At 49.6% G+C, this 42,839-nt stretch carries 38 protein-coding genes; 8 read left to right on the top strand and 30 right to left on the bottom strand.

What is annotated here, in order from left to right; genetic code table 11:
- Positions 1-145 precede the first annotated feature (145 nt).
- On the top strand, positions 146-1,132 hold the full coding sequence (locus tag A3842_RS22915; RefSeq protein ID WP_074086212.1) for a YpdA family putative bacillithiol disulfide reductase: 987 nt from the start codon (positions 146-148) through the stop codon (positions 1,130-1,132).
- A gap of 88 nt (positions 1,133-1,220) precedes the next feature.
- The gene (locus A3842_RS22910; RefSeq protein ID WP_074086211.1) at positions 1,221-1,664 is read left to right on the top strand and encodes a DUF441 domain-containing protein; all 444 of its coding nucleotides are present in this window, start codon (positions 1,221-1,223) and stop codon (positions 1,662-1,664) included.
- A 70-nt stretch (positions 1,665-1,734) separates the two neighbouring features.
- Here A3842_RS22910 and A3842_RS22905 read toward each other — a convergent pair whose 3' ends face one another.
- The 3 genes from A3842_RS22905 to A3842_RS22895 all read right to left on the bottom strand — a co-directional run bounded on the left by A3842_RS22905 (position 1,735) and on the right by A3842_RS22895 (position 4,617).
- A complete protein-coding gene (locus A3842_RS22905; RefSeq protein ID WP_074102847.1) occupies positions 1,735-2,286 on the bottom strand; it encodes a hypothetical protein in 552 nt (183 codons plus the stop codon).
- Positions 2,283-2,702: a MerR family transcriptional regulator gene (locus tag A3842_RS22900; protein ID WP_074102846.1), complete on the bottom strand. Its 420-nt coding sequence runs from the start codon at positions 2,700-2,702 to the stop codon at positions 2,283-2,285. The genes A3842_RS22905 and A3842_RS22900 overlap by 4 nt, the downstream gene beginning before the upstream one ends.
- 166 nt (positions 2,703-2,868) lie before the next feature.
- A complete protein-coding gene (locus tag A3842_RS22895) occupies positions 2,869-4,617 on the bottom strand; it encodes an ABC transporter ATP-binding protein (protein ID WP_074102845.1) in 1,749 nt (582 codons plus the stop codon).
- 137 nt (positions 4,618-4,754) lie between these two features.
- Between A3842_RS22895 and A3842_RS22890 the strand changes: the two genes are divergently transcribed.
- A complete protein-coding gene (locus A3842_RS22890; protein WP_074102844.1) occupies positions 4,755-5,270 on the top strand; it encodes an ADP-heptose synthase in 516 nt (171 codons plus the stop codon).
- 102 nt (positions 5,271-5,372) lie between these two features.
- On the opposite strand, the gene A3842_RS22885 is transcribed toward A3842_RS22890, so the two are convergent.
- Positions 5,373-5,690 carry a HesB/YadR/YfhF family protein gene (locus tag A3842_RS22885; RefSeq protein WP_074102843.1) on the bottom strand — a complete coding sequence of 106 codons (318 nt, stop codon included), beginning with the start codon at positions 5,688-5,690 and terminating at the stop codon, positions 5,373-5,375.
- Between the two features lie 531 nt (positions 5,691-6,221).
- Between A3842_RS22885 and A3842_RS22880 the strand changes: the two genes are divergently transcribed.
- The 3 genes from A3842_RS22880 (at position 6,222) to A3842_RS22870 (ending at position 11,571) form a co-directional block, all read left to right on the top strand.
- Positions 6,222-7,970, top strand: a complete 1,749-nt coding sequence (locus A3842_RS22880; RefSeq protein ID WP_074102842.1) for an ABC transporter ATP-binding protein — start codon at positions 6,222-6,224, stop codon at positions 7,968-7,970.
- Positions 7,971-8,091: 121 nt separating this feature from the next.
- A complete protein-coding gene (locus tag A3842_RS22875; protein ID WP_074102841.1) occupies positions 8,092-10,176 on the top strand; it encodes an ABC transporter ATP-binding protein in 2,085 nt (694 codons plus the stop codon).
- Between the two features lie 111 nt (positions 10,177-10,287).
- Positions 10,288-11,571 carry a winged helix-turn-helix domain-containing protein gene (locus A3842_RS22870; protein ID WP_256701818.1) on the top strand — a complete coding sequence of 428 codons (1,284 nt, stop codon included), beginning with the start codon at positions 10,288-10,290 and terminating at the stop codon, positions 11,569-11,571.
- Between the two features lie 9 nt (positions 11,572-11,580).
- Here the strand turns inward: A3842_RS22870 and A3842_RS22865 are convergent, their stop codons facing one another.
- The 5 genes from A3842_RS22865 to A3842_RS22845 all read right to left on the bottom strand — a co-directional run bounded on the left by A3842_RS22865 (position 11,581) and on the right by A3842_RS22845 (position 15,416).
- The gene (locus tag A3842_RS22865) at positions 11,581-12,045 is read right to left on the bottom strand and encodes a hypothetical protein (RefSeq protein WP_074086203.1); all 465 of its coding nucleotides are present in this window, start codon (positions 12,043-12,045) and stop codon (positions 11,581-11,583) included.
- Between the two features lie 40 nt (positions 12,046-12,085).
- Positions 12,086-12,796, bottom strand: coding sequence for a hypothetical protein (locus tag A3842_RS22860; protein WP_074102840.1), 711 nt, complete (start codon positions 12,794-12,796; stop codon positions 12,086-12,088).
- Positions 12,793-13,755 carry an ATP-binding cassette domain-containing protein gene (locus tag A3842_RS22855; RefSeq protein WP_074086201.1) on the bottom strand — a complete coding sequence of 321 codons (963 nt, stop codon included), beginning with the start codon at positions 13,753-13,755 and terminating at the stop codon, positions 12,793-12,795. The genes A3842_RS22860 and A3842_RS22855 overlap by 4 nt, the downstream gene beginning before the upstream one ends.
- Before the next feature lie 186 nt (positions 13,756-13,941).
- A complete protein-coding gene (locus A3842_RS22850; protein WP_074102839.1) occupies positions 13,942-14,289 on the bottom strand; it encodes a four-helix bundle copper-binding protein in 348 nt (115 codons plus the stop codon).
- A 92-nt stretch (positions 14,290-14,381) separates the two neighbouring features.
- The gene (locus tag A3842_RS22845) at positions 14,382-15,416 is read right to left on the bottom strand and encodes a CobW family GTP-binding protein (protein WP_074102838.1); all 1,035 of its coding nucleotides are present in this window, start codon (positions 15,414-15,416) and stop codon (positions 14,382-14,384) included.
- Between the two features lie 164 nt (positions 15,417-15,580).
- Between A3842_RS22845 and A3842_RS22840 the strand changes: the two genes are divergently transcribed.
- Positions 15,581-16,117: a MogA/MoaB family molybdenum cofactor biosynthesis protein gene (locus A3842_RS22840; protein ID WP_074102837.1), complete on the top strand. Its 537-nt coding sequence runs from the start codon at positions 15,581-15,583 to the stop codon at positions 16,115-16,117.
- Between the two features lie 112 nt (positions 16,118-16,229).
- Here A3842_RS22840 and A3842_RS22835 read toward each other — a convergent pair whose 3' ends face one another.
- From A3842_RS22835 to A3842_RS22740, 20 genes are all read right to left on the bottom strand, one after another.
- Positions 16,230-16,832, bottom strand: a complete 603-nt coding sequence (locus A3842_RS22835) for a DUF1349 domain-containing protein (protein WP_074102836.1) — start codon at positions 16,830-16,832, stop codon at positions 16,230-16,232.
- Positions 16,829-18,034 (bottom strand): MFS transporter, encoded by a 1,206-nt coding sequence (locus tag A3842_RS22830; protein ID WP_074102835.1) that lies wholly within the window; start codon positions 18,032-18,034, stop codon positions 16,829-16,831. The genes A3842_RS22835 and A3842_RS22830 overlap by 4 nt, the downstream gene beginning before the upstream one ends.
- Positions 18,035-18,047: 13 nt before the next feature.
- Positions 18,048-19,076 (bottom strand): ROK family protein, encoded by a 1,029-nt coding sequence (locus A3842_RS22825; protein ID WP_074086195.1) that lies wholly within the window; start codon positions 19,074-19,076, stop codon positions 18,048-18,050.
- 142 nt (positions 19,077-19,218) lie between these two features.
- Positions 19,219-21,525: a thiamine pyrophosphate-dependent enzyme gene (locus tag A3842_RS22820; protein ID WP_074102834.1), complete on the bottom strand. Its 2,307-nt coding sequence runs from the start codon at positions 21,523-21,525 to the stop codon at positions 19,219-19,221.
- Between the two features lie 26 nt (positions 21,526-21,551).
- Positions 21,552-22,562 carry a 2-oxoacid:acceptor oxidoreductase family protein gene (locus A3842_RS22815; protein ID WP_074102833.1) on the bottom strand — a complete coding sequence of 337 codons (1,011 nt, stop codon included), beginning with the start codon at positions 22,560-22,562 and terminating at the stop codon, positions 21,552-21,554.
- 568 nt (positions 22,563-23,130) lie between these two features.
- A complete protein-coding gene (locus A3842_RS22810) occupies positions 23,131-24,582 on the bottom strand; it encodes an oligosaccharide flippase family protein (protein ID WP_256701817.1) in 1,452 nt (483 codons plus the stop codon).
- Between the two features lie 112 nt (positions 24,583-24,694).
- A complete protein-coding gene (locus A3842_RS22805) occupies positions 24,695-25,819 on the bottom strand; it encodes an amidase domain-containing protein (RefSeq protein WP_074102832.1) in 1,125 nt (374 codons plus the stop codon).
- The gene (locus A3842_RS22800; RefSeq protein ID WP_143186344.1) at positions 25,816-26,505 is read right to left on the bottom strand and encodes a class F sortase; all 690 of its coding nucleotides are present in this window, start codon (positions 26,503-26,505) and stop codon (positions 25,816-25,818) included. Before A3842_RS22800 ends, A3842_RS22805 begins: the two co-directional genes overlap by 4 nt.
- Positions 26,489-26,803, bottom strand: coding sequence for a hypothetical protein (locus A3842_RS22795; protein WP_074102830.1), 315 nt, complete (start codon positions 26,801-26,803; stop codon positions 26,489-26,491). Before A3842_RS22795 ends, A3842_RS22800 begins: the two co-directional genes overlap by 17 nt.
- 167 nt (positions 26,804-26,970) lie before the next feature.
- On the bottom strand, positions 26,971-28,200 hold the full coding sequence (locus tag A3842_RS22790) for a family 8 glycosyl hydrolase (RefSeq protein ID WP_074086188.1): 1,230 nt from the start codon (positions 28,198-28,200) through the stop codon (positions 26,971-26,973).
- 425 nt (positions 28,201-28,625) lie between these two features.
- A complete protein-coding gene (locus A3842_RS22785; RefSeq protein ID WP_074102829.1) occupies positions 28,626-30,098 on the bottom strand; it encodes a nicotinate phosphoribosyltransferase in 1,473 nt (490 codons plus the stop codon).
- Between the two features lie 45 nt (positions 30,099-30,143).
- Positions 30,144-30,686: a cysteine hydrolase family protein gene (locus A3842_RS22780; RefSeq protein WP_074086186.1), complete on the bottom strand. Its 543-nt coding sequence runs from the start codon at positions 30,684-30,686 to the stop codon at positions 30,144-30,146.
- A 13-nt stretch (positions 30,687-30,699) separates the two neighbouring features.
- The gene (locus tag A3842_RS22775) at positions 30,700-31,470 is read right to left on the bottom strand and encodes an NUDIX domain-containing protein (protein WP_371916018.1); all 771 of its coding nucleotides are present in this window, start codon (positions 31,468-31,470) and stop codon (positions 30,700-30,702) included.
- A 50-nt stretch (positions 31,471-31,520) separates the two neighbouring features.
- Positions 31,521-31,973: a YlbF/YmcA family competence regulator gene (locus tag A3842_RS22770; protein ID WP_074086184.1), complete on the bottom strand. Its 453-nt coding sequence runs from the start codon at positions 31,971-31,973 to the stop codon at positions 31,521-31,523.
- Between the two features lie 24 nt (positions 31,974-31,997).
- Complete coding sequence (miaB, locus tag A3842_RS22765; protein ID WP_074102848.1) at positions 31,998-33,605, bottom strand: tRNA (N6-isopentenyl adenosine(37)-C2)-methylthiotransferase MiaB; 1,608 nt, start codon at positions 33,603-33,605, stop codon at positions 31,998-32,000.
- A gap of 264 nt (positions 33,606-33,869) precedes the next feature.
- Positions 33,870-34,964, bottom strand: a complete 1,095-nt coding sequence (locus A3842_RS22760) for an NADH:flavin oxidoreductase (protein ID WP_074102828.1) — start codon at positions 34,962-34,964, stop codon at positions 33,870-33,872.
- A gap of 184 nt (positions 34,965-35,148) precedes the next feature.
- Complete coding sequence (gene rhaD, locus A3842_RS22755; RefSeq protein WP_074086182.1) at positions 35,149-35,994, bottom strand: rhamnulose-1-phosphate aldolase; 846 nt, start codon at positions 35,992-35,994, stop codon at positions 35,149-35,151.
- A 57-nt stretch (positions 35,995-36,051) separates the two neighbouring features.
- Positions 36,052-37,308: an L-rhamnose isomerase gene (gene rhaA / locus A3842_RS22750; protein WP_074102827.1), complete on the bottom strand. Its 1,257-nt coding sequence runs from the start codon at positions 37,306-37,308 to the stop codon at positions 36,052-36,054.
- Between the two features lie 103 nt (positions 37,309-37,411).
- A complete protein-coding gene (rhaB, locus tag A3842_RS22745) occupies positions 37,412-38,875 on the bottom strand; it encodes a rhamnulokinase (RefSeq protein ID WP_074102826.1) in 1,464 nt (487 codons plus the stop codon).
- 26 nt (positions 38,876-38,901) lie between these two features.
- Positions 38,902-40,053: an iron-containing alcohol dehydrogenase gene (locus tag A3842_RS22740; protein ID WP_074102825.1), complete on the bottom strand. Its 1,152-nt coding sequence runs from the start codon at positions 40,051-40,053 to the stop codon at positions 38,902-38,904.
- Between the two features lie 362 nt (positions 40,054-40,415).
- Between A3842_RS22740 and A3842_RS22735 the strand changes: the two genes are divergently transcribed.
- Positions 40,416-41,171, top strand: coding sequence for a DeoR/GlpR family DNA-binding transcription regulator (locus A3842_RS22735; RefSeq protein WP_074086178.1), 756 nt, complete (start codon positions 40,416-40,418; stop codon positions 41,169-41,171).
- Positions 41,172-41,281: 110 nt separating this feature from the next.
- Here the strand turns inward: A3842_RS22735 and A3842_RS22730 are convergent, their stop codons facing one another.
- Positions 41,282-42,571, bottom strand: coding sequence for an L-cysteine desulfidase family protein (locus A3842_RS22730; protein WP_074102824.1), 1,290 nt, complete (start codon positions 42,569-42,571; stop codon positions 41,282-41,284).
- Positions 42,572-42,839 lie beyond the last annotated feature (268 nt).

Below are 42,839 nucleotides of genomic sequence, written 5' to 3'. Positions count from 1 at the left end.
GTTTAGATATATATCTAATTATATCGCATTCCATGGACTGGAGCAAGTGCTATCACCCGGATTTACGGGAAGAATGGCGAAAATTTTAAATTTAGGGTACGCTTTATAGAAAAAGCAAGTTATTATTCGGGAGGCTTGAAGCTTAATGAAAGATGTCATCATAATCGGAGCAGGTCCATGCGGATTATCCGCTGCTATTGAATGCCAGCACCAAGGATTGTCCAGCCTGATCATCGAAAAGAATTTCATTGTCCACTCCATCTATCTCTATCCGACCAACATGCAATTCTTCAGCACCACTGCGCTGCTGGAAATCGGAAATGTTCCTTTCACCTCACCCAATGACAAACCTTTCCGCCATGAAGCACTGGTCTACTACCGGCGTGCTGCGGAACAGCATGGTCTGGAAATTGCCGCTTACGAGGAAGCCTTGTCCGTTCAGCCATTGGAAGATGGGACCTTTGCCGTACATACCCGCAACAAACGGGGAGAAGCTCATACCCGCACGGCTGCCAACATAGTGATCTCTACAGGATATTTTGACCAGCCGAACCTGATTGGAATTCCGGGAGAGGAGCTTCCCAAGGTCACCCATTATTTCGGCGAAGCCCATCCCTATACGGGGATGAAGGTAACCGTAATCGGCGGCAGCAATTCTGCTGTAGATGCTGCACTGGAGCTCGTACGCGTTGGAGCCGAGGTGGATATGGTCTACCGGGGAGCTAGCATTTCTGAGAATATTAAGCCCTGGGTTCGTCCGATCTTCGAGAGCATGGTTCTGAAGGAGAAGATTATTCTGCATGTCGAGTCACGGGTGACTGAAATTACACCAGGATCGGTAATCATCACCAGCCACAGCGGCGATGTAACTGAACTGGATAATGACTTTGTGCTGGCCTTAACAGGATTTAGACCCAGCAGGACGTTACTCTCCTCCGCTGGAGTAAGCATGGACGATAGCCAAGATAAACCGGCCTTTAATCCCTCTACCATGGAGAGTAATGTACCCGGACTTTACATCGCAGGGGTCATTGCCTCCGGACGCAATGCCAATGAGGTATTCATCGAAACCGGGCGCGGGCACGGTCAGTTGATCGCGGATCATATCGTCTCCAAACGTCTGGCCAAGTAAGTTCCACCTCATAAAAATACGCATAGCTCGATCTAAATGGTTGTTAAAGCATTGGGCATATTAGAAAAAAAGGAGTGTGCCGCCTGCTATGGATATAACCTCTTTACTACTTCTCGGTTTTGCAGCACTGGGCATTATCAGTAAAAATTCACCTATTACTATCGCAATGGTTGTTCTGCTGCTGCTGAGGGTGCTTGGACTTCAACAGACTTTTCCCTGGCTGGAAAAGTACGGTCTGACGGTTGGGATTATCGTCTTGACGATCGGTGTGATGACTCCACTGGCCAGCGGGAAAATCTCGCTGGACACCATTTGGCACTCCTTTCTGCATTGGAAGTCGCTTGCGGCAATCGCTGTCGGCATCCTGGTGGCCTATCTTGGAGGCCGGGGCGCTCTGCTGATGGGCAGTCAGCCTACAATTGTTGCCGGTCTTTTGATCGGGACCGTCCTCGGAGTAGCTTTATTCAAAGGAGTTCCCGTAGGACCGCTGATCGCTGCCGGGATTTTGTCGCTGCTGATCGGAAGAGGCTAATCATTTACAACGCAAATACCAAAAAGCTGCAGGTTCGCTCAATGCGCCCGCAGCCTTTTTTAGATTAATGCTATCCTTCAATCCTGTACTTCTTCTCCAATTCCGACTGGTAATGAGAATCGTAACGGATTTGCCTTCCGGGTGTGCAATCGAGCAGCTCTTTGTTCCCATAATGATCAGGATGCTTAGGGTTATGCGGATAATGCTCTTTTACTTTTTGGACGATCTCATCATCCATAAGGGGCAGACCCGCCTCTTCTTCATTTGAGATCATGAGAGGAACAGGGAGTGAATATTCCCGTTCCTCGCCACTTTCCTCCACACAGGACACCGTTATTATTAGCTCTGTCCATCCGCAGCCAATCGGCTGTAATGTATAAATCTCCAGCAATAACTCGCTTGGTGATTGCAGGGACTCAAGGATAATTTGACGGTCTGCACCCACAGGGTATTCTCCGGCAGCTCCAGTCCAGTAGATCCCCTTGGGAAGCTGCAGCCGGACTTCTGCATGTTTCACACCGGTTAAGGGTGCCAGCCGGATCCACAGATGATTCATTCCTTCTTCATGCTCAAGAAAAGACTTGGCGAAGCGTATCTCCAGCGGAAGTGAATTTTCAATCATTGTTTGTTCTCTCCTTTCAGCAGCCGGGTCACAGCCTCAATCATCTCTGATTTCAGTTGCGGTGTGATCTGCGGACTTACCGTGAGCATTACATCTTCGTTAATCACCAGCGTCTCGTGCTGCAGAATGTGCTCCGGCTGGTAGAACCTTAGCCGGGCACCGATGCTGGCAACTTCCTCGGCAGTGAGCGCAGACAGCTTCATTTGAATATCCGCCAGGGACTCCCCGCTCTTGGATAAGGTCAGAATCGCCCGCAAAGATTCCAAGTGTCTTTCGGTATATACTCTTTTATTCCCCACTAGTTCCAGGGGCGGCAGCATCCCTATCTGAGTATAATACCGGACCGTTCTTAAATTTATATCCGCATCCTCCTGCTGGAGAATATCAGCCAATTGCTTACCTGTGTACACATTCATCAGGTTCATCTCCCGTTATAAATCGCCTTATCGCAACAAGTTACACTCGAGTGTGTTGGTTACAGTATACTGTAACTTAAATCGATATGCAACGGTTTTGCTGGAAGGTTCAAGTTCACAAAAAAACGGCCCCTTTAGGGACCGCTTGATCTTGACTCACACCATCTTAAGCATCCAACCTCTGTACATTGAACAGCCGGGCATAACTTCCGTCCAGCGCCATAAGTTCCTCATGAGTTCCCCGTTCGGTAATTTCCCCATTCTCCAAAACGACGATCTGATCCGCATGGGTGATCGTAGATAGTCTATGAGCCACAATTAATGTGGTACGCTCCGAAGCCAGTGATTGCAGCGCCTGCTGGATCAGATGCTCGGATTCCAAATCAAGTGCTGAAGTGGCCTCGTCAAGAATCAACACTTTGGGATCTTTCAGGAAAACACGTGCGATAGAGACGCGCTGCTTCTGTCCACCGGATAGCTTCACTCCGCGTTCTCCCACCTCTGTGTCATACCCATCCGGCAGCTGCATAATGAAATCATGAGCATTCGCAGCCCGTGCAGCCGCGACAATCTCCTGCTCTCCCGCTACGGGATTGCCAAAAAGGATGTTATCCCGCACCGAGCCGCTGAAAAGGAAGTTATCCTGGAGCACCATCCCGACGGTCCGCCGCAAGCTCTCCTGTGTCAGACTCCTGACATCCTGACCGTCCATGCACAGACTGCCTTCCGTAATATCATAGAATCGCGGGATTAGACTGATCAGTGAGGATTTCCCTCCTCCGCTCATCCCGACAAAAGCCACTGTCTGTCCCGGATCGATGCGAAGTTCAATATTTTTCAGTACCCAGTCATTCTCATCGTTGTATTTGAACCACACCTTCCGGAACTCTATGGCTCCCGACGGCGCCACCAGCGGCTTGGCACCTGGTTCGTCGATAATATCATACGGCTCATCCAGAAGCTCCATTACCCGCTCCAGTGATGCGGACGCTTGGGTCAGCACGGTTGAGGAATTGATCAGACGACGCAGAGGCGCGTACATCCGGTCCAGATAGCCGAAGAACGCCACAAAGGTCCCGAGCGACAAATTCCCGTGAATAACCTGATACCCCCCGTATCCGATCACCAGCAGCGGTGCGATATCCGTAAGGGTGTTGATGATGGCGAAGGTTACAGCATTCCAGCGCGTCTGGGCCATGGCCTTTTCCAGAAACTTGCCGTTGATGTCTTCGAACTGCTTCTTGTCCACCTTCTCCATAGTGAAGCTGCGGATAATCGCAATCCCTTGAATCCGTTCATGCAAATACCCTTGTATCGCGGCAAGCGCCTGGGAACGGTCCTTGGTCAACAGCTTGAGACGCTTGTAAAGCGTGTTCACTGCAATGCCATACAGCGGCAGTATAGCAATCGATACGAGGGCCAGCACCGGATTCAAATAGAACATAAAGGCCAGGGCGAACACCAGTGTGAACATATCCAGCCAGACATTCATCATGCCGACCTCAACAAGATTTTTACTTTGCTCAACGTCATTGATAAATCTGGAGATCGCTTCGCCGACTTTAGTATTCTGATAATAACGAAGCGAGAGCCGCTGCAGATGTCCGTACAGTCTGTTGCGCATGTCGAACAACACTCTGCTGGTAATCAGCTGGGCAAAATACTGGCGGTAATACTCCACTGGACCCCGGATAATTACGAACAGCACAAGTGAGCCCCCAAGTATAGTCATCAGCTTCGATACCCTCGCCGCAACAGAGAGTGCCGGATTGTTCAGCAGGTCATCGACCACATATTTGAGGATGAGCGGCAGGGTAAGCGGAATACTGAATTTGATCATGCCGATGAACAGGGTAAGGACAATCCATTTCATGTAGGGCCGTACAAAAGTATAATAAGATTTCCATTGCTTCACAAAAAGTAGCGTCCTTTCTCTTTACCGTGTTGATTGGGTACTGTTGACATTTTCGTTCCACAGTGTTTTTATATTTTTAAGTCCATAGGTACGCGTTCAACTCTAAATAGCAGTACCCGAACTTCAGGAGGATAACGATGTCCAGACAATTTGTGACCGAAGCCGTCATGATGGCGATTTACGGCCAGCTTCTCATTCCGCGGAGCCCCGTAGAATATATAGTGCCTTACACTACCGTAATGGAATTATACGAACTGCGGGACAGCGACGAACCTCTGATGAGCCATGCAGAGGATGACCAGCATGTGAAGCTCAAAATCCGCGAACTTATTGCTTATTTCGAGGAGCCGCTGAATTCCAAAAAAATCAACCGCTGCCTGAACATTCCCTGGGCCAAAAGCTCCGGCATCCTGCTGGGCAGCCACGCACAGATCACTATTATCAACAGTGTCGATAACGCCACGTATGGAGAAGCGTTCGATCCGATTGAAACGGAGCTGCTGCTGACCTCTCAGAGGGAGAAAGTGCCGATTCTAACCGATCAATTCGAGCTGATTCAGCGCATTATTGAAGGTGGTGTCCCTGTTCAGGTGTTTGATATTGATGATTTTGATTTTGCCATGGAGGAAGAAACCTTCCGCAGCTCGCACTAGGCTCTTCCCGCTCATGCAGCGTGCGCAATCCCGCTCTAGCCACCGCACAAAAAGCCCTGCCTTTTGGCAAGGGCTTTTTGTCCATATCAGCATCCCGCTGCATCATTCGTTCTGAACCCCGGCTACCGCCTCAGGTTTATACACATACTCAATATCATCCTCGGCTTCCGAATACACAATGGCCAGGCTATAACCCTCCATATACCAAAGATCCTGCTCTTCCATATAAAAAATAATTCCCGCCTGATCCGTCTGCACAGCAGGACGACCTGGAGGCTCATCCGCAATTCCCAGCGAGAAGCCTGGATGTAGTCCTCCTCCCGAGCTGTAGCGGGGAAATAAACGGATGTAAGCCCCGTCCCGCAGTAAAAGTTCCCGCTTGAACCAGGCGGCGGCGTCTTTGCTGACTTCCATCTTCATCTGTGTAAGCACCTCCTGTATATACTAATCATACTGAAATTATGACTATATTCCAAATCATTTAAGCGGATATCATTCTACAGCTTATTCGAAATTTATTCAAAATTACATTTGACAATTCTTCAGGCCGGGTGATAAACTCTGAACATAACGAATCGTCTTCAAGTTATTACCAAAATTAATGAAAGGGGTGAGCGCGGTGTTTAACCTTGTACCTGTATATTTCCTCACTATTGTCGGCACGCATACACAACTGAATACCGAAGCAGCCCCAGCAGTGGAAACCTCCTGAGATTCATGCGCGTTATGCGTAGCGTGTGAAATCAAATTAGGCAAGTCTCTTCCATGTCTCTGTGCTGCATTACAGCACCGTGGACATGATAGCTGATGTAAATTACAGGCATATCATCCGTTACCGGATGGTATGCCTTTTTGTATGCTGGTAAGAGTTGCCACTTTCATTAATCACCACCGTCTTGAGCGTTTCTTAAAAGCCGACAATCATTTCAACACGAAAGGAAGGGATTTCCCTTGTTCTCCGTTCTCCGCAATCTCGGCTGGTTTTTCCGCCGTGAAAAAAAACGCTATGCTATTGGACTCATTTTACTGATTGTAGCCGGTGTTCTGGAGCTTCTGCCCCCCCGCCTGCTGGGCAACGCCATTGATGACATTGTCAGCGGTTCAATCACCGCAAGTTCACTCATGAAGTACATTGGCATGATTGTTCTCATGCTGCTGATTATCTATTGGATCACCTACATATGGATGCACAAGCTTTTCGGAGGGTCCAACCTGGTAGAGCGCCTTCTGCGCTCCCGCTTCATGAATCATCTGATGACCATGACTCCTTCGTTCTTTGAACGCAACCGTACGGGTGATCTGATGGCCCGTGCCACCAATGATATCCGGGCTGTCTCGGCAACCGTTGGCTTCGGGATGCTTACACTCGTCGATTCCACCATCTTCCTTACTGTCGTGCTCCTCGCCATGGGTTTCCTGGTTAGCTGGAAGCTGACCCTTGCGGCTGTACTGCCGCTGCCGCTTATTGCGATCGCTATGATCTTCTACGGAAAAGCCATTCATGACCGCTACAGTCTGGCGCAGGATGCTTTCGGAGATATGAACGATCAGGTGCTGGAGTCAGTATCCGGTATTCGCGTCATCCGCGCTTATGTACAGGAACGGCATGACGAGAAGCGTTTTAGCGACATTACGGAAGATGTCTACCACAAGAATATGGCCGTAGCGCGGGTTGATTCCTTCTTTGAGCCAACCATCCGGCTGTGCGTCGGACTCAGTTACATTATCGCTCTTACTTATGGAATTTATCTTGTTTTCCGCAACCAAATTACCTTGGGAGACCTGGTCTCCTTCAATATGTATCTCGGGATGATCGTCTGGCCGATGTTCGCCATTGGTGAGCTGATCAACATTATGCAGCGCGGCGGCGCTTCACTGGAACGGATCGACGAAACGTTGAATTCAAAACCAGATGTGCAGGATATTGCCCAACCGGTTTCTGTTGCTGAGCCAGCCACTATTGAAATGAAGGACGTAACCTTCCGTTATCCCTCTTCAACGATCGATAATCTGAGCGGGGTCAGCTTCTCCCTCACCCAAGGCCAGACCCTCGGCGTAGTCGGCCGTACCGGGAGTGGGAAATCCACCTTGCTCAAGCAGCTGCTGCATGAATATCCGACAGGCCAAGGAGAAATTCTGATTTCGGATGTGCCAATAGGGCAAATCGCCTTGGATCAGCTCCACAGCTGGATGGGGTATGTACCGCAGGAACAGATTCTATTCTCCAAATCCGTGCGCGAGAACATCCAGTTCGGTCACCACGGAGCCAGCGATGACCGCATTATGGATGCGATCACAGCAGCAGCATTCCAGAACGATCTCGGTACCTTATCCGACGGTCTGGATACCTTGGTCGGTGAACGCGGTGTCTCCCTCTCCGGGGGCCAGAAGCAGCGGGTATCGATCTCCAGAGCTTTTATTGCCAATCCTGACATTCTGATTCTGGATGACGCACTGTCCGCCGTTGACGCACGGACTGAAGCCAAAATTATTGAGAACATCCGTGAGGAACGGGCTGGTAAAACTACATTAATCTCGACGCACCGCCTGTCCGCTATTGAGCATGCTGACTTGATTGTCGTGCTGGATAATGGACAGATTACCGAGCGCGGGACCCATCAAGAACTGCTGGACATGAACGGCTGGTACCGTGAGCAATTCGACCGGCAGCAGGTAGAGAACAACCTGACCAATGAATAATGGGTTCTATCCATCCAAGGTGCAATAGTAACAAAACTTAAGCGTATGCTTACGAAGCCGAGTTTTGTACGCAGTGAAATCCATGAAGATACGCTTACAAAACTTTTAGGAGGTGTCACCGTTGACACAGAGTACAGGCAAACGCCTGCTGCAGTATGCTTTAACTGCCAAAAAGACGTTTATCGCAGCCCTATTGCTGCTTACCATCGGAGTGGCGGCCGAGCTCGCTGGCCCATTTATCGCCAAGAGCATGATCGATAATCATATGCTGGGCATCGAGAAGCCCTACTTCCAGACCCCTTCATCCGAGGAAGCAGCTGAATATAACAACATCTACTACAAACGCAGTGACCGTTTTGCACCGGGTGAGGCCAAAGGCCCGGAGGTCCGCCTGCTTCAGGAAGGCAGAGCCTTCTATTTCATCAACGAACCGGTAGCGCAGCCTGACGGCGAGCGGACCTACCGTGATGGCTCACTATATATCAAGCGTGGAGATTCTGAAGTTGTCTACCCGGCTGTGAAGCTGTCGGCGGACGAACTGTTTTCCTTTTACAAACCCGAACTTCCTGGAATCTACGAACTTGTAGGCTTGTATGCCCTGTTCCTGGTGATTTCGATCTTTGCAGAATTCGGCAAAACCTACTGGCTGCAATCCTCGGCCAATCAGGTGATCCGCAAGCTGCGGACCGATGTGTATGCGCACATCCAGCGGCTGCCGGTTTACTTTTTTGACAACTTGCCTGCCGGCAAAGTCGTGTCCCGGGTGACAAATGATACGGAAGCGGTAAAAGATTTGTTCATCGCCGTACTGTCAAACTTCAGCACAGGGATTATTAATATCCTAGGCGTGTATGTAGCCCTGTTCCTGTTGGATATCCGTCTTGGCCTGGTGAGCTTGTTCATCGTGCCGATCGTGGTTCTCTGGATCATTCTGTACCGCAAGGTTGCCACCAAATATAATACCATTATCCGATCACGCCTTAGTGAGATTAACGCCATTATCAATGAATCGATTCAGGGGATGTCAATTATCCGTATCTTCCGCCGCCAGAAGCAGAGTAAGGAAGAATTTGAGAAACTCAATGACGATTATTTGAAATATCAGAACAAAATGCTGAATCTGAACGCCTTTACGTCCCACAATCTGGTGAATTCACTGCGCAGCCTCTCCTTTGTGCTCGTCCTGTGGTACTTCGGCTTTGGTAGTCTGGGCGGTTCTACCTTTGTGTCACTCGGTGTGCTGTATGCGTTCGTCGATGTGCTCGGACGGATGTTTCAGCCGATTACCGGGATGGTCAACCAGCTTGCCAACCTTGACAGCTCCATGGTTTCTGCGGGCCGGGTGTTTACGCTGATGGACGAACCCGGTGAACCGGTCACCGATGGAAGTATGCCGCGTTACAAAGGTAATGTAGTATTCAAGGATGTCTCTTTTGCCTATAAAAAAGACTTCGTCCTGAAGGACATCTCCTTCGAAGCACGTCCCGGCGAGACTGTGGCCCTTGTAGGCCATACCGGATCCGGCAAAAGCTCGATCATCAACTTACTGTTCCGCTTTTACGATCCGCAGCGCGGCACCATTACGATTGACGGTGAGGAGGTTAAAGGCATACCGAAGCAGTGGCTGCGCAGTCACATGGGTATTGTATTGCAAGACCCTTACCTCTTCACCGGCACCATCGCTTCAAATGTAAGTCTTGGAGATGAGCGAATTTCACGTGAACGTGTGGAACGGGCACTGCGCGAAGTGGGTGCAGATAAACTGCTGGCCCATTTGCCTCAAGGCTTCGACGAGCCGGTGGTCGAGAAAGGCAGTACCTTGTCGGCAGGCCAGCGCCAGCTGATTTCGTTCGCCAGAGCGTTATCCTTTGATCCGGCAATTCTGATCCTGGATGAAGCCACCTCCAATATCGACACGGAAACAGAGAGCCTGATTCAGGAAGCGCTCGAGGTACTCAAGAAGGGCCGCACTACCTTCATCATTGCCCACCGCCTCTCCACCATCCGCAGTGCGGACCAGATTCTCGTTCTGCACCGTGGAGAGATCGTAGAGCGCGGCAGCCATGATGAATTAATGGCCCTCGGCGGAAGATACTTCCGCATGTATCAGCTGCAACTCGGTGCTGGCGGAGGCTCGGAGCTTCCGGCTCCCGCTCCGGATCATCGGTTAGAAGCCGTCTTACAGCCATCCATAAAACAAGTGTAACAGTACGGCATCGTTCTCTAGGATGGAGCCCATACCACAATCAGCCCCTGATGCAGACCTTTGGCATCAGGGGCTTTTGTATGCTTGTGCAGAGAACATTTGTTCCGTATAATGAAAACAATACATAAGAACGGGGTGGAAACAGTGATCACATATTCGCTCAGCAAACGGCAAGCCCGGCAGTTCCTGCTTCAGCATCAACGGCTCGTCTCCGGCGGCTCACCTCAGGGTAAGGCTGCCATTTACGACTTCGTCCGCCATGTGGGCTGCATTCAATATGATCCGCTCCGAATTGCCGTTCATAATCATGAGCTTGTGCTCCAGGCGCGGATTCCGGGTTTCGTCCCGGAGCTTGCTTCGGAGCTGCTCTATAAGGACAGACTGCTGGTCGACGGCTGGGACAAGAATATGTCGATCTACTGCACGGAGGACTGGCCGTACTTTCAGCGCCGCAGAGATATGGCAGCAGAACGTTATCAGGGTAATGAGGCACTTGGAGCTATGGTGTCACATGTACGGGAAGAGCTGATCCGGCGCGGCCCCCTCTCGTCACTCGAGCTGGAGAGCAAGGACAAGATTGATTGGGCCTGGGCACCGGCACGGCTATCCCGTGCGGCGATGGAGAGCATGTATTTCTGGGGTGAAATATCCGTTCATCACCGCGTACACACTCGCCGCTATTATGATTTCACGGCGAAATTACTGCCTGAGCATCTGCTCAGCACCGAGGATCCCAACGTGACGTCTGAGCAGCATTATGACTGGTATGTGCTGCGCAGGATAGGCAGCATCGGCCTGCAGTGGAACAAATCCGGCGACGGCTGGCTGGGAATTGCAGGCTTGAAGAGCAAGGAACGGACAGCCGCAATTAATCGGTTGCTGCAAAGGGACTCCCTCCGCGAAGTTCGCGTCGATGGCCTGAAACTTCCGCTATACATGCGGACCTCAGATGCCCATGTATTGGAAGAGATATTGGCGAACGGCGGTACCCTTAATCATAACGAAGCCGGCGTTGATTTCGCCGCCGCACTAGCTCCGCTCGACAATCTGCTCTGGGACAGAGAACTGATCAAGCAATTATTCGGATTCACTTACCGCTGGGAAGTATACAAACCTGTCGCTGAACGAGAGTACGGTTATTATGTGCTGCCACTGCTTTATGGAGACCGTTTCATTGCGCGCTTTGAACCGGTGGTGGACAAGAAAAACGGTGTACTGAACATTTTGCGCTGGTGGTGGGAACCGGATACGGGCTTAAGCGCGGAGATGATCCCCGCGCTTACATCAGCTTTAGAGTCGCTTGCAGAATGCACACGGGCCTCGTCGATCCGGTTCGCTCCCGGAGTGGCGGTGAGCAATGGGCTTCAGGCTCTGGAATCCCGCTTTCAACAATAATTCAACTATTCAAATCAGATTTTCTTCTTCAAGACCCAGTTTGCTATACATTTCAGTGCAGTAGCCCTGCAGTTTGATCTCAAGCCTCCTGGCTTTATTCTTGAAACGCTTCAGTTCACGAATCATATGCGCTCTGCCCGCAGGTGTGAAGGTCTCCTGAATTCGCTCTTTGAAATAGTCGTGTACAATATGATTACGCTGCTTCCATACAGCCTGAAGCTGGTTGGTTTCCTCTTCCGAAAAAGGGAAGTGATGCTGGATTTCTTTGATGAGCTGGCCGAGTGAATTGCTGAGCTTGCGCTGATACAGTTCTGCAAGATCTGCTTCTGTAGGCGTTTCTCCCTGAGACAGCTTCGTTAGGAGCAGCAGGTTAGTTAACTGCTGCTCCAGTGCCTGGCAGTAGTAGACAGCCAGGCCGAAATAAGCAAATAGCTCTTTGGATTGTTCACTCTCCGGTATGTGTGTATCCTTCATCTTTCCTCCCGTTCCTCTTTCTGTCTAGTATTTTACATCATTATAAGCTTTTGCTGTCATCCATACGGCTGGAGCGGTATAGATTGAATCCAGTGAACAGCACGATATAGATCAGTGCATGCATGAAAACACCCAGCACATGTATAAGGGGCAAATCATCCGCATTCATTAGGGCATCCATAACCGGATATGCCGGTGGTAGCAGAATATAAACGAAGGGACCTGGAATGAGCTCACTCAGCTTATGGCTGCCAATGGATAAAATTACAACTGTAAGCATTAGTCCCGCGGCATAACTCGTTTTGGTTACCCAGGAAGCCTGGAGGTACAAGGATATAGTCACACCCAGCAATCCCAGGAGCGCATGCCCGGCGAATGCGATAACTATCCTGTATAGACCTGCCGGTTCATCAAATTGTCCTGTAAGCACCGGATACGCCACAATCAGCAGGTCAAGCAGCAAGATCAACGCGCCTAAGGTAAGGAGAGTACCGGTGTTATATCGGAGTTTGCTCCTTGCTTGAACGATTGAAACCTGCCGTTGCACCGGATGCTCATGATTCAACAAGCTTAGACCTAACCAGGCAGAGCCCACAAACAGGATAATGGATGTGGCGGCATAGCTGTTCATCACGGGATTAGGTTTATAGGAGTAAAGGAGCAGCACAGCGATAACTGTAAAAGCAGCAGGACCGAAGTACCGCTGTGAAGCAGTATAGCTGCGAAGCATATAGAAAACAAGCCACCTCATCCCGCTGTTCCCCCTTTGACTGGTTTGGGGTCCATCCATTGCTCCAGACCACCAGCACTCAAACCGCCGCAAGGTTCTACAGATACTACTGACCCTTCTGCCTGCAGGATGTGGCGAAGATAATCATCTGCAGCTGCAATCTCTAGAGTCGCTGCTAAATAATCTCCCGGTGTACCATCCAGTGGATGTATGGAAATCACCCCGGGCATGTCCATAATCTCTGCTTTTCGTTGCTCTGAAATGCCTTTGCAAACTATGTAAACAGCGGGTGTCACCCGCATTTCCTCTTGGCCATGGATGGTTGTAACCGTTCTGCCAGCATGCAGGACATGTACGCTGTCAGCCAGAGCTTCAATGGTCTGCGGCTCATGGATGGAGAATACAATCCCCGTCCCGCTGCGCTTCAGCTCCTTCAGATGGCCGATCAGTGTATGCTGCGCGGGAAGATCAAGTCCTGACATCGGCTCGTCGAGCAGCAGCAGCTGCGGGTGTGCGATCAGACTTTGGATTAAGTTCACTTTTTGCAGCATTCCTTTGGAAAACCCGTCCATCCGCTGTCTGCGAAACTCTTCCAGATGAAACATCTCCAGCAATTCTGCCATTCTGGCTTCTGCTTCAGCTAATGCAAGACCCGCAATCCTGGCCATGCTGAGTAAATAATGCTCTGCCGACATCTTTAGCCCCGGAAAAGCTTCAGGGGCATACCCCGTGGCAATCCTGCGCCCGCTGCGCACCATAGTCCCGGAGGATAACTTTGTCAATCCGGCAAGAATGGAGAGCAGTGTGCTTTTTCCCGAACCATTCCGGCCAATAAGGGCCGTTGCCGCTCCACCTTCCACAAGCAAAGATACCTCACTCAACACAGCACGCCGGTCATAAAGCCTTGTAGCCCGGATCAGCTCAATAATTGGCGTTGGACCGTCCGTCTGCTGGCTAGTACCGATATCGGCAAGAGACATACCGCTATCCTCCCCTTCACTTTCTTCATAACCATAAATTCGCCGGGGCGGCTTCGATTTCCTTTTAAACCTGACAAATGATTCATAATCACAGCAAAAAACCAGAACCCCACAGTATGGACTGCTGGAGCCTCTGGTCTTGGAATACTTCTGCTAGAACCTTATATAAAGGGATTGGAAACAGGATTAAGCATATACCTCTACTGCGTCACTGATCAACCGGCAGGCGATTGCAGTGGCACGACAGGAATCAATACATCCCTGACAATGGGTATGTACATGCTTGCTGCTCTCATCCGCACAACGTTCGCAAATTTCTGCGCACAGGCGGAGAATTTCTGCAACGAACGGACTTTGACGGGTCATGGCCTGGACAGCGAATGAGCAAATATCCGCAAACTCCCTGTCCAGTCTAATGCTCTCACGAAGCGAGGCAAGATCGTATTCTTTTAGGCTTGCGACGTAGCTATAGTTACAGGCATTCATAGTTTGAATACAAGCGTCGATGCACTCCTGATATTGAATTCGGGTCATAGCCTTTTACCTCCTGCAATTATTATAGGGTATGCCTATGTATTAACCTGCAAGAATAGGAACGAACCATTCTCCTGCCGGGAGGAATTCCCCTACAAGCTTCTCTTTACAGCCGCGGGCCTAGCCAAAATGCGCTTCTCCAACTGGAGAAGCCGGGTACGAAGGTCACTGGAAGAAAAGTGCTCACCGATGAATACCGCCACATCCGGCACTTCACCCTGAGGGGTGATTTTCATGAAATCAGCCTCTCTGTAGGCATACTGGAACAGAAACCGGCTGGAGGTATCACTGAAGGTAACAATTCCTTTTGCACGGTAGACATCCCTAGGGAGTTCCTTGACAAACTGTTCGAATTCCTCGCTGTTCACTGGGCGTTTGAAATAGTGGGTATACGCCATCACATGGTCATGGGTAGAATGTGAAGCACCCGTCCATTCAGTATCCTTACTTGTAAGATCCTGATCCTCTGAATCCTGAAGCTCTTCGCCTTCCCCGAAACGGGCTTCGGTATGAATGCCGCCAAGACCATCCAGCAGCTCTTCTGGTTCAAGCGCACAGCGGACCGCAGGCAGGATTTCCGCATAAGCGTTCCATTTGCGCAGAATCTCAGTAACCTCTTCCGCTTTCTCCTTCGTCACCCGGTCGGTCTTGTTCAGAATCAGCACTGAAGCGCAGCGGATCTGTTCCTGCATCAACCGGTAAGTCGCACCTTGCTGGGAACGGTACAGCTCAATCAGATGTGCAGCATCCACTACGGTAATCAGACCTTTCAGCTCCACCAATTGATACAATGAGATTTCAGTAACTGCATCTACAATCTCAAGCGGATTCGCTGCACCGGTCGCTTCAATGACAACCACATCAGGTGACTCTTTTTTAATCAGCGTAGCAAGCTCTGTGCTGAGATCGCCGCGGATGGAGCAGCAGATACAGCCGCCGAGCATCTCCGCCATCGGAACCGACTGCTCGACCAGCAGCCCGTCCAGATTCACCTCACCCAGCTCGTTCATCACTACCGCGGGTTTGAGCCCCAGGCCCTTCCAGTGGTCCAATAGGCGCTGCAGTAATGTTGTTTTGCCGCTTCCCAGAAATCCTGACAATATATAAACCGGCATAGCCTGTTCCATGTTTCATCTCTCCCTGACAAAATTCCGTTATGGTAGCGAGTGTACTACAAGTGTCTTTACGGTGCAAGGCGACAGCTGAAGTATAAGGTCCATTATCGGCCCTACTCCTCCAACTTGTCTTTGCCACGTTAATCCCCTATCATGGGGAATAAATTGATAAATTGATGAAGAAGGAGTTGGTCCGCTTGTCATCCGTTGATGAACACCGGCGCGAAGCGCCCCAAAGTGTGACCTGTTATGTCATAACGGTCTCGGACACCCGCACACCGGAAACCGATACCGGAGGCGCGCTGATCAGAACTATGCTCGAAGAATCAGGATATGTGGTCATTGGCAGTACGATCGTGAAGGACGATTATGAAGATATCCGCGAGCTGGTCTATAAAAGCTCCGTTCACTCAGGCATCGAAGCCGTGCTCTTGACCGGTGGAACGGGAATCTCCCCCCGGGATACCACTTATGAGGCTGTGGCTTCCTTACTGGACAAAACACTCCCTGGCTTCGGAGAGATCTTCCGGCTGCTCAGCTTCACCGAAGACATCGGCTCCGCAGCTATCCTCAGCCGGGCGATTGCCGGTACCATCGGCAGCACAGCAGTCTTCTCCATGCCCGGTTCAACTGGTGCGATCAAGCTCGCTATGGAGCGGCTGATCATCCCGGAGCTAAGACATGTTATGCGGGAGATCTATAAACGTTCGTAGAGACCAGTTCCATACGTCATGACAAACAACCCGCATGTATACAGGGTGGCTTACCACTCTTTTACAGGCGGGCTGTTTATGAACCAGCTTTGGCACAATGTTGCGACTTCTCTTACTCTTCGGGAGGGTCTGCGTGAATATCCGTATCTGGCGCCGTGTTCACCCAACGCAAGAACGTTACCTTAAGTCCGGAACGGGTGGGGGCGCAGACAAACGGACCTGCCTTTTTCCCAGTCTCATATGGAAAACGCGCCACCCGGATCGTCCGCCAAGGATGATTCTCTGTTCTGGCTCTGATGACTACCGCATCATTCATCCGTGAGGCCCGGACCGTAACCACCTCTCCAGCCCATTCCGCTACAGGTGACAGCGACCAATCGGAATAAACGTCGGTCACAACCGCACCGATATGAGGTACACCGTCGTTCAGCTCTATTCCGGCTTTGATCCAAACCTCAGGACTGAGCCACAGCATGATCCCTGCCTGATCATACAGCTCTGTAAACCCATGCAGTGAAAAGCTGACCTCAACAGCATCACTGTCCTCCCAGGGAGCCAGGAGCGCGTGCCCATTGACATGCTGGAACCCGTACATTGTTTTTTCCCAATAATCGCTGCCCTCTGCTGCTGTTACAACGAATACTCCATCCTGTACCTCAGCCGAGACTGGATGATTGCTCCAATCTCCACTCAGCCAATCCACTGTTCTACTCATATAGAGACCTCATCTTTCCGCTTATTCATTACAACATTGATCTTCTCTGAGCTGATAAGCATTATAACAATATATCCCACAAGGATGAACGGAAGAATCACAAACGAGCTGCGGGCGGCAATCCATCCCAATAACGGCGGCAGAAATGCACCTCCTGTATACGCCATAGCCATTTGATAGCCCATAATTCTTTGGGAATGTTCCTTCCCGAAGCGGGTAGGTGTCTCATGGAGCATGCACGGAAATATCGGCGCCGAGCCAAGTCCCACAAGAATAAATCCAAACAGGGAATATACAGCCGGCAATGGCAGTAACAGCAGCAGTGCACCCAGCATCGAGATCAATATACCGGTACGAATAAGCTGGCGGTTATTAAATCTGAAAGTGACAAAACCGGTGACCAGTCTGCCCACTGTTATCCCCCCATAATAGAGAGATACCCAGCCAGCAGCCGTTGCTGCTGACAGTCCCTTCTCATTGACCAAAAAGCTGCTGCCCCAGAGTCCAAGCGTCGCTTCTACCCCGCAGTAAAAAAGAAAGGTAACCAGCGCCAGCTTCACACCCTTGATGCGCAGTATACCTGCTACAGGAATCTGCGGCGAGATGACTTCCTGCTGAACATCTGTTGCTGCTGCCATTGATTCACCTGTCGGTTCTGCCCGCTTCCAGAGCGGTAGGGCAATGAACAGCAGTATAACCAGCACGAACTGAATCAGGCTGACCGTCAAATATCCTTGCCGCCAGGAATCACCCGCAGCAATATAACGCGACATTATAATGGGCCCAAGCATAGCGCCTACACCCCAGAAGCAGTGAAGCCAGCTCATGTGGTGGGCTTTGTAGTGGGTAGCTACATAATTATTCAGCCCGGCATCAATGGAGCCAGCACCGAGTCCAAGCGGAAGGCATAACACAGCCAGCCAGATGATCGAAGGCGAGTACGAAAAGCCGAGTAAGGCGAGTGCAGTCACAGCAACGCTGATAAAAGTAACTTTCCCCGTGCCCAGCTTCTGCAGCACCATCCCACTAGCCAGACTAGAGATGATTGTCCCCGCGACAACGATCATGGAGAGTAGTCCCGCAACATCCACCGGTGCTGCGAAATCGGGACGCATCATCGGCCAAGCCGCTCCAAGCATCGAATCCGGCAAGCCAAGACTGATAAAAGCCAAATAAATAATAATGAGAAAAATAGTAGACATGGAAGTCAACCGCCTATACTCCAGATTTGGTCAATTGCAGCCCTGTCTCCAGGGTTGATAGTGTTGAAACGATCATTCCTTGCAAATAATCTCCAGCGAAATCCATACTGAGCACAATATGAGGAACCGCACCAGGCGGCAGCAACTCTGCACATTGTTCCGTAATACCAATCAGATGTCCCTCCTGTAAAAAGCTGCCGTATAGTACCACCGACCCCGGGTTTAGTACACTGCTGACCGCAGACACCAGCCTGGAAATGGCGTAAGTCAGCTTCTCCGGTGAGGACTGCCATTCACTGCTGCCCCAGGCAATACCCAAAGGGATATTGGCCACTTCCCCGGCAAAACCACTTTTCCCTTTCTGAAGTCTGCCGTTCATAATAATCCCAGCCCCTGGCGGAAAACGGTCAGGAAAGTATAAATAGATTGCTGGAGCGTCTGTCTCCATCTCAGTTCTGCTGTAGTTTCCGATTGCCGCAGCGTTGACATCATTCTCGATAATTACCTGCTTCTGGTAACGCTGTCTGAAATGTTCCGCTACTGGGATACCGCGCAGTGTATCATAATCTGATACCACCAGTCTTCCATCTGCTTCTGCACCCGGCAGTCCAAAACCAATCGCCCCTATAGCGGGAAACCGCTTCAACACTTCATCAATGATGACTTCGAAGCAGATCAGATCAACCTTTTGTACAGGTATGCTCGCCTCATGCAGACAACGCCCAAAGAGTGTAACCACGGTGCAGCGGATACTGATCCCTCCAAGCTCTTCAAATGGAAACAGGATCAATGCCAAGGCGTGCTCATCATTGTATATGTACTGCTGGGCAGGTCTTCCCCCACTGGATGAAATTCGCCCCGCCTCCACCACCTCGCTATGCTGGATTAAAATTTCAAGCACTGTACCGACTGTAACGATGCTCAGGCCTGTTCCCTCAGCAATCTGCCGTTTGGTGGCTTGTTTACATTCCTTCAGAACACGCCGCACCAGGTTGATATTCACTTCCTTAATAACCAGAGCGTTTCCTCCGATATTCATCATTACTGTTCACCCCACTTATTATAATACTTTATAAAAGTGTTTTATTAAATAGTTTTTTTCGTGAGGTTTTGACATAAAAAAGCCCGGCAGATCAATTCTGCCAGGCCCGTCTATTTATTGATGAGTACAGATGTTATTCGTCCTATAAATCCGGGTGCTCGTGTTTGGCTTTGAGACGGTTCCAGCGACGCTGTACTTCACCCTCGAAGGCGCGCAGCGCCGGTTCGTTTTCGGGCTTGAGAAGATGACGCGTTTTGCCCATTGTTTTCAGCCATGCAGCAACTTCCACGCGCTTGTCTTTCTCTTCCGGATTGTACGTAATCGTCGTCGTGCCCTGTTCTACTTCATAGAGCGGGAAGAAGCAGGATTCCACTGCCAGCGATACAATATTCGTACCGTCCTTGTCTTCACTCATCCAGTTCAGCGGACATGCAATAAGAATCTTGCCATAGACCAGACCCTCATTCTGGGCATACCACTGGGCTTTGGCCGCCTTCTTAAGCAGATCCTGCGGGTAAGCCTCACAACCGGTAAATACATAAGGGATGTTGGTGGCTGCCATAATCTGAGCGGTATCCTTATGCTGGGTTACTTTACCCTGCTGTGTTTTGCCGATGCTTGAAGTCGAAGTCCGGTGGCCGAGTGGTGTGGAATACGACTGTTGGGCGCCTGTATTCATGTATCCCTCGTTATCGTACTCAACAATAATCATCTTGTGACCGCGTAGTGCAGCACCGATAGCCGGACCCATGCCGATATCCATGCCCCCGTCACCAGTTACCATGACAAAGGTAAAGTCTTCCTGTAGTCCCAATCCATCCAGTTCTCCGCGGCGTTTGCGTTCCCAGAACATCTCCACGACACCAGACAACGTAGCTGCACCATTCTGGAACAGGTTGTGGATGAACGTCGATTTATGAGCTGAATAAGGATAACCGGTCGTTGTGACCATTGCACAGCCCGTGTGATACAGGGCAACAATATCCCCTTCAATTCCTTTGAAGAACAGCTCCAGACCTGAGAAAATACCACAGCCCGGACATGCGCCGTGTCCCGGTGATAGCCGTCTCGGTTTCTTCATCAGGCTGCGGATTGGCGGAACCTTCACACTAAGCTTACCTGTCTCTTCGTTCTGCTTCACGGTGATAAGACCTGTCTTCAGTGATTCAAAACTCATCGGCTTCAGCAGACGCTTCGGCGCTTTGTCCGGCGTTCCAGGATTGTGGCCATAGTAATCAAACGGAATTTCCACACGGTCAGCAACAACTGCATCCATTGCCAATTGGAAGAAATGATGTCCGTCTTCGGCATAGAAGTCCTTGCCTCCCAGTCCATAAATCCGGCTGATTACTTTGGTGGTTGTATTTCCGTAAGTGAACAGCGCTGCCTTGATCTCGTTAACCATGTTGCCGCCATGTCCGCCGACGGAATCCGCACGGTCACCGACCGTAATGGCCTTCACATTCTTCAGCGCTTCAGCGATTTGCTTCTGCGGGAAAGGGCGGATCATGTTCGGAGAGATGGCTCCGGCTTTGATCCCCTGGAGGCGAAGCTGGTCCACAACATCCTTGATGATCTCCGAGGCGGAGTTCATCAGGAACACGGCAACATCGGCATCTTCCATCCGGTACTGCTCGATCATCGGATAGTGTCGTCCGGTCAGCTCAGCGAATTCCTGGGCAATCTCTTCGAATACCTCTCCGGCATTGTACATCGCAACAGATTGCTGATAACGGTTATTAATATAATCCGGTTCGTTCATGTACGGTCCTACGGTAACTGGATTGTTGCGGTCCAAGGTGTCTGTGAAGCCCGCTGGGGGCTGTTCGCCAACAAACTTGTGAACATCCTCCCGATGGGCAAAGGCTTGCACGCGCCGCTTCTGGTGAGATGTGAAATAGCCGTCAGATGCGACCATTACCGGAAGTCGGACCTTGGCGTGTTCAGCCAGCTTCAGGGCCATCAGATTCATGTCGTAGACAGATTGAGGATCACGACACATCAGAATCGGCCAGCCGGTATTGAGGGCAAAATATAGATCGGAGTGGTCACCGTGAATATTAAGGGGACCGGAGATCGAGCGGCAGATCAGGTTCATGACCATAGGCATGCGCGTACCTGCTTGTACAGGTAATTGCTCCAGCATGAACATATAACCTTGGGCACTGGTTGCGTTGAATACGCGTCCGCCTGCAGTTGATGCGCCGTAACAGATCCCCGCAGAGCTATGCTCACCATCGGAAGGTACAAGCATGATGTCGTGCTGTCCGCTGGCTTTCATAGTATCCAGGAACTGGGCCACTTCAGTGGATGGCGAAATCGGAAAATAGCCCATCACGTGATAGTTGATCTGATGAGCAGCATATGCAGCCATTTCATTACCGGATTCATATAGGAATTTCTGCTCCACTTTGGTGGAGCCTACTTCTTGTTCATAATCAATAGCCATTATTCATTCCACCTTTCTTCCAAGGATTAAACCTGTGTAATCAGATCAAATTGGTGATGCACTGTGTGGGTGTCCGCATAGCCTTCCTTCTCACGCTGGCTTGACAGTGCGGATGTCGGACAGGCATGGACACATTTCAGGCAACCCTTGCAATATTGATAATCGATACCCGTCAGGAACATTTGTGAACGGCCCTTGCGGTCAATCCGTTCTTCCCATACAAAGCACTGATCCGGACATACCGTATCGCACTGAGCACAGTGGATGCACGCTTCGTTCTCATACGCCGGGATCATACCGGAGCGGGAAATACTCAAATTTTTCAGGAAGGTGCTCCCTGGATTAATAATAGATCCGCCAATCGGCTGTGTATCATAACCCAGAACTCCAATATCGGAACGGACATATTCAGGCATGCTATCCCCTGCAGCCAGCTCAAATTGCATAAACTTCACTTCATTATAACCGCGGTCAAATGTTGTGATGGCTGATTCGACAGCCTGGGGATATTTTTTGCCAAGGGACTTCTCAATAACATCCTTCATCGTTGCGGTATCAAGAAATGGACAAAGCCGGAACAACGCACCCAACATTGCCATATTCACGCGATTTTTCTCTTTCAGTGCAATACTTGTTGCATCAATTACGGCAATGGTTCCGGCTTTCATCTTCAGGAGCTCTTTCAGCTCCTCCGGCGATTTGGCCGAATTCACGAGTACGGTGCTCTGCTCATGAATACCACTGGTCACGTTGACTGTCTTGGCCAGCGCTTCATGGAATACACCCACAACATGTGGACGTTCCACAGGAGAGGTGTCGCGGATAGGTGTGTTCAGATCACAGAAACGGATATGCGCCTTAACAGCAGACCCCTTCTTCTCCGAGCCGTAAGATGAGAAGCTGACACCATTAAGGCCCGCTCCGACCACCCCTGCTTCTGCGAGCATTTTGCCCGCCAGGTTCGCACCTAAGCCTCCAATGGACTCCAGACGAATCTCAAAAAATCCGAGATCGTTAACGATAGGTAATTGTACCACCGACATAACCCCTTTCTTAGTGTCAAGTAGAATAACATCCTTTTGACTTTTTCAACGATTGTAACTTGATTTTGCAAGTCGCGAAGTGACATATCTTGCATTTTCCACGCCTCAGGAATCACAATAATTTATGGATTTCAATTGATTTCTTTATACGCGACAGTGCTGTGTTACTTTAATAGAAGATAATCTGCCATAAAAACGACAACATGTGAATATTGTGTGTTAACCCGCACTTCCCAAGTCGAATGTGGAACAAATGTCACCCTTAATTTAGCAATAAAATTAAAAATTAAGATGTTAAAAATGTCACATAAAACATGATCGAATCATAGTATCAGCAGCATCGTCAATGACCTTTATTTCTTTTACGAGCGGTTTTTTTGCGTTCAGTTAGTGTCACTAATTTTCTTAAAAAACCCGTTATCACGGATGTGTTTCGATTCCTTTTTCCGCCTTTTTAACGCGTTCTGTTAGTATCTTATAGCGGAAACTATGATGCACAAAAAAGCCCGCCATCATAAAATCACTGACGGGACAATGTTTGTGTATTCACTTGATTTTAATATCACAGAAATTTCCGTATACAGCGCAAATAAATATACCCCCCTGTAACCGCAAAAAATAAAGCGCCGATACATAAAAATCGCCATAGACTGATAATGTTTTCTGAGGGGGGAGTCGAAAGGGCCATTCCTAGAAGTATGCAAATCCCGAACGTTAAATCACATAGCAAAGGTTTTACTACCCTCTTTAAGTTCACTTTTGAGAAGAATAACACTTTAATATTCCAAATAGAAGCCATTGTTTCAAGCAACAGAATTGCAAGAGCAGCCCCCTTATATTCATAACCAGGGATTGCCACCAAAAAATATTGGACCATGATTGAACATACAATTCCAGTAAGTATCCCCATGAAAGGATTCTTCCGGTTATCCTGCGCCCACAAAATACTGGTGGAAATCTCCCGAAAACCAACGATAAGCGGAATTGGGGATAGATATCTAATCATATTACTTGCGCTATCACTATGAAAGATGTAATAAGATAACTCGTCCGAGTAGAAAAACAAAAACAAACTCGTTAGTCCTCCCCATAACCAACATGTGCATATGGCTGTATTACAGAGACTATTGAATTTTCTCTGGTTACCCTGCTGCCATTCGGCAACAATTTGACTGGTTAAGATATGACTCAATGCTCCAATAAACAACGTAGGCGCATAAACCACAATAACAGCCATTCCATAAATAACTCCGTATATAGCGGTACCTTCAGAAGCAGTGTTTCCCGCTGCAACCAGACGATCGGGAATAATAAGAGCGTCAAGGAATTCTGAAAATGGAATTAACAGGCGGGTAGCTGAGATCGCTAACGAAGTGTTCACAAACCAGGACGTTGTTAATAATTGATCTGGAGCCCTGCTAAGGGGGAACTCTGCTTTTTTAAGAGAAATGCATACAGTCAATATAATGAAGGAGAGGAACGCCCCTAAAAAAGTACCGTATAGTCCATATCCAACTGCCCGTTCTACACCGAGCGACAGTAGCTGTCCAACAATCAACAGCATGAATACAGTTCTGAATGCCTGCTCAGCGATCTCAGACAGGGCGATGATCCCGACTTGTTTCAACCCTTGCAAGTATCCTCTTATTAATCCGAGAAGGGGAACTATCCACAAGGATGGAGCAAGGCTGCGAATTGCATATGCTAATCCAGGGTTTCCAAGCAACTGACCAATAGTGGCTGAATTCTTAAAAATGCTCAGACCAAGAACGCAACCGGAAAGAACGAGACAGAGGAACACTACCTTAAAAATCCTCCAACCCTGTTTAGGTGCTTTAGCTGTTGCAATTGCAAGCGTCGTTGGTAGACCGCTGGTGAGCATCAAAATGAAGCCGTAAAAGGAATAGGCAATTTGGTACAGTCCTATTCCCTCAGCACCAACGATTCTTGTAAGGATCACACGGCCAGCCAGTCCAATCAATTTCACTATGAACATGGCACCGGCTCTGATCATGAATTGATTGAGAAGCCGCGGTATCCCCATGATTCCCTCCAGCATAAATATAGATTCTTATCTCTATATTTATGACTGTGAACCCGCGATATGCTGACAAGCATTAACTTACTCAATCTTTGATATGAAATAACTGATATTTGGTATCCCGATCCCACCCTAAATCAAAAGGGACACGATACCGGTCTGCGGTGTGCGAATTGACCAAAGGGTAGCCATAATCATCAAACCCGACTACAACAGAAAAGTGGTCCGTATCGTTATGCCGCAATATATAGCCTATAAGATCACCAGCCTGCAGCTGAGAAATGGCTCCCCCGGGGTATTTTTGCGAAGGAGTGACGATATGATGGTAATCGCCTTTGGCAATCAGAGTTCCATAACCGGATCTGGTTAAGTAATTACTAAAGGCATCCGTCTGTACCCAGGTTTGCGTTCCTCCTGAATTCTGAAAATAACGCCAACCTCCCGCCATGTTCAACCCCCCTCCTTCCTCTGGGTCACCTATTACTTGTGAAGCAAAATTGGTACAGTCTCCGCCCTTACCCGTGTAATCCAGGTATTTTTTATTATAATGATGCTTATTCCCTGCTCCCCACGCAGCACCAGCGTATTTATTGGCATAATGTACAGCCCGTTTCCGCTTATACTTTTGTCCGTCTGCAGGTTCGGACTTTGCCCGAACTGCTGGGGCTATGCCCTCAGGTCCATCAGCAATTTTGGCAGGGTTCTCATCCAGCGGATCGAGGTACCATTCCCGGGCGATCTTCCAACGGCCTTCACTTTTCTTTAATGTGAGAAAGTGCCTCGTTCCAACACCGAAGACTTGCTCCTGCATGACTTTATTGATATATACATATCCTACTTTATGAGATTGCACCAAGGAGATTCGGGCCTTATCCTCAACAATGCTCTGACGGATAATACGAATACTGGACTCTGAGCTCGTCAACTTCAACGCCCTTTTCTCCGCCCACTTGTTTACATACTCTTCCCGCAAATGCTCATGCTGCAGTGCCATTTGGCTAGCTTTTTCCGGAAGGTAATATTTATTAATGGACTCCGGGTACGGATGAATTAATGCCTCCGCCCGGGCCTTGAACATTTCGTTCAGCTCCGCTTCCATTTCATGCTTGTCCGGTTCAGCCTTTGCACCGGGTAACGGGAAAAACAATGTGGCCGCAAAAATAATGCCTGCGGCAGCACAGATATACATCTTTCTTGTGAACTGTTTCATAGTTTCTCACCTATCTTCGCAAAGATGACTAATCTTTGTTCATGTTCTTTTTTCTTTCTGCTATATCTTCCTGTACAGGTGATCAGATTCATGCGGTATTCATCGGTTTTCCCAAATATCCGCTCCACTGGTGCTTCTGCCGGGGTAAAAACCTCTGCTGATTGGACAGTGTAAGTTAACCTGTGTTTCAGCTGGTCAGAGACAATAATCAGATCCCCCTGCTTCAGTTTTTTCAGCTTGTAAAAAACCGCCGGCCCAGTATAGCTATCCACATGTCCGTCGATAATAACATTTCCCTTTTCCCCGGGTAAAATTCCGGGATATAGTATTCCCGTCACACCCGTGTTCTTAGGCACGTCCATTTGCCCATTAGCAAGGATGGTAACAGGCTTGATTACTGCCTTAACTGAAATGGAGGGAATTTCTATGATATCCGGCAAAAATTTCTCCGGAGGAACTTCAGACTTCTTGACCTCCAAAATCTTCGGCTTTTCTGAAGGAGCCGGGGAAGCTTCGGGGATTAAGGTTTCCGCTTTCTCATAGTTGCCGGAGTGGTTGTCCAAGCAACCGGCAAGACTAATGCAAATGAATATCACAAAAAATAAAGCAGCCCATTTTCTCATGTTTAGAAAAGAAAGAGGGGGAAGTGATCCGCCCTCTTTCGTCCTCCTATTCCATTTGCTCACTGGCACCGCCAAAACCGGATTTTGGCAGCTTGGTTGCTTTTATTTTTATTCCTTTGGCTTCCATGCTTTTTGCCTTCATGCTTTTCTCCTTCATGCTTTTCTCTTTCATGCTTTTCTCTTTCATGCTTTTCTCTTTCATGCTTTTCTCTTTCATGCTTTTTGCTTTGATTCCTTTAGTCTCATGTTGTTGCATATGCATTTTCTTTTCGTGTTGAGTCTCACTAGGTGATGCTTGTACCGCAGAAGCAGTAGATAGCATAAGACATACTGACATAATCGCTATTGAGATCTTTTTCATTTATAACCCTCCTTAAAAATTGTTCCCCGCATATTAATATCTCCATAACGATTTATTTTAGTGGAGTAAATTCATCCCATTCCTTCGGGACCCATCATTTTTCATATATACAAAAAAAGCCCATCCGTTGACGGATAGGCCTATGCTTCATTTGTGACACGTATAGTTTAGTAGGTCCACCAGTTACCGGACATCACAATCATGGAGAACAGCTTGATGCTGTCTTCGTAATAATCTTCCGCTGCGCTGCCAGAGGTATGACTCCAGAGAGAATTGAGCCAGGACTGATTGGCTGAGGAGGTCATTGCGCTTACGCCAAAAGGAGCATAAAAAGCGCCGCTGTTATAGCTTCCGAATGTTGACCCGTTCAGCTTGTAACCGTCCTTGATATTGCCCGGAGTGCTGCTGACCTTCGTTTTGATCCAGCTGTTGAGCTGGTTCAATGGATTCAGGGCGCGGGTATCTCCGGTGAGCAGATAATCCGTTGTAATCCGCCATGGTGTGCGGCAGGAGTTATAATTGTAATTCCCGTCATTCGCATCTTCCAGGAAGCCCCCTGCCGCCGGTTTGTAGACGCCCCCGGAATACACGACGAAGTCAGGCAAAAGACCGGTGCTCGGACTGTATCCAGTGTAAAGGCTATTAATAATGGTATAGGTTTTGTCTGTTACGTTCTGCCAACGCGAATCTCCCGTCGCGGCCTGGAAGGCTTTTAAATGATTCAGCATGAAGTCCGAAGGACGTGTGGCCGTATTATACGTACCGCTATTGGCCCAATCCCCAAGCCGGATCGTCCACTGGGTCTGATTAATTTCGTTATCCATAATGGCGCCAATAATCTGATTAGCCGCCTGCAGATAGTTGACCGTGCCACTGCTGCCCCACTGCTTATGGGCGAGCAGAAGTGAGAATGCAATGTCCATGTCACCATCTGTTGCGGAGTCCTCGCCTTCAATATTCTGGAAGCTGCTGTTTTGTTTCCAGGACATTAAATACGGGTTGATGGCACTCGGATGCGCAGTGTAATAGTTATAGAGCCCGTTATAGTATGTCTGGGCGTTGCTGTCGTAGCCAGCCATCAGTACCGTGAACAGCATGCCATAACCATGCGCCTCTGATACTGTTTCCCCGTCCGAGTTATATTTGACATAATATTTACCCGTACCGGCCGGCTTGAGATATGCTGCTTTCCATGCGTCCCATTTGGTCTTTACGGCATTGTCCATCACGGTTTGAGTTACATTATTCGGTTTGATCGTCCCGCTAGTATACGTAGTATGCTGTGGAAACGGTTTGTTCACCGCTGCAAAAGCAGAGCCTGCAGGCAGAATAAATATGGCCAGACATAACAATACTAGCGATTTCCAGTGCAACCTGCGCTTCCCTTGATTTTCCATCAACAATCACTCCTCAAAGTTTGGTAGACATCGGCTTCATCAATAAGCTTTGTGTAAAACACGCCTTGGAAGCATACCCGTGAGTAAGAAACTTTTCGGACCAAATACCATACAGACTGGACCATCACCTCCCTGGCAGCCTAGAAAACAGCAGCTTCCGGGACGCAAAAGTTAAAGCGCTTTAACTTTTGCAACAAAAAAATAAAACTCCAACCATCTGATAATTTGAAAATAATAACATAATTAATATATTATTCCAATCCTCTGATGTAAATAGGCAGATTGTCCTATGGAATAAATTTACCAGGTAAAGTGTGGATAGCTGAACTGTAGGGAAACTGCTTTTCTACAGGTACAAAAAGGCCGTTCCACAGCAGAAGCTCCACTGCAGGAACGGCCTCGCCGTCATCTCTCACTTTTGGATATTAGCTCATTTCATCATTCGGGTCCGGCATCAAATGCTCCGCAATCAGCTGCTGCTTGCGGGTCCATACCTGCTCACTGAGATTCACGCGGTATACTTCGGGATTCAGCTTGCGGAGATACTCCGGCCAGAATAAATCAATCTGTTCCTGATGATAGCGCCGGATTTCATCCAGATCCGGCAAGGTGTAGGCCTGGAACCCGTTCACAAAGATCGGCTCAAGCATCGGCATGGCCTTATATTTCTCCACATACTTCTGCAGATAGGGATGCAGCGGGTTGAACAGCTTCAGGCGGGCACCGCTCTGCGGCTCTTTCTCCCCGGGGAAGCTGATATAGTCAGCAAGAGCTTTGCCTTTGGGCCCAATGATCCGGAAAACTTCTTTTTTGCCTGGTGTGGATACTTTCTCCGGGTTGGATGAAATCTTGATCGTCGGGACCATTTCACCGGAAGGCGATTCAATTTCGACAAGTTTGTATACACCGCCCAAGGATGGCTGATCCGAAGCCGTGATGAGTTGTGTGCCGACACCCCAAGTATCAATGGCCGCTCCCTGAGATTTCAGGTTCATAATCGTATTTTCATCCAGATCATTGGAGGCTACGATCTTCACGTAGTCCAGTCCGGCTTCATCCAGCATTTTGCGCGCCTGGATGGACAAATAAGCCAAGTCACCGCTGTCCAGCCGGATGCCATTCATCCGCTTGCCTGCCGCTTCCAGCTTCTTAGCCGTATTGATCGCATGCGGCACACCGCTGCGCAGCGTATCGAACGTATCCACCAGCAAAGTAACGCCATCTGGCATCACCTTGGCATAAGCATCGAAGGCTTCCTGCTCGCTGGCAAAGCTCTGTACCCAGGAATGGGCATGGGTTCCCTTTGTGGGAATACCGAACTTCTTGCCGGCCAGCATATTCGAGGTTGCATGGAAGCCCCCGATATAAGCTGCCCGTGCGCCCCATACAGCTGCATCTGCTTCCTGCGCACGCCGTGTGCCGAACTCCAGCAGGGTATCCTTCGGAGCCACCTGCTTAATCCGCGAGGCCTTTGTGGCAATCAGAGTCTGGTAGTTCATAAAGTTCAGAATAGCTGTTTCTACCAGTTGCGCCTCCATGATCGTCCCCTCGACGCGGACAAGAGGCTCATCCGGGAAAACCAGGGCACCCTCCTTCATGGAATGTATGCTGCCCTGGAAATGGAACTGCAGCAGCTCTTCGAGAAAAGCAGGTGCATAATTCTCTTCCTGCTCCGACAGGTAGCGGATATCATCCTCCGTAAAACGCAACTCGGCGATATACTGGGTAATGCGCTCCAGCCCGGCGAATACGGCGAAGCCGTTACCGAAAGGAAGCTTGCGGAAATAGGCTTCAAACACCGCCCGGCGCTTATGGCTTCCGTTCACCCAATGGGCGTACATCATATTGATTTGATATTTGTCTGTATGTAGAGCAAGTTCTCTCCTCAAAATCCTCATCTCCTAGCTTTTCGCTGGTGCTTTCTATAGATGGTGAATAAGCGGTTATTCTGCTGCCACTACGTTCGCTCCGAGGCTTCCGCTGAAATGTCCAAGCGCCCAGGCATGCCCTTCCGGATTGAAGCTGGCCACCGCATCCTTGTGAACGACAATACTGAAGCCCTTGTTATAGGCATCCACTGCCGTATGCAGGACACAGATATCTGTACATACTCCGGTCAGGTGCAGTTCGGTAATCCCCCGTTCACGCAGCTTCTGTTCGAGATCCGTACCGCAAAAGGCGCTGTAACGCGTTTTGTCCATCCAGTATATTAATTCCTGATTCTGATCGTATACGTCTTTCAGACTGCCGTATAGCTCACGCCCCCCGGTACCCCGCAGATTATGCGGCGGAAACAGCTTGCTCTCCGGATGATAGGGATCATTCTCCTCATGCAGATCGACAGCCATCACCACGTAATCCCCATTATCCACAAACATCTGTGTAAGCTCACTGATCCGTGGTGCGATATCCATACCGGGCTGCCCCACGGGCAGACTGCCGTCCACAAAATCATTGGTGAAGTCAATTACGATCAAGGCTCTCATTTCCCTATCCCTCCTAGGTATAGATTGATAACAAAGGCTCATGATCCGTGAACATGTAGAGCTGAGCCGGACGCTGCGAATACTGGTTGGAGCTGACCGGATTGCCGGCTTCATCCCGTACTTCTTTTAATATGCCCTGACGGCTGCGGGTTGAAGTGATTTTGCGGATAAAATTGGGCTCTTTGAATTCAGGAACGACAGTCTGGATCACCTGATACAGTTCACTTAGTGTGAAGTGACGCGGCAGAAACTGCCTGGCAATCGTCGTCTGCAGCATTTGCTGCTGAATCCGCAAATAGGCATCCGAAATAATGTCATGATGGTCAAAAGCAAGCTCAAGCTCCTCAAGCGCTTCCTGCAGCGTGAACAGCCCAACCTCATCCGCATCATCGGAAGCTTGTCTATGCTCCAGCATCCATTCTTCCACCAGCGCAAAGAAAGCATGGCTGATGATCCATCCGCGCGGATCGCGTCCGGGCTTGCTGTAGACACCCAGATATTCCAAATGTCCGCCGTCTACACCGGTTTCTTCCTTCAGCTCACGGGTCGCGGCATCATAGATAGACTCATCTTCCTGGCAAAAGCCGCCCGGCAGCGCCCACATCCCGGCACACGGCCATTTTTTGCGTTTCACGAGCATGACCTTTAGTTCACGTAGCGGAAGCGTCTTGGTCACGGTCTTCCGCTCGCGTTTGGTCAGGGTAAACATGACAATATCGGCCGGAACGCCGTCCGGTGTGCGGTATTTTTTGACGTTATAGGTTTGTTCCCCGTTCTCACTCACAATGAATCATCCTTTGCCGCAGCTTATTTAATAAGTGGTCTATTCTTGATTTAGTCACCACAGGTCGAAGGAGGTGCTTCGGTACCCGCTTCTACATTGATTTTCTCTGAAACGGTGTCCCGGATCACAGAAATGACGAGCTGCAGCAGATAGTTAATGTCGCTCTGGCTTTGCTGGAACTCATTCACGACCGGAATTCCGTCGATCTCATCCTGCAGGACTTCAATTTCGCGTTCGATTTTGGCAACCATTTCCTTGTTCTTGAAGCTTTCAAAAGCCACAATCTCTTTCTGCTTCTTCTTGATTGTAGCGATGAGGCTTTGCACCCGTTCATGATTCTGTATCTTCTGCTCAGCCTGCTGGAAATGCTTTACTTCTTCACTGGTGGAAATGAGCGAGGCAAGCTCCTTGGCTTTGCCCATAATATCCTCTCGCACAATCAGGTCACGGGTATTGTAGGTGTTCATTCCGTATTGGTTCACACGCGGTTCTTCCTGGCTCATTTCTATCGCCCCATTCCTCTATGATTATAGAATTGCCGCAGCTTCAGCTACACAATCCCCTTTAATGTACCATGTCTTCGTATCGGTAATTCTAACGTGAACAAAGGTTCCGATCCATTCCTTCGGCCCTTCAAAATGCACCAGCTTGTTGGCGCGGCTGCGTCCGGACAGCACATTCGAATTGTTCTTGCTCTCGCCTTCCACCAGCACCTCGACGATCTCGCCAAGCATCCGGTCATTACTGTCCCGGCTCTGCTCCTTGATCAGATCATTCAACCGCTGCAGGCGTTCACTCTTCACCTCAGGCGTTACATTGTCCTCCATGGAAGCTGCCGGTGTTCCTTCCCGCGGAGAATAAATGAAAGTATATGCCATATCATAGCCCACTTCGCGCACCAGGGACAGTGTATCCCCGAACTGCTCTTCGGTCTCACCAGGGAACCCGACAATAATATCCGTAGTTAGCACGGCATTCGGCACGCTGGCCTTGATTTTCCGGACAAGCTCCAGATACGTTTCGCGGCTGTATTTCCGGCTCATTTTTTTCAGCACCTCGGTACTTCCCGACTGTACCGGCAGATGGATATGCTCTGTCAGATTCCCGCCTTTGCCGAGCACTTCAATTAATTTATCGTCAAAATCGCGGGGGTGCGATGTCATGAAGCGGATGCGAGGAATATCGATCTTCCGCATATCATCCATCAGGTCCCCGAATGTATAGTCTATATCGGTAAAATCCTTGCCGTAGGCATTAACATTCTGGCCCAGCAATGTTACTTCCTTAAAACCTTGCCGTGCCAGCTCCCGCATCTCACCGATTACATCTTCAGGACGGCGGCTGCGCTCCTTGCCCCGCGTAAACGGTACAATGCAATAGGTACAGAACTTGTCGCAGCCATACATGATGTTCACCCAAGCACGCATGCCCTCCCGCTTCTTGGGAAGGTTCTCAATAATGTCGCCTTCCTTGGACCAGACCTCTACGACAAGTTCTTTACTAAAGTACGCTTCCTTAACAAGCTGCGGCAGGCGGTGGATGTTATGGGTACCGAAAATCATATCCACAAATCCATGCTTGGACATTATCCGGTTGACCACACCTTCCTCCTGCGACATGCAGCCGCAGACACCAAGCAAGAGACCCGGTTTCTCCAGCTTCAGATTCTTCAGGTGTCCAAGCTCGCCGAATACCTTATCTTCCGCATTCTCCCGGATGGCGCAGGTGTTCAGCAGAATGATATCCGCCAGATTACGGTCCTCGGTGCCGAGGTAACCCATCTGCTCCAGAAGCCCCTTCATCGTTTCAGTGTCATGCTCATTCATCTGGCAGCCGTAAGTGGCTATGGAGTAATAATGCTGCTTGTGCCGGTTGATCTCTCTGAATTCTTCCATAATCCGGTTCGTTTCCGTGTTCTCGAAGTCAATGACCTCAATTTCCTGCTTGCCCCGGCGTTTGCCTTCCTTGTAATCCGGGTTGGAATTGATCTGAACAGTACGGCCCTTGATCCGGTAAGTTGTTTTGCCTTCTTCTTCACTGATGACTTTAGCATCAGAAAAATCAAAATATTTCGAGTAATCCTTCGAACCACCCTTGCCGGATTTTAAGTCCGGTGAGTTATTCCCTATTGTCATGGTTTCACGTCCTTTATTCATGAAGCCCTACACCATCTGCAAGGCTGAAATGGTAATGCTCAAGTAAAAATTATAGCATAAATCATCCATTCCGGTAATCAGCGGGCCAAGCGGAAACGGCTTCGCCGTCCTTTTTTAAGGACGGCACCGTTTCAGCAAGAAAGAGAAGGATAATTTATAGCGTGAAACATATAAATTCTTATCTTTTAACAGAAAAAACCGCCCTGACCAGGGCGGCTACATATTCAGTATATCCTAATTACTTTAATATAGAGTCTTTGTCGCTTCGGAAGTAAAAGCAATAATCTCGTCTGTTCTGCCGCTCTGTACCTTTGCAGGCCAGGCAGGATCACTGATAAGAGCTCTGCCGACGGCGACTAGATCGAACTCAGCATTTTCCAGTTTCTCCAGCAGACGTTCGATATTATCTTCATCATTTTTTTCGGTAACTGCGGTTACAAACTCACTGTTCAAACCTACAGAACCAACAGTAATTGTTGGTTTCCCGGTGATTTTCTTCGTCCAGCCCGCCAGATTCAGCTCGGAGCCCTCAAATTCCGGCAGCCAGAAGCGGCGCGTCGAGCAGTGGAAAATATCCACACCGGCATTGCTGAGCGGAGTGAGAAAACGGGCAAGCTCATCCGGTGTCTGCGCCAGCTTGGCGGAGTAGTCCCCGCTCTTCCACTGCGAAAAACGGAGAATGATTGGGAAATCCGGACCGACCGCACGGCGGCAGGCATCGATGATTTCAACGGCAAATGTCGTCCGTGCTTCCAGATCGCCGCCGTACTCATCCGTCCGTTTGTTGGTTTTTTCCCAGAAAAATTGGTCGATCAGGTAGCCGTGTGCACCATGCAGCTCAATTCCGTCAAAGCCTGCTGCTTGGGCATCAGCAGCAGCCCGGGCGAAGGCAGCAACAATCCCGTCAATTTCCTGCTTGGTCATAGGTTCCGTAATCTGCTCACCGGCCAAGTCCAGTCCGGAAGGGCCAACCGGCAGTGCCTCTACATTCGGTAGTTGGCCAACGGAGCGGGCCATGCCGACATGCCAGAGTTGGGGAACGATCTTGCCGCCAGCGGCATGAACCTCTTCCACCACTTTTGCCCAGCCTTTAAGAGAGGCTTCACCATGAAAGTTCGGGATATTCTGGTGGCTGACCGCTGACGGATGGTTGATCGCCGTCCCTTCGGTAATGATCAGGCCCACTCCGCCTTCAGCACGGCGGCGGTAATAGGCTGCAACATCTTCACCAGGAACGCCATTAGGCGAATACACGCGGGTCATAGGTGCCATTACGATACGATTGGTGAGGGACAAGCCTCCTGCTTGAAAAGGAGCAAACAATTTATCAGTGTTCATATTCAGCCTCCGTTAATTAATATAATTACTTTAAGTAAGCATATTATGCCTCTTGTCATGCTTAAAAGCAAACGGAGTGCCTGCAGGATTCCCTGCACACAAAAAAAGCCGGCCACAGGAGTTCACTGCTTGTGACCGGTTCAAGTTTCAGTTAAAATGAAAAGCTCCCTGATTCATAAGAATTCTATAATTCTAATATTCCTGCTTTTGGCGTTACGCGGAAGGCTGCAGCCAAATCAGCCAGCTGCCGGTCCGTAATCTTCTGTTTGATTTCTCTGCCGCCAATCAGGTTATAGACGATTGCCGCTTTTTCGATCGTTTCCACGAGCCCGAAGGTAGCGTCCATAGTGGCACCGGTGACAAAAATGCCGTGCTGTGGCCAGATCACCACGCGATATTCTTTCATTTTGTCGGCGGTAGCCCGGCCGATTTCACTGCTGCCCGGAACGATCCAAGGAATGACACTGACACCATCCGGGAAGACAACCAGACATTCAGTGCACATTTCCCAGAGGGTTTTGGTGAATTTCAGCTCATCCAGATCATGGGTGAAGGTCATGGCGATGACGTTCGTAGCATGAGTATGCAGCACAATGCGGTGCGTAGGATCGACCTTCAGACGTTCAATATGGCTCATGAAATGCGAAGCCAGCTCACTGGTCGGTACTGCGCCGTCACGAAGGCCCCACAGGACTTCAACACTCTCTCCGCTATCACTGACACGAAGGACGCCGAGATTCGCTTCCGGATCCTTGATCACATTGCGGAAGTATTTGCCCGAACCGGTAACGATAAAATATTTTCCAGCCAGCTCCTGTACCGGAAAAGTCAGCTTAATCGTCCGCAAAGACTCACGGATGTTGATATATTTCGCTACCTCCTCCTCATCCAGCAGGTAACTCACGTTGCCGCCGTTCAGCTCATCCCAGCCGAGCGACCACATGTGATGGGTAATTTCCGACATCTCCCGGATAAACGGTGCTTCTATACCGGCAATATAGCCTTTGGACTCAATTACGGATGTATTCATATGTTTTCTCTCCTTTGTATGCATTGCTAGCCGTAGCCCATAACTTCGGATCAGCCGTTATCTAGCAGACAACACTTCCTGCTCGTAGCTCTTCACTTCAGCCAGCCATTGTTCGCGTACAGGTGTATTCTGCGAAGCGCAGTAATAATCCCAGACAGCACCGAATGGATAAGACTTGAATTCTTCGACCAGGGCCAGACGGGAGGTATAGTCTCCTGCCAACTCGATAGCCTTTAGCTCTGCCACCGGCTCCAGCATGGCGCGCAAGAGCGCCTTGATGGTATTGCGTGTGCCAATAACCCATGCAGCGATATGATTGATGCTGCCGTCAAAGAAATCCAGGCCGATATTCGTGCGGCCCAGCAAATCCCCGCGAACGAGCTCGCGTGCGATTTCAAGCAGCTCATCATCCATAGTGACTACATGGTCGCTGTCCCAGCGGACCGGGCGGCTGACATGCAGCAGAAGTTGTTCGCTGAACATCAGAATGGAGGACAATTTATTGGAGATCACTTCTGTCGGATGGAAATGTCCGGCATCCAGGCAGATCGCCTTGCCGCGGGTCAATCCATAGCCCATATAGAATTCATGAGATCCAACCACATAACTCTCCGAACCAATTCCGAACAGCTTGCTCTCTACCGCATCGATGTTGTACTTAGGATCAATCTCTTCACTGAATACCTCATCGAGGGATTCCTTCAGCCGAATGCGCGGGGACAGACGGTCTACCGGAGTATCCTTGTAACCGTCCGGTACCCAGAAGTTCGTCACACAGGTCTGTCCTAGCTCGCGGCCAAAATATTCGGAAATCTTGCGCGAAGCCTTGCAGTGCTTGATCCAGAAGCTGCGGATTTCCTCATCCGCGTGGCTTAAGGTGAAGCCGTCTGCCGCTTTGGGATGGGAGAAGCAGGTTGGATTGAAATCCAGACCCAGCCCCTGTTCCTTTGCCCAGTCGACCCAAGGTGCAAAATGGCGCGGTTCCAGCTCATCCAGATCCACCTGTTCATCCGTATCAGCGTAGATGGCATGCAGATTCACCTTGTGTTTGCCCGGAATCAGCGACAAGGCCTTTTCCAAATCCTTACGCAGCTCATCCGGTGTACCGGCACGGCCAGGGTAACTGCCGGTTACAGCAATCCCCCCGCTCAGCTCCTTGTCTTTGAAAATAAATCCTTTGACGTCGTCCCCTTGCCAGCAGTGGAGTGAAATTTTGATCTGTGCAAGCTTCTCCAAAACCTCATCCACGTTGATTCCATGGGCTGCATATAATTTTTGGGCTTCGTGATAACTGTTGATGATGCTCTGATCCATGCTGTAACCTCCTAAAAGTTTTGTGAGCATCCGCTCCCTGATTTCACTTCATATAAAATGGCTTCGAAAACAAAAAACCGGTCATGTGGTGATCATGCACTGCCTAAAGGACATCGGGTGCACGAAGGGCCTCCCAGCGCTCCAGCAGATGTTGCAGCTCAGGGACCGGTTGAGGGGTATAAGATACAATCGGAAAAGAGTTCCCGATGATCTCTCTGGCTTCAGCAATATGGGCCACACTGCCCTCATGAATAAGCTGAACCGCGAGATTCCCCAGTGCTGTCGACTCTGTCGGACCCGCCAGCACTTCCCTGCCGATAACGTTGGCGGTCAGCTGGCACAGCAGTCCGTTATTCGCACCGCCGCCTACGATTTGCAGCACCTTGACCGCCGTTCCCGTCAGAGCTTCAAGCTCCTGCAGATAACTCCGGTAAGACAAGGCCAGGCTGTCAAATATACAGCGGGCAAGCTGTCCCGGTGTCTGCGGCTCAGGCTGGGCACTCTCCACACAAGCGGCACGGATTTCCTCAATCATATGATCCGGATTCAGGAACCGCGGATCGTTGCAGGGAATCAGACTGCGGAAGCCTTCGGCTTCCCCGGCCAGCCGGGCCAGCTCGGCGAAGCTGTAGCGTTCACCGTCCAATCTGCGCACCTCCTGGATCAGCCACAGTCCCATGATGTTTTTAAGGAAACGGTAGGTGCCGAAGGCTCCCCATTCATTGGTGTAATTGGCTGCCATCGCTAGCGGATTGTTAATCGGCTGGTCAAGCTCCACGCCCAGCAGCGACCAGGTACCGCTGCTAATGTAAGCTGATGATCGGCCCTTTTGCACGGGTACACCAAGCACTGCAGATGCAGTGTCATGGGTAGCTGTACAAATCAGTTGGCACCGGGGCAGATCATACCGGCTTACAAGCTGCTCCCGGATATAACCGAGGCTCTCACCCGGAGCTGTCAGTACAGCAAACTGCTCTCTACGCAAATGTAAAAGGGACAGCAGTTCCGAGTCAAAATCACCAGTCTGCAAATTTAGCAATTGAGTGGTCGAGGCATTCGTCACCTCATTGATCTTCCGTCCGCCTAATCTATAGTAGAGATAATCCGGCACCAGCAGAATTTGTTCTGCTGCGGCCCGTTCATTTCGGTCATGGGCATACAGTTGGTATAGCGTATTAAAGGTTAATTGCTGAATCCCTGTTTTGGCATAAACCGTCTCCGGTGGAATGAGCGCAGCCACTTCCTCCATCATTCCTTCCGTCCGGCAATCCCGGTACGCATACACCTCCTGGATGCGGTTGCCTTCCGCATCCAGGAGCACATAATCCACCGCCCAGGTATCGATGCCTAACGTGCACTCTGTAATGCCGTGTGCCGTGGCTTTCTGTAGACCCGTAATAATCTGGTCGAATAAATAATCAATGTCCCAGAAGCAGGAGCCTTCATGCTCGGTGAATCCATTACTGAACCGGTGGAGCTCTTCCAGAGTCAGGATACCGTCCCTGAGGGTCCCAAGCACAAGCCGGCCGCTGGAGGCGCCAATATCGACGGCGATATGTTTGTTCATAGAAGCTCTCCTTACTATATGTTGTACTAGAGAATTTTGCGGAACAGGGCAATTACTTCTTCTTTGGTTGGTATAAAAGGATTACCAGGTGCGCAGGCGTCCTTCATCGAGTTCTCAGCGAGCAGATCCAGATCAACTTCATCTACGCCAAGCTCAGACAATTTGGACGGGATGCCCACTTCCCTGGACAGCGCCTTGATGGATTCAATAACGAATGCCGCACATTCCTGATCGGTTTTGCCTTCAACCTGCAGTCCAATGGCTTTGGCAATACTTCTGAATTTCTCTGGTACATGTTTTGCATTTTCTTCTTCCACATATGGCAGCAGCATTGCATTGCATACACCGTGGGGCAGATCATATACGCCGCCCAGCTGATGCGCCATCGCATGCACGTAGCCGAGACCCGCATTATTGAAGGCCAGACCGCCCAGGAAAATGGCATAGACCATTTGCTCCCTCGCTTCAATATCATGTCCGTTCTTCACGGTCCGCGCCAGATTGGCGAAGATCAGCTCCACCGCAGCCAGTGCGGTAGCATCAGTTACCGGATAGGCTCCAGGCGTAACCAGCGCTTCGATGGCATGGGTGAGCGCATCCATTCCTGTCGCGGCGGTAAGCGCGGCTGGTTTGTCGATCATCAGCTCGGGATCATTCACTGAAATGGTAGCGATGCTGTTTTTGTCGACCATAACCATCTTCACTTTGCGTTCTTCATCGGTAATTACGTAATTAATAGTGACTTCGGCAGAAGTACCGGCGGTTGTATTGACAGCTACGATTGGCAGAGATTTATGTTTGGATATATGCACGCCTTCGTATTCCTTGATATGCCCGCCATTGGTGGCAATAATTCCAATCGCTTTGGCAGTATCCTGCGGTGAGCCGCCGCCGATGGAGATCAGATAATCACAGCCCTGAACGTTCAGAAAATCCACACCGTCATGGACATTTTTGCACGTTGGATTAGGTTTGACTTCATCATAGAGGGCATATTGAATCCCCGCTTCATCCAGTACAGCCAGCAATTTGCCGGCAATGCCGCTCTTGACCAGAAATTTGTCGGTAACCACAAGCGCCTTCTTCAAATTCAGTTCCTTAATGTAAGGACCAATATCCTTCAGACAGCCTTTACCCATAATGTTGGTGGACGGAACATAATAGACATGAGTACTCATTGATTGACCAGCCTCCCAGGCAATTTGTTATAACGGTGTTATTCGGATTAATGTTCTTCTTCGCAAGCCTCAAGCTATATGCCGTCTTTGGTACCTCAAGCTGGTCTCTGAGCATATCAGCCGACCGGTACTGGCGCCACTCCAAAAGGTATCGCTTACAGTCAGAGCATTAACATCCTCATCGTATCTTCATGAATCTTTGTTGTCAACAAATAAAATATAGATAATGTTGTTTTTATTTGTTTAATGTCTGTTTTGCGAAGAAACGTATATATAATACCTGTGGTTTTCGTTTATTTTCTTGCAAAACACAGATATTTAAGTCTATAGTTAGACCATATCGTTCCGGAAAGGGGATACATATGCTGGCTGCCGAAAGACGCAAGAAAATCATAGATCTTGTACATCAGGATAAACGGGTCCTCGTCTCCGATCTCAGCCGGATGTTCGAGGTAACCGAGGAAACGATCCGCAGGGACCTGGAAAAGCTGGAGAAAGACGGCATTCTAAGCCGGACTTATGGCGGTGCAATGCTGAACAGGCATACGAATGAGGACCTGCCTTTTGTGACGCGCAATGCGCTCAACACCGATATCAAACGAAATATTGCGCTTAAAGCGCTGGACCTGATTAATGATGGGGATACATTGATGGTCGACCCCAGTTCTACCTCTTTTGAATTTCTGAAGCTGCTGGGCAACAAAAACAATCTGACAATCATCACCAATTCCATTAATATTCTGCATGAGTTCGCGAACTCCGGCCTGAATATCATTTCCTCCGGCGGTTCACTGCGCCACCGTTCACTATCGCTGGTCGGGCCGGTCGCCCATGATACCATCCAGCGCTATAATGTGGATACCGCAGTCATTAGCTGCAAAGGCATTGATATGGAGCGGGGAATTACCGATTCCAATGAACCCGAGTGTGAGTTGAAGAAACACATGCTCCGTCAGGCGGAAAGGGTTGTGCTGCTTGCCGACCATACCAAGTTTGACAAAACCGCCTTTACAAGGCTGGTTGCACTTGGCAGCATCGATGTGCTGATTACGGACCGCAGACCTGCAGATCCTTGGCTGAAGCGGCTTGCCGAAGAGAATATCGAGGTATTGTATTAAAAAGACCGCCCGGTCCCCTGTGTTTACTGCGCAGGGAACCGGGCGGTTTTGTATTTAAGTATGAAAACGTATGTTTTATTCGGGGATGGTATGGATTGTAAATTATACAGCTACAGCACTCCGCCTTTGGAGAGCATGATGTTCAAGATTGTAGCATCGGTATCCGCAAGGCCTTCCTGAACCAGACGCTCCATGTTGCGGATCGTGTCTTCCACCTCTTCAAAGATAACCCCATCCTTCGTCGTTGGCCCAATGTTGTTCATTGCCAGCGTAGCTGCCTGAATAGCCGCATTGGTAGAGGTGGAGATTTTGAGCGCACAGGTTGATTTGGCCCCATCGCAGATCATGCCTGAAAGGGACGCGATGGTATTCTGTATCCCAAATTTAATCTGGGCAAGGCTTCCGCCCATAAGATAGAGAATTCCGCTGTTCGCTCCTACTCCGCCGGCAATCCCTGAACCGCATAGCGGCGATAGCCGCCCGATGTAATGCTTAATATGGACAGTAACCAGATTGCTCAGCGCAAGCGCCCGAGCCAGCATTTCCTCATCCTTGCCCAGCAGCTCTGCCAAAGCAATCACAGGAAGCGTGCAGGCGATGCCCTGGTTACCGCTGCCTGCCGTAGTCATTACCGGCATTGCGCTGCCGTCCATTCTCGCATCGGAGGCGGCAGCCGTCGCGGCGATGATTTTGCTTGCTACATCATTGCCGAACAAGTTCACCGCCGATTGCTGGCTCATTTTCTTACCCACCTGCAAGCCGTAATCCCCGCGCAATCCTTCATCGGATATAGCTTTGTTCATTCTGGCTCCTTCCAGAAGAAAATGGATATCCTGGAAAGGAACGTTGCGGACAAACTCAAAGATCCCTTCAACAGAACCCGCATACGTCTCGGAATCTGACCGTCCGGGTTTGCCGCAATCTGCCTTGGACTTGGCCGGTGTGATTTTCTCCCCATCCAGTGCAAGAAAATCTATATGAGTATGTTCTCCGGCAATAATGGCAGTCGCCATATGGTTCCGGGAATATACCTGGGCTTCAATATACAACTTCTCAGGTGTAACCTTCAGCTCTACTTCAAGGAGTCCCCGTTCTAACAGATCATTAGCCAGCTTCAATTCGGCCGGATTCAGGCCTGACAAGATCTCGAGCTTTTTGTGGGAACGGCCCACCACCGCTCCGAGTGCTGCTGCGATCGGGAGTCCGGTCTGACCTGTACCGGGAATGCCCACACCCATCGCGTTCTTAATGATATTCCCGCTGAGCTGCAGCCGGATTGCCGTGATATCTTCCTCAAGAAGCTCTGCCGCCAAGGAGACAGCATATGCAACCGCAATCGGCTCGGTACAGCCTTCGGCCGGTACGACTTCTTTGCGCAAAATCTCCAATAAGCTGGCCATTTATGCTTTCACCCTTCTCTCTAGTTGTACAAGTTATTTCTTAATAGTATATCAGAGGGCAGCGCCAGGGAACCCCCTTTTCTTGTCCTTCAGTATACAAAGCAAGAGGAAGGCTGGTCCACAAGCTGTCGGGAAAGCGGCGAACCCCCGGAAATCCTGCTTGCAGCAAGTGAACAATTAACATAAATCCATTGAATGTGAAATCTGAAATTGACAGGATTTTGGAAAAGTGTTGTAGTAGGATAGAGCGATATAGTAATTTTTAACA

The sequence above is a fragment of the Paenibacillus sp. P3E genome (assembly GCF_001909045.1).
GTDB lineage: Bacteria > Bacillota > Bacilli > Paenibacillales > Paenibacillaceae > Paenibacillus_AQ > Paenibacillus_AQ helianthi.
The sequence above is the reverse complement of the archived record's forward strand: the minus strand, read 5'-3'. Positions and strand labels throughout refer to the sequence as shown.

Bases quoted from the DNA above. Each gene is read 5' to 3' on its own strand.
- A3842_RS22915 (WP_074086212.1), top strand. From the start codon at position 146: ATGAAAGATGTCATCATAATCGGAGCAGGTCCATGCGGATTATCCGCT.
- A3842_RS22910 (WP_074086211.1), top strand. From the start codon at position 1,221: ATGGATATAACCTCTTTACTACTTCTCGGTTTTGCAGCACTGGGCATT.
- A3842_RS22905 (WP_074102847.1), bottom strand. From the start codon at position 2,286: ATGATTGAAAATTCACTTCCGCTGGAGATACGCTTCGCCAAGTCTTTT.
- A3842_RS22900 (WP_074102846.1), bottom strand. From the start codon at position 2,702: ATGAATGTGTACACAGGTAAGCAATTGGCTGATATTCTCCAGCAGGAG.
- A3842_RS22890 (WP_074102844.1), top strand. From the start codon at position 4,755: ATGTCCAGACAATTTGTGACCGAAGCCGTCATGATGGCGATTTACGGC.
- A3842_RS22885 (WP_074102843.1), bottom strand. From the start codon at position 5,690: ATGAAGATGGAAGTCAGCAAAGACGCCGCCGCCTGGTTCAAGCGGGAA.
- A3842_RS22870 (WP_256701818.1), top strand. From the start codon at position 10,288: ATGAAAACAATACATAAGAACGGGGTGGAAACAGTGATCACATATTCG.
- A3842_RS22865 (WP_074086203.1), bottom strand. From the start codon at position 12,045: ATGAAGGATACACACATACCGGAGAGTGAACAATCCAAAGAGCTATTT.
- A3842_RS22860 (WP_074102840.1), bottom strand. From the start codon at position 12,796: ATGAGGTGGCTTGTTTTCTATATGCTTCGCAGCTATACTGCTTCACAG.
- A3842_RS22855 (WP_074086201.1), bottom strand. From the start codon at position 13,755: ATGTCTCTTGCCGATATCGGTACTAGCCAGCAGACGGACGGTCCAACG.
- A3842_RS22850 (WP_074102839.1), bottom strand. From the start codon at position 14,289: ATGACCCGAATTCAATATCAGGAGTGCATCGACGCTTGTATTCAAACT.
- A3842_RS22845 (WP_074102838.1), bottom strand. From the start codon at position 15,416: ATGGAACAGGCTATGCCGGTTTATATATTGTCAGGATTTCTGGGAAGC.
- A3842_RS22840 (WP_074102837.1), top strand. From the start codon at position 15,581: ATGAAGAAGGAGTTGGTCCGCTTGTCATCCGTTGATGAACACCGGCGC.
- A3842_RS22835 (WP_074102836.1), bottom strand. From the start codon at position 16,832: ATGAGTAGAACAGTGGATTGGCTGAGTGGAGATTGGAGCAATCATCCA.
- A3842_RS22830 (WP_074102835.1), bottom strand. From the start codon at position 18,034: ATGTCTACTATTTTTCTCATTATTATTTATTTGGCTTTTATCAGTCTT.
- A3842_RS22825 (WP_074086195.1), bottom strand. From the start codon at position 19,076: ATGATGAATATCGGAGGAAACGCTCTGGTTATTAAGGAAGTGAATATC.
- A3842_RS22820 (WP_074102834.1), bottom strand. From the start codon at position 21,525: ATGGCTATTGATTATGAACAAGAAGTAGGCTCCACCAAAGTGGAGCAG.
- A3842_RS22810 (WP_256701817.1), bottom strand. From the start codon at position 24,582: ATGATCAGAGCCGGTGCCATGTTCATAGTGAAATTGATTGGACTGGCT.
- A3842_RS22805 (WP_074102832.1), bottom strand. From the start codon at position 25,819: ATGAAACAGTTCACAAGAAAGATGTATATCTGTGCTGCCGCAGGCATT.
- A3842_RS22795 (WP_074102830.1), bottom strand. From the start codon at position 26,803: ATGAAAAAGATCTCAATAGCGATTATGTCAGTATGTCTTATGCTATCT.
- A3842_RS22790 (WP_074086188.1), bottom strand. From the start codon at position 28,200: ATGGAAAATCAAGGGAAGCGCAGGTTGCACTGGAAATCGCTAGTATTG.
- A3842_RS22785 (WP_074102829.1), bottom strand. From the start codon at position 30,098: ATGAGGATTTTGAGGAGAGAACTTGCTCTACATACAGACAAATATCAA.
- A3842_RS22780 (WP_074086186.1), bottom strand. From the start codon at position 30,686: ATGAGAGCCTTGATCGTAATTGACTTCACCAATGATTTTGTGGACGGC.
- A3842_RS22770 (WP_074086184.1), bottom strand. From the start codon at position 31,973: ATGAGCCAGGAAGAACCGCGTGTGAACCAATACGGAATGAACACCTAC.
- miaB (WP_074102848.1), bottom strand. From the start codon at position 33,605: ATGACAATAGGGAATAACTCACCGGACTTAAAATCCGGCAAGGGTGGT.
- A3842_RS22760 (WP_074102828.1), bottom strand. From the start codon at position 34,964: ATGAACACTGATAAATTGTTTGCTCCTTTTCAAGCAGGAGGCTTGTCC.
- rhaD (WP_074086182.1), bottom strand. From the start codon at position 35,994: ATGAATACATCCGTAATTGAGTCCAAAGGCTATATTGCCGGTATAGAA.
- rhaA (WP_074102827.1), bottom strand. From the start codon at position 37,308: ATGGATCAGAGCATCATCAACAGTTATCACGAAGCCCAAAAATTATAT.
- rhaB (WP_074102826.1), bottom strand. From the start codon at position 38,875: ATGAACAAACATATCGCCGTCGATATTGGCGCCTCCAGCGGCCGGCTT.
- A3842_RS22740 (WP_074102825.1), bottom strand. From the start codon at position 40,053: ATGAGTACTCATGTCTATTATGTTCCGTCCACCAACATTATGGGTAAA.
- A3842_RS22735 (WP_074086178.1), top strand. From the start codon at position 40,416: ATGCTGGCTGCCGAAAGACGCAAGAAAATCATAGATCTTGTACATCAG.
- A3842_RS22730 (WP_074102824.1), bottom strand. From the start codon at position 42,571: ATGGCCAGCTTATTGGAGATTTTGCGCAAAGAAGTCGTACCGGCCGAA.